This window comes from Actinacidiphila sp. bgisy144 (genome assembly GCF_057708105.1).
On the sequence record NZ_JBYIRM010000015.1, the window covers coordinates 115344 to 172504 of the forward strand.

Annotated in this window: 47 protein-coding genes and 1 tRNA gene (1 of these 48 only partly in view); 31 read left to right on the plus strand and 17 right to left on the minus strand. The window is 72.9% G+C overall.

All coding sequences use genetic code 11. The annotated features are described in order from the left end of the window. Both AC3EVP_RS18880 and AC3EVP_RS18885 read right to left on the minus strand, forming a co-directional pair. Window positions 1-353, minus strand: partial view of an ABC transporter ATP-binding protein gene (locus tag AC3EVP_RS18880; protein ID WP_335970952.1) — the beginning only. 472 nt of this gene lie to the left of the window's left edge; only the first 353 of its 825 coding nucleotides appear in the window; it begins with the start codon at window positions 351-353; its stop codon lies off the left edge, out of view. A 70-nt stretch (window positions 354-423) separates the two neighbouring features. After that, the gene (locus AC3EVP_RS18885; RefSeq protein ID WP_435131260.1) at window positions 424-1953 is read right to left on the minus strand and encodes an MFS transporter; all 1530 of its coding nucleotides are present in this window, start codon (window positions 1951-1953) and stop codon (window positions 424-426) included. An 856-nt stretch (window positions 1954-2809) separates the two neighbouring features. Between AC3EVP_RS18885 and AC3EVP_RS18890 the strand changes: the two genes are divergently transcribed. Next, complete coding sequence (locus AC3EVP_RS18890; protein WP_435131262.1) at window positions 2810-4108, plus strand: hypothetical protein; 1299 nt, start codon at window positions 2810-2812, stop codon at window positions 4106-4108. Window positions 4109-4233: 125 nt separating this feature from the next. On the opposite strand, the gene AC3EVP_RS18895 is transcribed toward AC3EVP_RS18890, so the two are convergent. Both AC3EVP_RS18895 and AC3EVP_RS18900 read right to left on the minus strand, forming a co-directional pair. Further along, complete coding sequence (locus AC3EVP_RS18895) at window positions 4234-4872, minus strand: FMN reductase (RefSeq protein ID WP_435131263.1); 639 nt, start codon at window positions 4870-4872, stop codon at window positions 4234-4236. Continuing rightward, window positions 4869-5996, minus strand: a complete 1128-nt coding sequence (locus AC3EVP_RS18900; protein WP_435131265.1) for an LLM class flavin-dependent oxidoreductase — start codon at window positions 5994-5996, stop codon at window positions 4869-4871. Before AC3EVP_RS18900 ends, AC3EVP_RS18895 begins: the two co-directional genes overlap by 4 nt. Before the next feature lie 238 nt (window positions 5997-6234). Between AC3EVP_RS18900 and paaA the strand changes: the two genes are divergently transcribed. From paaA to AC3EVP_RS18935, 7 genes are all read left to right on the plus strand, one after another. Further along, the gene (gene paaA, locus AC3EVP_RS18905) at window positions 6235-7278 is read left to right on the plus strand and encodes a 1,2-phenylacetyl-CoA epoxidase subunit PaaA (RefSeq protein ID WP_335970945.1); all 1044 of its coding nucleotides are present in this window, start codon (window positions 6235-6237) and stop codon (window positions 7276-7278) included. Then, entirely contained in the window at window positions 7275-7676 is a 402-nt protein-coding gene (gene paaB / locus AC3EVP_RS18910) for a 1,2-phenylacetyl-CoA epoxidase subunit PaaB (protein ID WP_435131267.1), read from the plus strand. Before paaA ends, paaB begins: the two co-directional genes overlap by 4 nt. Before the next feature lie 33 nt (window positions 7677-7709). Next, window positions 7710-8573, plus strand: coding sequence for a 1,2-phenylacetyl-CoA epoxidase subunit PaaC (gene paaC, locus AC3EVP_RS18915; protein WP_435131268.1), 864 nt, complete (start codon window positions 7710-7712; stop codon window positions 8571-8573). After that, window positions 8570-9088, plus strand: a complete 519-nt coding sequence (gene paaD / locus AC3EVP_RS18920) for a 1,2-phenylacetyl-CoA epoxidase subunit PaaD (RefSeq protein ID WP_335970942.1) — start codon at window positions 8570-8572, stop codon at window positions 9086-9088. The genes paaC and paaD overlap by 4 nt, the downstream gene beginning before the upstream one ends. Next, window positions 9088-10245 (plus strand): 1,2-phenylacetyl-CoA epoxidase subunit PaaE, encoded by a 1158-nt coding sequence (gene paaE, locus AC3EVP_RS18925; protein ID WP_435131270.1) that lies wholly within the window; start codon window positions 9088-9090, stop codon window positions 10243-10245. The genes paaD and paaE overlap by 1 nt, the downstream gene beginning before the upstream one ends. 275 nt (window positions 10246-10520) lie before the next feature. Further along, entirely contained in the window at window positions 10521-10913 is a 393-nt protein-coding gene (locus AC3EVP_RS18930) for a YidH family protein (protein ID WP_435131271.1), read from the plus strand. A gap of 236 nt (window positions 10914-11149) precedes the next feature. Beyond that, a tRNA-Arg gene (locus tag AC3EVP_RS18935) sits at window positions 11150-11222 on the plus strand. A gap of 57 nt (window positions 11223-11279) precedes the next feature. Here AC3EVP_RS18935 and AC3EVP_RS18940 read toward each other — a convergent pair. Then, window positions 11280-11861, minus strand: a complete 582-nt coding sequence (locus AC3EVP_RS18940; protein ID WP_435131273.1) for a TetR/AcrR family transcriptional regulator — start codon at window positions 11859-11861, stop codon at window positions 11280-11282. Window positions 11862-12047: 186 nt separating this feature from the next. Between AC3EVP_RS18940 and AC3EVP_RS18945 the strand changes: the two genes are divergently transcribed. After that, window positions 12048-12785, plus strand: coding sequence for an SDR family oxidoreductase (locus AC3EVP_RS18945; protein ID WP_435131347.1), 738 nt, complete (start codon window positions 12048-12050; stop codon window positions 12783-12785). A 118-nt stretch (window positions 12786-12903) separates the two neighbouring features. Here AC3EVP_RS18945 and AC3EVP_RS18950 read toward each other — a convergent pair whose 3' ends face one another. After that, window positions 12904-13743 carry a class I SAM-dependent methyltransferase gene (locus AC3EVP_RS18950; protein ID WP_435131275.1) on the minus strand — a complete coding sequence of 280 codons (840 nt, stop codon included), beginning with the start codon at window positions 13741-13743 and terminating at the stop codon, window positions 12904-12906. 538 nt (window positions 13744-14281) lie between these two features. On the opposite strand from AC3EVP_RS18950, the gene AC3EVP_RS18955 reads away from it, so the two are divergent. The 8 genes from AC3EVP_RS18955 (at window position 14282) to AC3EVP_RS18990 (ending at window position 25284) form a co-directional block, all read left to right on the plus strand. Beyond that, window positions 14282-15670, plus strand: coding sequence for an alpha-amylase (locus tag AC3EVP_RS18955; RefSeq protein WP_435131277.1), 1389 nt, complete (start codon window positions 14282-14284; stop codon window positions 15668-15670). A gap of 266 nt (window positions 15671-15936) precedes the next feature. Next, on the plus strand, window positions 15937-16911 hold the full coding sequence (locus tag AC3EVP_RS18960; protein WP_335970913.1) for a carbohydrate ABC transporter permease: 975 nt from the start codon (window positions 15937-15939) through the stop codon (window positions 16909-16911). An 11-nt stretch (window positions 16912-16922) separates the two neighbouring features. Beyond that, entirely contained in the window at window positions 16923-17819 is an 897-nt protein-coding gene (locus AC3EVP_RS18965; protein ID WP_335970910.1) for a carbohydrate ABC transporter permease, read from the plus strand. Between the two features lie 17 nt (window positions 17820-17836). Further along, window positions 17837-19192: an ABC transporter substrate-binding protein gene (locus AC3EVP_RS18970; RefSeq protein WP_335970908.1), complete on the plus strand. Its 1356-nt coding sequence runs from the start codon at window positions 17837-17839 to the stop codon at window positions 19190-19192. A gap of 99 nt (window positions 19193-19291) precedes the next feature. After that, complete coding sequence (locus AC3EVP_RS18975) at window positions 19292-20767, plus strand: glycoside hydrolase family 36 protein (protein WP_335970905.1); 1476 nt, start codon at window positions 19292-19294, stop codon at window positions 20765-20767. 213 nt (window positions 20768-20980) lie between these two features. Continuing rightward, window positions 20981-22963 carry a DUF4832 domain-containing protein gene (locus AC3EVP_RS18980; RefSeq protein WP_435131280.1) on the plus strand — a complete coding sequence of 661 codons (1983 nt, stop codon included), beginning with the start codon at window positions 20981-20983 and terminating at the stop codon, window positions 22961-22963. Between the two features lie 201 nt (window positions 22964-23164). Further along, the gene (locus tag AC3EVP_RS18985; RefSeq protein WP_435131282.1) at window positions 23165-24478 is read left to right on the plus strand and encodes a family 4 glycosyl hydrolase; all 1314 of its coding nucleotides are present in this window, start codon (window positions 23165-23167) and stop codon (window positions 24476-24478) included. Continuing rightward, window positions 24475-25284: a DeoR/GlpR family DNA-binding transcription regulator gene (locus tag AC3EVP_RS18990; protein WP_335970899.1), complete on the plus strand. Its 810-nt coding sequence runs from the start codon at window positions 24475-24477 to the stop codon at window positions 25282-25284. Before AC3EVP_RS18985 ends, AC3EVP_RS18990 begins: the two co-directional genes overlap by 4 nt. 78 nt (window positions 25285-25362) lie before the next feature. Here the strand turns inward: AC3EVP_RS18990 and AC3EVP_RS18995 are convergent, their stop codons facing one another. After that, window positions 25363-25590 carry a helix-turn-helix domain-containing protein gene (locus AC3EVP_RS18995; RefSeq protein WP_435131284.1) on the minus strand — a complete coding sequence of 76 codons (228 nt, stop codon included), beginning with the start codon at window positions 25588-25590 and terminating at the stop codon, window positions 25363-25365. Between the two features lie 189 nt (window positions 25591-25779). On the opposite strand from AC3EVP_RS18995, the gene AC3EVP_RS19000 reads away from it, so the two are divergent. Both AC3EVP_RS19000 and AC3EVP_RS19005 read left to right on the plus strand, forming a co-directional pair. Continuing rightward, window positions 25780-26283 carry a helix-turn-helix transcriptional regulator gene (locus AC3EVP_RS19000; RefSeq protein WP_335970896.1) on the plus strand — a complete coding sequence of 168 codons (504 nt, stop codon included), beginning with the start codon at window positions 25780-25782 and terminating at the stop codon, window positions 26281-26283. A 124-nt stretch (window positions 26284-26407) separates the two neighbouring features. Then, window positions 26408-27394, plus strand: coding sequence for a pseudouridine synthase (locus AC3EVP_RS19005; RefSeq protein ID WP_435131286.1), 987 nt, complete (start codon window positions 26408-26410; stop codon window positions 27392-27394). Between the two features lie 46 nt (window positions 27395-27440). On the opposite strand, the gene AC3EVP_RS19010 is transcribed toward AC3EVP_RS19005, so the two are convergent. Continuing rightward, complete coding sequence (locus AC3EVP_RS19010; RefSeq protein WP_435131288.1) at window positions 27441-28232, minus strand: VOC family protein; 792 nt, start codon at window positions 28230-28232, stop codon at window positions 27441-27443. Window positions 28233-28542: 310 nt separating this feature from the next. On the opposite strand from AC3EVP_RS19010, the gene AC3EVP_RS19015 reads away from it, so the two are divergent. Continuing rightward, window positions 28543-28746 (plus strand): hypothetical protein, encoded by a 204-nt coding sequence (locus AC3EVP_RS19015; protein ID WP_335970890.1) that lies wholly within the window; start codon window positions 28543-28545, stop codon window positions 28744-28746. A 45-nt stretch (window positions 28747-28791) separates the two neighbouring features. Here AC3EVP_RS19015 and panD read toward each other — a convergent pair whose 3' ends face one another. Then, window positions 28792-29214, minus strand: a complete 423-nt coding sequence (gene panD / locus AC3EVP_RS19020) for an aspartate 1-decarboxylase (protein WP_435131290.1) — start codon at window positions 29212-29214, stop codon at window positions 28792-28794. A 279-nt stretch (window positions 29215-29493) separates the two neighbouring features. On the opposite strand from panD, the gene AC3EVP_RS19025 reads away from it, so the two are divergent. Both AC3EVP_RS19025 and AC3EVP_RS19030 read left to right on the plus strand, forming a co-directional pair. Next, the gene (locus tag AC3EVP_RS19025) at window positions 29494-29706 is read left to right on the plus strand and encodes a heavy-metal-associated domain-containing protein (protein ID WP_335970887.1); all 213 of its coding nucleotides are present in this window, start codon (window positions 29494-29496) and stop codon (window positions 29704-29706) included. A 185-nt stretch (window positions 29707-29891) separates the two neighbouring features. Next, a complete protein-coding gene (locus AC3EVP_RS19030) occupies window positions 29892-32123 on the plus strand; it encodes a heavy metal translocating P-type ATPase (protein ID WP_435131349.1) in 2232 nt (743 codons plus the stop codon). A 133-nt stretch (window positions 32124-32256) separates the two neighbouring features. On the opposite strand, the gene AC3EVP_RS19035 is transcribed toward AC3EVP_RS19030, so the two are convergent. Continuing rightward, window positions 32257-33708 (minus strand): D-alanyl-D-alanine carboxypeptidase family protein, encoded by a 1452-nt coding sequence (locus AC3EVP_RS19035; protein WP_435131292.1) that lies wholly within the window; start codon window positions 33706-33708, stop codon window positions 32257-32259. A 1353-nt stretch (window positions 33709-35061) separates the two neighbouring features. Here AC3EVP_RS19035 and AC3EVP_RS19040 point away from each other — a divergent pair. The 3 genes from AC3EVP_RS19040 to AC3EVP_RS19050 all read left to right on the plus strand — a co-directional run bounded on the left by AC3EVP_RS19040 (window position 35062) and on the right by AC3EVP_RS19050 (window position 37280). After that, window positions 35062-35763, plus strand: coding sequence for a GOLPH3/VPS74 family protein (locus AC3EVP_RS19040; RefSeq protein WP_335970882.1), 702 nt, complete (start codon window positions 35062-35064; stop codon window positions 35761-35763). A 271-nt stretch (window positions 35764-36034) separates the two neighbouring features. Next, complete coding sequence (locus AC3EVP_RS19045; protein WP_335970881.1) at window positions 36035-36889, plus strand: helix-turn-helix domain-containing protein; 855 nt, start codon at window positions 36035-36037, stop codon at window positions 36887-36889. Window positions 36890-37070: 181 nt separating this feature from the next. Next, window positions 37071-37280: a DUF397 domain-containing protein gene (locus AC3EVP_RS19050; RefSeq protein WP_335970879.1), complete on the plus strand. Its 210-nt coding sequence runs from the start codon at window positions 37071-37073 to the stop codon at window positions 37278-37280. Between the two features lie 91 nt (window positions 37281-37371). On the opposite strand, the gene AC3EVP_RS19055 is transcribed toward AC3EVP_RS19050, so the two are convergent. The 4 genes from AC3EVP_RS19055 to AC3EVP_RS19070 form a co-directional block, all read right to left on the minus strand. After that, window positions 37372-38937 carry a sodium:solute symporter family protein gene (locus AC3EVP_RS19055; protein WP_435131294.1) on the minus strand — a complete coding sequence of 522 codons (1566 nt, stop codon included), beginning with the start codon at window positions 38935-38937 and terminating at the stop codon, window positions 37372-37374. Between the two features lie 375 nt (window positions 38938-39312). After that, window positions 39313-40515 carry an aminotransferase-like domain-containing protein gene (locus tag AC3EVP_RS19060; protein WP_435131296.1) on the minus strand — a complete coding sequence of 401 codons (1203 nt, stop codon included), beginning with the start codon at window positions 40513-40515 and terminating at the stop codon, window positions 39313-39315. Between the two features lie 174 nt (window positions 40516-40689). Continuing rightward, entirely contained in the window at window positions 40690-41793 is a 1104-nt protein-coding gene (locus tag AC3EVP_RS19065; RefSeq protein WP_335970873.1) for an ADP-ribosylglycohydrolase family protein, read from the minus strand. Window positions 41794-42177: 384 nt separating this feature from the next. Beyond that, window positions 42178-43404, minus strand: a complete 1227-nt coding sequence (locus AC3EVP_RS19070) for a phosphodiester glycosidase family protein (RefSeq protein WP_435131351.1) — start codon at window positions 43402-43404, stop codon at window positions 42178-42180. 380 nt (window positions 43405-43784) lie between these two features. Here AC3EVP_RS19070 and AC3EVP_RS19075 point away from each other — a divergent pair, with 380 nt between their 5' ends. Next, on the plus strand, window positions 43785-45320 hold the full coding sequence (locus AC3EVP_RS19075; RefSeq protein ID WP_435131298.1) for a CehA/McbA family metallohydrolase: 1536 nt from the start codon (window positions 43785-43787) through the stop codon (window positions 45318-45320). 163 nt (window positions 45321-45483) lie between these two features. Here the strand turns inward: AC3EVP_RS19075 and AC3EVP_RS19080 are convergent, their stop codons facing one another. Continuing rightward, window positions 45484-46251, minus strand: a complete 768-nt coding sequence (locus tag AC3EVP_RS19080) for an AMP-binding protein (RefSeq protein WP_335970867.1) — start codon at window positions 46249-46251, stop codon at window positions 45484-45486. A 477-nt stretch (window positions 46252-46728) separates the two neighbouring features. Between AC3EVP_RS19080 and afsR the strand changes: the two genes are divergently transcribed. The 3 genes from afsR (at window position 46729) to AC3EVP_RS19095 (ending at window position 51059) form a co-directional block, all read left to right on the plus strand. Further along, entirely contained in the window at window positions 46729-49677 is a 2949-nt protein-coding gene (gene afsR, locus AC3EVP_RS19085; RefSeq protein WP_335970865.1) for an SARP-family global regulator AfsR, read from the plus strand. Between the two features lie 252 nt (window positions 49678-49929). Beyond that, window positions 49930-50136 (plus strand): hypothetical protein, encoded by a 207-nt coding sequence (locus AC3EVP_RS19090; RefSeq protein WP_335970863.1) that lies wholly within the window; start codon window positions 49930-49932, stop codon window positions 50134-50136. Window positions 50137-50555: 419 nt separating this feature from the next. Beyond that, window positions 50556-51059: a hypothetical protein gene (locus AC3EVP_RS19095; RefSeq protein WP_435131299.1), complete on the plus strand. Its 504-nt coding sequence runs from the start codon at window positions 50556-50558 to the stop codon at window positions 51057-51059. 80 nt (window positions 51060-51139) lie between these two features. Here AC3EVP_RS19095 and afsK read toward each other — a convergent pair whose 3' ends face one another. Together afsK and AC3EVP_RS19105 are read right to left on the minus strand one after the other, a co-directional pair. Beyond that, window positions 51140-53581, minus strand: coding sequence for a protein serine/threonine kinase AfsK (gene afsK, locus AC3EVP_RS19100; protein WP_435131301.1), 2442 nt, complete (start codon window positions 53579-53581; stop codon window positions 51140-51142). 256 nt (window positions 53582-53837) lie between these two features. Then, complete coding sequence (locus AC3EVP_RS19105; protein WP_435131303.1) at window positions 53838-54626, minus strand: VOC family protein; 789 nt, start codon at window positions 54624-54626, stop codon at window positions 53838-53840. 300 nt (window positions 54627-54926) lie between these two features. Here AC3EVP_RS19105 and AC3EVP_RS19110 point away from each other — a divergent pair, with 300 nt between their 5' ends. Next, window positions 54927-55574 carry a TetR/AcrR family transcriptional regulator gene (locus tag AC3EVP_RS19110; RefSeq protein ID WP_335970856.1) on the plus strand — a complete coding sequence of 216 codons (648 nt, stop codon included), beginning with the start codon at window positions 54927-54929 and terminating at the stop codon, window positions 55572-55574. Between the two features lie 383 nt (window positions 55575-55957). After that, the gene (locus AC3EVP_RS19115; RefSeq protein WP_435131305.1) at window positions 55958-57127 is read left to right on the plus strand and encodes a flavin-containing monooxygenase; all 1170 of its coding nucleotides are present in this window, start codon (window positions 55958-55960) and stop codon (window positions 57125-57127) included. The last annotated feature ends 34 nt before the right edge of the window (window positions 57128-57161 follow it).

A 57161-nucleotide genomic window follows, 5' to 3' on the forward strand; every position in this document is an offset into this window, starting at 1 on the left:
GTGTGGCCGGTCAGGACGACGGTGTGCGCGGTGGCGTCCTGCGGCACCTTCTGCGCGGAGGAGACCAGGCCGATGTGGGCGCGCAGCTCGCGCATGTCGACCTGGCCCAGGCGGTGGCCGAGCACCTCGACCGAGCCCGTCGTCGGGTGCATGAGGGCGCCGATCAGCCGGAGCATGGTCGTCTTGCCGGCTCCGTTGGCGCCCAGCAGCGCCCAGTGCTCACCGGAGCGCACGGTCCAGTCGATGTCGTCGAGGATCACCTGGCCGGTGGTGTACCGGCGGACGCTGACCGCGTCGAGTGCCGCGACCACCGGCGGCGTGGAACCGGTCGTGTCCTTGCCGTTCGCTGCCATGGCGAAACGGTAGCTGTACGCTCCATCGGCCTGCGGCGGCGTTCCGCGATGTGGATACGGTGCGGCCGGGTCACATCGGGGCGCCGCCCTGGGCGGTCGGGTCGGAAAGGCTCGCCGGCACGCCCCGCCGGTACAGCAGCAAGGTGACCACGAAGCCGACCGCGAAGAAGCCGGCCGACCACCAGTAGGCCACCGAGTAGCTGTGCAGCTGGGCCTGGGCCGCGACCCCCGCCGAGGGGCGCCGGGACGACGCGTAGCTGGTGGCCGCGCTCAGCGCCAGGGTGTTGAGCAGCGAGGTGCCGATGGAACCGCCCACCTGCTGCGAGGTGTTCACCATCGCCGACGCCACGCCCGCGTCACGGGGCTTCACCCCCGCGGTGGCGAGGTTCATACCGGTGGCGAAGATCATGCCCAGGCCCGCGCCCAGCAGGAGCAGCGGCGGCAGCACATGGGCGGCGTAGGTGCTGTGCGCGTCGAGCGCCGTCAGCCACACCATGGCGCCGCCGCCCAACGCCATGCCGGTCGGGACGATCGGCTTCGCGCCGTAGCGCGGCACGAGGGCGTTCGTCGTGGTGACGGACACGATCATGATGACGGCGACCATCGGCAGGAACGCCAGGCCGGTCTTCACCGGCGAGTACAGCAGGGTGCGCTGCAGGTAGTAGGTCAGGAACAGGAACACGCCGAACATGCCGGCACCCGAGATGAACATCGCGAGGAAGGACGCGCCGCGGTCGCGGTCGCCCACCACGTGCAGCGGCAGCAGAGGTTGGCGGGCGCGTCCCTGCCACCACACGAAGGCGATCAGGAGCAGGCCCCCGGCGACCAGGAAGCCCCAGGTGCTGGTCGCGCCCCATTGGTGGCGTTCGGCGTTGGAGAAGCCGTAGACGATGCAGAACAGGCCGCCGGAGACCAGGAGCGTGCCGGGCAGGTCCAGGGCGGGGCGGTCCGGCGGGCCGCCCGCGTACAGCAGCCGTGAGCCGCCGACGAAGGCGATCAGGGCGAAGAACAGGTTCACGTACAGGCACCAGCGCCAGTTCAGGTATTCGGTGAGCAGGCCGCCCAGCAGCAGGCCGACGGCACCGCCCGCACCGGCGATCGCGCCATAGATACCGAACGCCTTCGCGCGCTCCTTGGGGTCAGTGAACGTCGTCGTCAGCAGCGACAGGGCGGCGGGCGCGAGCATCGCGCCGAACATGCCCTGCAGGGCGCGGGCGGCGACCAGCACCTCGAAGCTCCCGGCGGCGCCGCCGATGGCGGACGCGACCGCGAAGCCCACCAGGCCGATCAGGAACATCCGTTTGCGCCCGATGAGGTCCGAGAGCCGGCCGCCCAGCAGCAGCAGGGAGCCGAACGCGAGCGCATAGGCGGTGACGATCCACTGCCGGTTGCCGTTGCTGAAGCCCAGGGCCGTCTGGGCGGAGGGCAGCGCGATGTTCACGATGGTCGCGTCCAGGACGACCATCAGCTGTGCGAGGGCGATGACGCTCAGTACCCACCAGCGGTGGTTCGGACTGTCGACGAGGCTCGGACGTCGGCGGCGCTGGCTGCCGCCCTCCACGTCCGAGCCCGTGGAGCTGTCCTCGGTGCCACGGGCCATGAGGTGGTCTCCTTAGCGCGAATGCGCACCCCCCGGGGTTGCTTCCACGCTAGGCGGAGCTCCGGATGGCTGCCACGCGGGAGAGTGACGGCACCCTGCCACGGCGCCGGTCGTGCCGGTGTCAGGCGGGGCGCGGCAACGGGGCCCAGCTGGGCGCCGCGGCCGGTGCTGCGAGGGGTCCGGGGAGCCGCCCGCGCCCGGGCCCCGTCCCGGGCGCGGCGGCAGTTCCTGCGCCCCCGGTCCTGCGGCCTACGGCCGGGGCGAGGACGCGGGGATCACCCGCGACCGCCATCGGGCGACCGTCCCGGGTGGCGATGACGGTCACGGAGCGGTCGGCCGCGCGGTGGCCGGTACGGCGCGCGAGCGGGCCGCAGTTCAGGGGACGCACGGGCGCGATGCACCCGCCGCGCGCGGAGGGGGTCGCTCCCGCCGCACTCCCGTATGCCCTGAGCAGCAGACGCACGTCCACCGGTGTGCCCTTCGTGTGACCCTGCCGCGTGAACCGGACTTCGCCGGACCTACGGCATCGACAAAACGATCTTTAACCGGCGACTCCGCGCGCATAACCCGCTGTCACCCGGATGGCGCGGCTCGACGGGCGTGGTGGCGCATCCGCGTGTAAAGGGAGGCCGGGCCATGGCGAGGCAGCAAGGGTGCAGGCGTGCCAGGTACGCCGGGTGTGCGGGCATTCGATCCGCTGATGTGCGTGATCGACGCGCAGGTCACCCGTACGGGGACGGCCGCGGCAGTTCACGTACGCACTAACAGCGCGCGCGGCGAGCGCGTCGAGGCCGTTTTCTGAAGGCGGAGGGTGCGGGGGCCGAGTGGTTCGGCGAGGCGGCGAAGGAGCGTACGGATGGCCGGCGACGCAGGCGGCGCGCGCTCCGGAGGCGACGGCCGGGTCCCCCTCGACGCGGAGGAGCTGGCGGCGCTGGACGCGCTGCGGTCACGCCTTCCGGCACGCCACAGGCTGCGGTCGGCGATCTCGGCCGTGTTGATCACCCTGGCCGCGCTGATCGCGCCGCTGAGTGTGGTCGCCGTGTGGGTGGCGGACGACATGGCGGACACCGGCCGCTATGTGCAGACGGTCGCGCCGCTGGCGTCGAAGCCTGACGTCCAGGCGGCGGTGACCGCCAATGTCACCGACGCGATCATGCAGCGGATCGACATCGACACCCTGCTGTCTGAGGTGGCGCCGGACAAGCGGCCCGGCGTCAGGGCGGCCCTGGGGGCGCTGGGCGGTCCGATCACCGAGGGTGTCAGGAACCTCGTGCGCCAGACGGTCGCGTCGTTCGTGGCGAGTGACGCATTCAGGACTCTGTGGGTGCAGCTCAACCGCCAGGCGCACACGGCCTTCATCGGCGTCCTCACCGGGGACACCGGCAGCGCGGTGCGGGTGCGGGGGGACGCGGTGCAGCTGAACCTGGCGCCGGTCGTCGAGCAGGTGAAGAAGCGGCTGGTGGACGGCGGGCTCACAGTGGCGTCGCACATCCCGCAGGTGCGGGTGGAGTACACGCTGCTGGAGTCGGCGGATGTGCAGCGGGCCAGGACCGGCTTCCGGATACTGCAACTGGCCGGGAACTGGCTGCCCTGGATCACCTTGCTGCTGGCCGGCAGCGGGGTGCTGCTGGCGGCCCGCAGGCGGCGTGCGGTGGTGACGGCGGCGCTGGCGGTCGCGGCGGGCATCGCGGCGCTCGGGGTCGCGCTGTCGGTGTTCCGGATCGTCTACCTCGACCATCTGCCGACGAACATCGACCAGCAGACGGCAGGGACGGTCTACGACCAGATGGTGCGCTTCCTGCGGGAGGCGGTGCTCATGCTGGTCGTGCTGGGCGTGGTCGTCGCCCTGGGTGTCTGGGTGAGCGGCGGCGGCCGGTGGGCGGTACGGGTCAGGGCGGCGTGGGAGTCGGGGATCGCGGCGGTCAGGCAGGCCGCCGGGGTGCGGGCCGTGCCGGTGGGGTCCTGGGTGCACCGGTACCGCCACCTGCTGCACTGGCTGGTGGTCCTGGCGGCGGCTGCCGTACTGGTGCTCTGGTCGTACCCGACCGGGATGGTCGTCTTCTGGATCGCGCTGGCGGCGCTCGGGGCGCTGGCGGTCGTGGAGTTCCTCGACGACCGCCGCCGACCGGGCGGGCCGACGGGCAGCGCCGCTTAGCGCGTACGGGAGCGTGCGTGTGCCGGTGCGTTGCCCGCCGCACTGGGGACGGTCAACCAGGCGCCCGGCAGGTCACTCTTACGAAGACGCGTGGGTGACCTGCCACGGGGCAGCCGTCGGTGAGGTCACTTGTCGACGGCGAGGGCGGCGAGCTGCTGCGCGAACGGCACCACTTCCATGTCGTCCGCCGCGGCCCGCTCCCCCGGGATGGCGCCGGCAGGGGGCGCCGGGCGGTCCGGGCGCGCGCCCAGGAGGGCAGCCAGTTCGCCGGCGGCGCGGTCGACGCGGGCGGCCAGCGCGCCGTCGCCGCCCGAGGCCCAGTCCTCGGAGGCGGCGTACACCGCGGTGGGCACGACCACGGCCCGCAGGTAGGCGAACAGCGGCCGCATCGCGTGCTCCAGCACCAGGGAGTGCCGGGCGGTGCCGCCGGTCGCCGCGATCAGGACGGGCAGACCGGCGAGGGCGTCCTTGTCGACGACGTCGAAGAAGGACTTGAACAGGCCGCTGTAGGAACCGGTGAACACCGGGGTGACGGCGATCAGGCCGTCGGCCGAGGTGACCGCCTCTATGGCGTCGCGCAGCCGGGGCGACGGGAAGCCGGTGACCATGTTCTGCGCGATGTCGTTGGCGAGTTCGCGCAGTTCGATCACCCGGACGTCCACGTCGGTGTGGCGCGTGGTGGCGTCCGCGAGGCGGTCGGCGAGCAGCCGGGTGGACGACGGCTTGCCGAGGCCCGCGGCGACCACCACCAGTTGCTTCGTCATGCGCGCACCTCCTTGTTGTCGGCCGCGGCGCCCGCGGTGTCCTGGCCCCCCTGGTCGCGGCGGGCGACCAGGGCCTCGTGGGTGGGCCCGTCCGGCACCTGCGCCGGGCGCCCCTTCGCGAACTCCTCACGCAGCACGGGGACGACCTCCGCGCCGAGGATGTCGAGCTGTTCGAGCACCGTCTTCAGCGGCAGGCCCGCGTGGTCCATGAGGAACAGCTGCCGTTGGTAGTCGCCGAAGGACTCGCGGAAGGCCAGCGTCTTCTCGATGACCTCCTGCGGCGAGCCGACGGTCAGCGGGGTCTGCTCGGTGAAGTCCTCCAGCGACGGGCCGTGGCCGTAGACGGGCGCGTTGTCGAAATACGGGCGGAACTCGCGCACCGCGTCCTGGGAGTTCTTCCGCATGAAGACCTGGCCGCCCAGGCCGACGATCGCCTGCTCGGGTGTGCCGTGGCCGTAGTGCGCGAAGCGGTCGCGGTACAGGCCGATCAGCCGCTTGAAGTGGTCCTTGGGCCAGAAGATGTTGTTCGCGAAGAAGCCGTCGCCGTAGTAGGCGGCCTGCTCGGCGATCTCCGGGCTGCGGATGGAGCCGTGCCAGACGAACGGGGGCACGCCGTCCAGCGGCCGGGGAGTGGAGGTGAAGGACTGCAGCGGGGTGCGGAAGCGGCCCGCCCAGTCCACGGACTCCTCGCGCCACAGCTTGTGCAGCAGCGCGTAGTTCTCGACGGCCAGCGGGATGCCCTCGCGGATGTCCTTGCCGAACCAGGGGTAGACCGGGCCGGTGTTGCCGCGCCCCATCATCACGTCGACGCGGCCGCCGGCCAGGTGCTGGAGCATCGCGAAGTCCTCGGCGATCTTCACCGGGTCGTTGGTGGTGATGAGGGTCGTGGACGTGGACAGGATCAGGTGCTCGGTGCGCGCGGCGACGTAGCCGAGCATGGTGGTCGGGGACGACGGCACGAACGGCGGGTTGTGGTGCTCGCCGGTCGCGAAGACGTCGAGCCCGACCTCCTCGGCCTTCAGCGCGATCGCGACCATCGCCTTGATCCGGTCGTGCTCGCTCGGCGTGCGACCTGTGGTCGGGTCGGTCGTGACGTCGCCGACCGTGAAGATTCCGAACTGCATCGCTCTCCCACCGTCCCATCTGGTTGATTGTTCAACCACACGAACATTCCACCACACCGCGCTATTCCCGCGGACCGCACCCCCGGCCCCACCCCGACGACCGTCCGCCCCGCGCCGCCCGCCGACGCGGTTTTCCACAGCTCCCGCACTTGTCCACAGGCCCGCTGTTCCGTGCTTGCGCGGGCGGCCGCGATCGGCGAGACTCGAAACCGAACGAATGGTCGGTTGGGAGGTAGCGATGACCGCAGTACCCGCGCGCGCTGCGGACCAGGACGACGGCCGGGGCCCGCAGGAGGGGGACGCCGAGGGGCAGCGTCTCCAGGCCGGCTTCGACGCGACGATCGACAGGGACCAGCGGATCGAGCCGCGGGACTGGATGCCGGACGGGTACCGCCGCACGCTCGTCCGGCAGATCGCGCAGCACGCGCACTCGGAGATCATCGGCATGCAGCCCGAGGGCGCGTGGATCACGCGGGCCCCGTCGCTGCGGCGCAAGGCGATCCTGTTCGCGAAGGTGCAGGACGAGGCCGGCCACGGGCTGTATCTGTACTCCGCGGCCGAGACCCTCGGCGCCGACCGGGCCGACCTGACCGAGCGGCTGGTCGCCGGCCGCCAGAAGTACTCGTCGATCTTCAACTACCCGACCCCCACGTTCGCGGACGTCGGCGTGATCGGCTGGTTCGTGGACGGCGCCGCGATCTGCAACCAGGTGCCGCTGTGCCGCAGCTCGTACGGCCCCTACGCGCGGGCGATGGTGCGGATCTGCAAGGAGGAGTCGTTCCACCAGCGCCAGGGCTACGAGCTGCTGCTGACGATGATGCGCGGCACCCCGGCGCAGCGCGCCATGGTGCAGGACGCGGTGGACCGCTGGTGGTGGCCGTCGCTGATGATGTTCGGCCCGCCCGACGGCGACTCGCCGAACTCGGCCGCCTCCATGGCGTGGAAAATCAAGCGGCACAGCAACGACGAGTTGCGGCAGCGGTTCGTCGACATGACCGTCCCGCAGGCGGAGAAGCTCGGTGTCACCCTGCCCGACCCGCAGTTGCGGTGGAACGAGGAGCGCGGGCGGCACGACTTCGGCACACCCGACTGGTCGGAGTTGCAGCGCGTGATAGCCGGCGACGGACCGTGCAACGCCGAGCGGGTGGAGCGGCGCACGACCGCCCACGAGGAAGGCGCCTGGGTGCGCGAGGCGGCCGCGGCCCATGCCGCGAAGCAGGCCGCCCGGGCGGCGGGCTCCGCGGCGGCGGACGCGGGGACACGGGAAGGGGCGGCGGCATGAGCGGCACCAAGGACGACAACCGGCCCGCCGGAAGCGGCACGGGCGCCGGCGCAACGGACACTGCCGGCACCAAAGCCTCGGCGAGTACGGGGACCGGCGGCCCGGCACCCGCCGCCAAGGGCGGCTGGCCGCTGTACGAGGTATTCGTGCGGGGCAAGCGCGGGCTGAACCACGTGCATGTCGGCTCGCTGCACGCCGCGGACGACACGATGGCGCTCACCCACGCCCGCGACCTTTACACCCGGCGCAACGAGGGGGTGTCGATCTGGGTGGTCCGCTCCTCGCACATCGCCGCGTCGACGCCCGACGAGAAGGACCCGTTCTTCGCGCCGAGCGCCGACAAGGTCTACCGGCACCCGACGTTCTACGACATCCCCGACGACGTTCCCCACATCTGACCGCGCGCCCGCGCAGTGAAGGAGGCAGACGCCATGGAGCACACCGAGACGGCCGACGACGACCACGTCTACCTCTCGCTGACCGAGGAACATGGCGGCGCGGACGCCCGCTGGGCGTTCGGCACCGGGTTCACCGACCCGCTGCACGGCGTGGACACCGCACTGCCGGACGGCGTGGACGCGGCCACGCTCGCCGCCACGTGCCTCGCGCTGGGCGACGACGCGCTGGTCGCGGCCCAGCGTCTGGCCGAGTGGTGCACCCGGGCGCCGGAGCTGGAGGAGGAGGTCGCGCTGGCGAACATCGGCCTGGACCTGCTCGGACAGGCGCGGATGCTGTACGCCCGCTGCGGGCAGGTCGACGGCACCGGCCGCGGCGAGGACGCGTACGCGTACCTCCGCGGGCCGGCCGACTTCCGCAACGTGGCGCTCGCCGAGCTGCCCAACGGGGACTTCGCGTTCTCCGTCACCCGGCTGCTGGTCCTGTCGGCCTGGCGGCTGGCGCTGCTCGGGCGCCTGACCGGCGACGCCGATCCGGTGCTCGCCGCCATAGCCGCCAAGGCCGTACCCGAGCTGACCTACCACCGGCAGTACGCCGCGGACTGGGTGGTGCGGCTCGGCGACGGCACCGAGGAGTCGCACCGCAGGGTGCGGGCCGCGCTGGCGGACCTCGCGCCCTACCTCGAGGAGGTCCTCGCCGCGAGCGCCCCGGCCGGCGACACCGTACGCGAGGAGACGGCGGAGGTGCTGCGCCAGGTGCTGGCTGCCGCCGGTCTGGAGCTGCCCGAGCGGCCCGCGGCGCCCTACCGGGGGCGGCGCGGCGAGCACACCGTCCATCTGGCCCCGCTGCTGGAGGAGTTGCAGAGCGTGGCCCGCGCCCACCCGGGGGCGGCGTGGTGAGCGCCTCCACCCGGCTCGACGAGCAGCGGGCGCGCCGGATCGCGGCCGAGGTCCCCGACCCCGAGCTGCCGATGCTCACGTTGGCCGACCTCGGCGTACTGCGGGAGGTGCGCACCACCGAGGACGGCACGGTGGTCGCCAGCCTCACCCCGACGTACTCCGGCTGCCCGGCGCTGGCCGAGATGCGGGCCGATGTGGCGGCGCGGCTGCGGGCGGCCGGGTTCGCGCGCGTCGAGATCCGTACGGTGCTCGACCCGCCGTGGAGCACCGACCGGATCAGCCCCGAGGGCCGGCGCAAGCTGCGCGAGCACGGCATCGCGCCGCCGGGTCCCGCGCCGCGGCGGCCGGCCGGCCCGGTACCGCTGGTGCTCGGCGCCACCCGGCAGGCCGTCCCCTGCCCGCGCTGCGGCAGCAATGACACGCGGCAGACGTCGGCGTTCTCGGCCACGGCGTGCCGGTCGCTGTGGCGCTGCGACGGCTGCCTGGAACCCTTCGAACACGTCAAGGAGTTGTGATGGCTCCCACCACCGAGGCCGCCACGGAGACTTCGGCCACCACGGACGCTGCGGCCGCCACCGCCGCGGCGGCGGGCGGCACCGCGCGCGCCAGGCGGCGCCCCGCGTTCCACACCCTGCGCGTCGCCGAGGTGCGGCCGCTGTGCGAGGACGCCGCGGCCGTCGGCTTCGAGGTGCCCGCCGAGCTGGCGGAGGAGTTCGCCCACCGGCCGGGCCAGTCGCTGACGCTGCGGCGGACGGTCGACGGGCGCGACGAGCGGCGCTCGTACTCGATCTGCTCGCCCGCGGGCGAGCCGCCGCGCATCGGGGTGCGGGTCGTGCCGGACGGCCTGTTCTCCTCCTGGCTGGTGCACGAGGTACGCCCCGGGGACATGGTCGAGGTGATGGCGCCGACCGGGGCGTTCACCCCCGACCTCGGCACCCCGGGCCACCATGTGCTCGTCGCCGCCGGTTCCGGCATCACGCCGATGCTGTCCATCGCCGAGTCCGTGCTCGCCGCCGACACCGTCTCGCAGGTCACCCTCTTCTACGGCAACAGGCGTACGGGCACGGTGATGTTCGCCGACGAGCTGGCGGACCTGAAGGACCTCCACCCGGCGCGCTTCCAGCTCGGGCACGTGCTGTCACGGGAGCCGCGCGAGGCGGACCTGCTCTCCGGACGGCTGGACGAGCAGCGGCTCGCCGCACTGATAGCGGGCCTGGTCGACGTCCCCAGCGTCGACCACTGGTGGCTGTGCGGCCCGCACGGCATGGTCACCGATGCCCGGCAGCTGCTCGCCGGCCTGCACATACCCGACGAGCGCATCCACCAGGAGCTGTTCTTCGCCGACGACGAGCCGATCACGCCGCTGCGCCACGCGGACGCCACCGCGAAGGGCCCGGTCAGCGAGGTCACCCTGGTCCTCGACGGCCGCACCACGACCACCGCCCTGCCCACCGGCACGACGATCCTGGACGGCGCCCAACGCACCCGCCCCGACCTCCCGTTCGCCTGCAAGGGCGGCGTCTGCGGCACCTGCCGCGCGAAGATCACCGAGGGCCGGGCCGACATGCGCCGCAACTTCGCCCTGGAGCCGGCCGAGGTCGACGCCGGATACGTCCTGACCTGCCAGTCCTTCCCCGCCTCCGACCGCCTCACCGTCGACTACGACGCATAGCGCGCGCCGCCGCCCGGCGAGCCGGGGCGGCGCGTTCGCCCGCCCGAACAGGGCTGGCCCGTTCGCAGGCGCGGGGCGGACTGGGTGTTGCCGCTCACTCATCCGGGTCTGCCGGATGGCGGGCCGTCGCGCTCCCGGCGATCTTGGGGAGCGTGCTGTCAGCGGCGGTCGAGGGCGGGGTGGAGTGCGGTGGGTGACGCGATCGGGCAGCAGCCCGCGTGCGCGCGGGGTGCCGGGCCGTGCGCTCCGCAGGTGTGGAAAGTCGGGAGCGGACAATGACGCCCCAGCACCAGGAGCCCGAGGGGGAACCCGCCTCGCGCTCCACTGCCTGGTGGACGCGCGGCAAGGAGCCCGACTACCGGGCCTCCCTCGCCAACGAGCGCACACTGCTGGCCTGGTCCCGTACGCCGCTGGCCTTCCTGGCCGCCGCGTTCGCCGTCGTCCATCTCACCGACGTCACCCCGCGCGCCCTGCGGCTGGCCATGGCCGGCTACCTCGTGGCCCTGGCGGGCGGTGTGACCATCGCCGGTTACGCCCAGTGGCGCTCCCGGCAGGCCCGGATGCGTGAGGGCCGCCCGCTGGGCCGCATCGTGGGCCCCGCCGTCCTCATGTCGGCGCTGCTGGTCCTCTCCGGCTTCGTCATCGCGGTCATCATCACCGCGTCATGACCACCGCGGACCGCCTGCGACGGCTGCTCGGCACGAGCGACGACACCACGCACGCCGACGCCGACGGCTTCCGAATGCCGTGCGCGCGGCAGGACTTGCGTTCCGGTGGGCTCGCAACCGCGCACGGGCGCGGCACGGGCACCGGCCGCGCCGTATCCCGGCCCGCCGTCCGACCCGCCACCCCAACCTGCGGCGCCCGCCGGACCCCCGATCCGCTACCCTAGCGATCGAGCACTGCCCCAGTAGCTCAGGGGATAGAGCACGGCTCTCCTAAAGCCGGTGTCGCAGGTTCGAATCCTGCCTGGGGCACATCGCCGCCGACGACGGGCCGCCCATGAGGCGGCCGCCCGGGCGGCCGTCCAGAGGTCAGGGGCCGCCGGGGGGTATGCGCAGGCCGTCCAGGGTGAGGTCGAGCAGGCGCTCGGCCTGTTCGCGGTGTTCGGCGCCCGCCGAGGTGAGGGCGATGCCCTCCAGGGCCGTGCTGAGGTCGGTGGGGCGGATGTCCGTACGGATCACCCCGGCCTGTACGCACGCGTCCATCAGCTGGGCCACCGCGGCCTGGACCAGTTCGCGGCTGTGGCCGTAGGGCATGGCGCCCGTCGCGACCATGGCCCGCAGCGCGTCGATCATGCCGTACTTGGCGGTGACGTAGTCCAGGAAGAGGCGCGTCCAGACGCGCAGCGCCTGCTCGGGCGGGTGGCGGGCCAGGAGCTCGGGGACGGCGTCGCACAGGCGGGCCACTTCGTTGCGGTAGACCGCCTCGATCAGCGCCTCCCGGGTGGGGAAGTTGCGGTAGAGGGTGCCGCTGCCGACGCCCGCCTCCTTGGCGATGCGCTCGAGGTGCGCGTCCAGCCCCTCGGTGGTGAAGACGCGTACCGCGGCGTCGAGGATCTTCTCCCGGTTCCGCCGCGCGTCGGCCCGCAGCGGCCGTGCTCCTTCGCTGGTCATCCCGTCTGCCGTCCCCTTCTTCCACTGCCTCGACTTGCCAAGTGGAGGCGTCCCCGCTTAGCTTACACAACCGGAGGCGCCCCCGTTTACGGCTCGGCGGCGCCACGACGTCGGACCGCTCGCGGCCCGGCCCGCGAGAGGACACCGATCATGTCGGGTATTGAGCGTATTGAGGGCATCAAGGGTATCGAGGGCATCGAAGGCAAGGTCATCGCGATCACCGGCGCCAGCAGCGGCATCGGCGAGGCGACGGCGGTCCACCTGGCCGCCAGGGGCGCCAAGCTGGTGCTCGGCGCCCGGCGTGCGGACCGGCTCAAGGCCGTCGTGGACAGCATCACGGCGAGCGGCGGCAGCGCCGTCGGGGTCGTCGTCGACGTCACCCGCCGCGAGGACCTGCGCCGCCTGACGGACACCGCCGTCGACCGCCACGGCCGCCTCGACGTCCTGGTCTCCAACGCCGGCACCATGGCCGTGTCCCCTTTCGACGACCTGCGCCAGGACGACTGGGACGCCATGGTCGCCACCCACATCACCGGCCTGCTCAACGGCATCGGCGCCGCCCTGCCGGTCTTCCGCCGGCAGCGCTCCGGCCACTTCGTCAACGTCGGCTCCACCGCCGCCTACGTCGTCAAGAGCCCCCAGGCGGTGTACGCGGCCACCAAGACGGCGGTGAAGGTACTCACCGAGGGCCTGCGCCAGGAGTCGGGCCCGGACCTGCGCGTCACTCTCGTCTCGCCCGGCTTCACCCACACCGAGGGCGTGGGCAAGGGGGCGTCCCCCGAAGCGGCGGCCGATCTGGTGCGGCAGCGCGACGAGATCGCGATGCCGCCGTCCGCGGTCGCCTCGGCGATCGGCTACGCCATCGGGCAGCCCGAGGGCGTCGACGTCAGCGAGGTCGTCGTACGGCCCACCGTGCAGGGCTGAAACGCCGCGGCGGCGCCCTCGGCCCGGACACCCACCACCCACCGCCCATCGCCCGGCGCGTCCACCACCCACCGCCCGGCGCGCCCGCGCCCCTCCCCCGCCGCGGGCGCCGGCCCCCCTATAGCCGGCGCCGGGCCATGACCACCAGCCCCGGACCGACCTGCTCGTCCGCGGGCAGGCGCAGTTCGGCGACCGGGTGCAGCCCGGCCTCCTCGATCAGCCGCACGTAGTCCGCCGGCCGCCACTTGTGGGTCGTCCAGCGGACGGGGACGCCGCCGTACGCCTCGGTGCGCGCCGCGTCCTCGTCGCCGACGTGCGTCGCGGTGATGAGGTACCCGCCGGGCTTCAGCGCCCGGGCGAAGTGGGCGAACACCTGGGGGAGGATTGCCCGCGGGAGGTTGAACAGCGACCACCAGCCGAGCAGGCCGCCGAACGACGCCTCCGCCAGGTCGAGTTCGGTGGCCGAGGCGACCTCGAAACGGCAGCGCGGGTACAGCCGGCGGGCGTTGGAAACCATCCGCGGGGACAGGTCCACCCCGGAGACGTCGAGGCCGCGCTCGGCGAGGTAGCCGGTGACGGTGCCGGGCCCGCAGCCGACGTCGAGGACGGGGCCGAGATCGCCCACGGAGTCGGCGAAGGCGTCGATCGCCGCCTTGAGCCACGGGTGGCGGCGGATGTCGCCGAGCCCGGTGGTGCGCACCATGCGCGCGTAGTTGTCGGCGACCTTGTCGTACGAGTCGCGGACCGCGTCCAGGTCGGCCGGCCGGTCGATCCGGCGCCCGTCGCGAGCCGGCCCGCCCATCGCACCGGACCCGTCGCGCTGCTCGCCGATCCCGCCCGTACGGTGCTCATCCGTACGGCGTCCGTCCGTACAACGCCCGTCCGTACAACGCCCGTCCTTACGCTGCTCGTCCGTACGCCGCTCGTCCCCGCGGCGTTCACTGTGCTGTGGGCTCATCAGCCCACGATAGGACGGCGCCCCGACGCCATCAGTGTCCGCAGCATCCGCCGCCAAGCGACCGCAGGCCGGGGTTCGCGTCGTACATCGCCGCGGCCAAGGCCATCAACTCGGGGCCGACGTGGTCGCGTTCGGAGGCGAGCCAGCGGCCGCCCCGTCGGTGAAGGACAGTTCCGGGTCGCCCTTGAAGAAGTCGCGCAGCCGGCCGGCTACAACGGCACCCTGACCGTCGTCGCCCAGGACGCGACCGACCCGGCGGTGGCAGCACCGGGCCGCGAACACCGGCTGAGCGGCCGTACGGCCGCCGCCCGTACGTCCCGCGCGCCGTAAGGGCGGCCCGGCGAACCGCACCCGCCCGCCCTGCAAGCTCTTTCGGCAAGCCGCAGAAATCTTTTGTCAGGGACATTGACGTGACGGGTGTGACGGCAGCAAGCTCCTGCGCGGAGCCCGGCTGCCCCGGGCTCCCCTCTCGCCGGCGGCCTGGCGCGTGGCCGCCTTCACAGGGCACCGGTGTGCCCACCGACTGAAGGAGCCGCCCATGAGATCCCGGGTCCTCAACGGCGTCCTCGCCGCGGTCGTCTGCGCGGCGGGGCTGGTCGCCGCCGCGCAGACCCCGGCGAGCGCGACACCGCCGGGCACGAAGGACGTCACCGCGACGCTCTTCCAGTGGAACTGGAACAGCGTCGCCGGCGCCTGCACCAACCAGCTCGGCCCGGCCGGCTACGGCTATGTGGAGGTCTCCCCCGCCACCGAGAACATCCAGGGCAGCCAGTGGTGGACCTCCTACCAGCCGGTCAGCTACAAGTTGCAGAACCGGCTCGGCACCGAGGCGGAGTTCCAGAAGATGGTCAGCACCTGCCACGCGGCGGGCGTGAAGGTCATCGCGGACGCGGTGGTCAACCACATGTCCGCCGGCTCCGGCACGGGCACCGCCGGCACCTCGTACACCAAGTACAACTACCCCGGCTACTACGAGGACCAGGACTTCCACACCTGCCGGCAGGACATCAGCAACTACCAGGACCGCTCGAACGTGCAGAACTGCGAGCTGGTCGGGCTCGCGGACCTCGACACCGGTAGCGACTACGTCCGCTCCACCATCGCCGCCTACCTCAACCACCTGCTGTCGCTGGGCGTCGACGGCTTCCGGATCGACGCGGCCAAGCACATCGCCGCGAGCGACCTGGCCGCGATCAAGGCCAAGTTGAGCAACCCGAACGCCTACTGGGCGCAGGAGGTCATCTACGGCGCCGGGGAGGCGGTCCAGCCCACCGAGTACGAAGGCACCGGCGATGTCGACGAGTTCCAGGGCGCGTACGACCTGAAGCGGATCTTCACCTCGGAGAAGCTCTCCTACCTCAGCCAGTGGGGCCCGTCGTGGGGCGCGGGCTACCTGCCCAGCGCCGACGCCCGTACCTTCGTGGACAACTGGGACACCGAGCGCAACGGCTCGACCCTCAGCTACAAGGACAACGCCACCTACACGCTGGCCAACGTCTTCCTGCTGGCCTGGCCGTACGGCTCACCGAACGTGTACTCCGGCTACGAGTTCTCCGACACCGACGCTGGCCCGCCGAACAACGGGCAGGTCAGCGCCTGTTACAGCGACGGCTGGAAGTGCCAGCACGCCTGGCCGCAGATCGCGCACATGGTGGGCTTCCGCAACGCGGTGGCCGGCACCGCGGTGACGAACTGGTGGGACGACGGCGGCAACGCCATCGCGTTCGGGCGCGGCAGCAAGGGCTTCGTGGCGATCAACCACGAGAGCGGCTCGCTCACGTCGACCTTCACCACGTCGCTGCCGGCGGGCACGTACTGCGACGCCCAGCACAGCGGCACCTCCTACTCCGTCGGCTCCGACGGGAAGTTCACCGCGACGATCGGCGCCGGCGACGCGGTGGCGCTGTACGTGGGCGGGCCCTGCTGACCCGTCCGCCCCCGCGGTCGAGCCGACCGCAACCGAGCTCACGTGCCCGGTCGTACCCCGGTTTCCGGGGTGCGGCCGGGCACGTTCGCGTGGGTGCCGCGAACTTCCCCGCAGGGAGCATCGATGGAAAGTTTTAGAAAGTCAAGGCGAGCGGTTGCAGGTCATCGTTGCTGTCCGAAGCCTTGACAAGCCTGGACGGAGGGTCGTTACTTCTCTCCAAGCGATGAGAAGAGAAAGTTATGGAAAGTCGTACTGAAGGAGTCCTCGTGGCCGGTGGTGCGTCGCAGACCCGCGAACGGGCGGGCACAGCGCGGGAGGCGCGAGCCGCGGCTTCGGGCCGCACCGGGCGCAAGGCGCGGCACGGGCCGCGCCGCCTCGGGGACGGGCCGGTCGCGCTGCTGTTCCTGGCGCCGGTGCTGATCGGCTTCGCGGTGTTCTACGTGTACCCGGCCATCCGCGGTGCGTACTTCTCCACGACCGACTACAACCTGCTCTCCAGCCCGCACGGGGTGGGCACGGCCAACTACTCGCGGCTGCTGCACGACCCGCTGTTCTGGAACTCGCTGAAGGTCAGCGCCTACTACGTGGTCCTCAACGTCGGCGGGCAGACGGTGCTGGCGGTGGTGCTGGCCGGGCTGATGTTCCGGCTGACCCGCTCGGTGGCGATCCGGGTGATGCTGCTGCTGCCCTGGCTGGTGCCGAACGTCACCGTCGGGCTGCTCTTCCTGTGGCTGTTCGACGCCGACCTCGGCCTGGTCAACCACGTCCTGGGCTCGGTGGGCATCGGCACCCACGGCTGGTTCACCTCGACCACCTGGGCGATGCCGACCATCGCGCTGACCAACACCTGGGCGTACACCGGCTACACCGCGCTGTTGCTGTACGCGGGCATGCTGCAGATCCCCGACCCGATCTACGAGGCCGCGCTGCTGGACGGCGCCGGGGAACTGCGGATGTTCTTCCGGCTCACCCTGCCGCTGATCCGGCCGGTGCTCGCGCTGGTGCTGGTGGTGTCGGTGATCGGCTCGTTCCAGATCTTCGACACGGTCGCGATCACCCCCAGTCCCGGCGGTCCGGTCAACTCCACCCGGGTCATCTACTACTACATCTACGAACTGGCCTTCAAACACTTCGAAATGGGCTACGCCAGCGCGGTCGCGATGACGCTGGTCCTCATCCTCGGCGTGCTGACCATGGTGCAGATGCGGCTGCTGCGCGCATCGCGCTCGGACCTGGCCTAGGAGGACCGACGATGCCCCAACGCTCCACCGTCCCGCGCCTGCACCCCGGCCGGGTGCTCGCCTGGACCGTCCTGGTCGTGGCGCTGCTGCTGACGGTCTTCCCGTTCTACTGGATGCTGCGCACCGCGCTGACCCCCGCGCACCAACTGCTCTCCGACAACACCGGGTTGTGGCCGCACCACGCCACGCTGATCAACTTCCGCCGGGTGATCGGCCTGACCAGCCTGGCGCAGAACCAGGCCGCCGGCGGGTCGGGCGCGCAGCTGAACTTCCTGCTCTACCTGCGCAACTCGCTGATCTACTGCGCGCTGATCGCCACCGTCCAGACGTTCTGCTGCGCGATGGCCGGCTACGCGCTCGCCCGGCTCCGCTTCCGGGGCCGCGAGTTCCTCTTCACGCTCTTCGTGCTGTCGCTGATGGTCCCCCCGATCTTCACGCTGCTGCCGAACTTCGCGCTGATGAAGAACCTCGGCTGGCTCGGCTCGTTCGCCGGCATGGTCGCGCCGACGCTGCTGATGACGCCGTTCTCGGTGTTCTTCCTGCGGCAGTTCTTCCTGTCGATCCCGCGCGAGATCGAGGAGGCGGCCACCATCGACGGCGCGGGCCGGTGGCTGCAGTTCTGGCGGGTGATCGTGCCGATGAGCCGCGGGCCGCTGTTCACCATCGGCCTGATCACGGCCGTCTGGGCCTGGAAGGACTACCTCTGGCCGCTGCTGGTCGGGCCCGACCCGAGCACCCGGGTGCTGACCGCGGGGCTGGGGATCTTCCTCCAGCAGTCGCCGAACACCGCACCGGACTGGACCGGGCTGATGGCCGCGTCCGTGCTGACCGTGGTGCCCGTGGCACTGCTTCTCATCTTCTTCGGCAAGCGGCTGGTGGAGTCCATGGGCTTCACCGGTATCAAGTAAGGAAGGAACGAATCTCCATGAGACGCAACGTCCGTGTCGCGGTCGCCCTCTTCGCCGCCGCCCTCCCCGTCGGTCTGACGGCCTGCTCCAGTGACTCCTCCGGGGGCGGCAACGGCCCGGTGACCCTCAACTACGCGCTGTGGGACAGCTCCCAGCTGCCCGCCTACCAGGCGTGCGCGACGGCCTTCACCAAGGCCAACCCGGACATCAAGATCAAGATCACCCAGACCGCGTGGGGCCAGTACTGGACCAACCTCACCACCGAGATGACCGCGGGCAACGCGCCGGACGTCTTCACCGACCACGTCGCCTACTACCCGAACCTGGTGAAGAACAACCAGATCCTGGACATCTCGCAGCAGGTCGCCGCCGACCACGTCGACCTGTCGCAGTACCAGAGCGGCCTGGCCGACGCCTGGGTCAAGGACGGCAAGCGGTACGGCCTGCCCAAGGACTGGGACACCGAGGCGATCGCGTACAACACCACGCTGGCCGCCAAGGCCGGCTACACCGCGGCGGACCTGGCCAAGCTGACCTGGAACCCCGACGACGGCGGCACCTTCGAGAAGTTCATCGCCAAGATGACCGTCGACACCAGCGGCCGCAACGGCCTGGACCCGAAGTTCGACAAGAAGCACGTCAAGACCTACGGCATCGAGCTGACCTACGACGACGGCTCCACCGGGCAGAGCAGCTGGGGCAACCTCGCCGCCGAGGCGGGCTTCACCTTCCTGGACAAGAACCCGTTCGGCACCAAGTACCACTACGACGACCCGGCGCTGGCCAAGACCATCGACTGGATGGCGAGCCTGGCGAAGAAGGGCTACGCCCCGGCGTACGACAAGAACTCCAGCCTCGGCCCGGACGCGGTCCTCAACGCCGGCAAGGCCGCGACGACGATGACCGGTTCGTGGAACATCAACACCTACCTGGGCTCCACCGCCACGCAGAAGTTCGCGTTCGCGCCGCTGCCGGTGGGCCCGACGGGCCGCAAGACCTTCATCAACGGGCTGTCCGACGCGATCTACGCCGGCACCAAGCACCCCGACCAGGCGTGGCAGTGGGTGAAGTTCCTCGGTTCGACCGGCTGCCAGGACATCATCGCCGCCAAGGGCGTGGTCTTCCCGGCGATCAAGACCGACAGCGCCAAGGCGCTGGCCACGCACCAGAAGGCCGGGCAGGACGTGAAGGTCTTCACCGACGAGGCCGCCGCCTCGGGCGGCACCTTCACCTACCCCATCACCGACCACGCCGACCAGGTCACGCAGGAGGTCCAGACCGACCTGGAGCGGGTCTGGCTCGGCCAGTCGGACGCCACCGCCGCGCTGAAGAAGGCGCAGAAGGCCGTCGACGGGTACTTCTCCCAGCCCTGACCGCACCTTGATCTCCGCTGCCACGACGCACCCGTGACCGGGCCGGGGCCGCCGTCCCGACCACGGCGCCCCGGCCCTCCCCCGAAGTGAAGGGACCCCATGCCCCACCTCCTGGACCTCGGTCCACTGCACATCCCCGCGCAGCTCAGCGGCCCGCCGCAGCCCGTGCCGGGCGGCCTGCTGCTGCCCGCGGGCCGGGTGGCCCTGCTGCACGGCCTGCCCGACGCCCAGGTCTACCGCCACGGCTGGAACTCCTGGAGCCCCTCGGGCTGGCGCGCGATGGACGAACCGCCGCTGCGCATCGCCAACCCGATCCGCCGCCTCACCGCCGACGACACCGTCTGGGACGAGGAGGGCCGCCACCACTCCGCCGCGGTGACCGCGCTCACCGCTGGCGACGGCAACGTCCTGCTGCTCGGCTCGCTCGGCCTGGACGTGCCGCGGCTGAGCGTGGACCGCGACACCGTCACCGGCTGGTACGAGGGCGACGGCGCCCCCTGGTTCTGCGGCTACGGCCCCGAGTTGGAGGTCTTCGCCCGCTACGCCGAACTGCTCGGCGAGCACCTGGGCCGCACCGGCCGCCGGGCCGGCAACGTCTGGTCGAGCTGGTACGCGTACTACGAGGACATCGACGAGCGCACCCTGCACGCGAACCTCGCGGGGCTGGCCGGGCTGCCGTTCGACGTGTTCCAGGTCGACGACGGCTGGGAGCGGATCGTCGGCGACTGGGAGCCGAACGCCAAGTTCCCCTCGGGGATGGCCGACCTGACCGCGCGGATCAACGACGCCGGGCTCACCGCCGGGCTGTGGATAGCGCCCTTCATCGCCCGGCCCGAGTCGCGCGTGGTCAGGGAGCGGCCGCACCTGTTCCTGTCCGACGCCAACGGCACCCCGGTGCCGGCCGGCTACAACTGGGGCGGCCCGTACCACGCGCTGGACGTCACCCTGCCCGAGGCGCGCGAGCACCTGCGGCAGATCATCGAGACCGTGGTGGGCTGGGGGTTCCGCTACCTCAAGCTGGACTTCGTCAACGCCGCCGCCATCACCGCGCGCCGCCACGACCCCTCGGTGGGCCGCGAGAGCGCCTACCGCGACGCGATGCGGCTGATCCGCGAGACCGCGGGCGACGACGTCTACCTGCTCGGCTCGGGCGCGCCGGTGCTGCCCTCGCTGGGGGTGTGCGACGGCATCCGGGTGGGGCCCGACGTCGCCCCGTTCTGGACCAACTACGCCACCGAGGACCCCTCCGACGCGACCGCGGAGAACGCCCTGGTCGCCTCGGTGAACCGGCTGTGGCTCAAGGGACTGGTCGAACTCGACCCGGACGCGGCCTACTTCCGCGACAAGCAGAGCCTGCTGACCGCGGCCCAGCGCCGGATGCTGGTGGACCTCGCGCACGTCTGCGACTTCCGGGCCACCTCCGACCCGCCGGCGTGGCTGGGCGACACCGAGCGTGCGGCGCTCGCCGACTTCCTCGGGTCGCGGCCCGCGGTCCGGCAGTTGGACCGCTACCGGTTCGCGATCGGGTCGCAGGAGGTGGACTTCACGGCGGCCGCGCTGCGCCAGGGGGACTGACGGCCGTGAGATGGCGGCCGTGAGCTGACGGCCGCCGCCTTACGGCTGTGAGGTTATGACTGCGAGCTGGCGGCTGTGAACTCACGGCCGTCAGGTAACAGGGGGCGATTCTTCCGGGGTCGGGCCGGATGGCACCAGGGCGCGCCGTGCACCGCGGCGGTGCGCCCCGTTCACTGCGATGTTCACTGCGATCGACCAACGGAGGTCGACACGATGCACCTACGCACGAGACCGACCGGGGCCACCAGGGCGCGCCTGGCGATGGCGCTCGCGGCGCTGTTCGCGCTGCTGGCCGCGGCTCTGACCGGCACCCACGGCGCGGCGGCGGCCACGCCGGTCGCCGGCGGCGCCCCGGCCCGCCCGGCGGCGCCCGCCTCCCCGGACCCGTCCCTGACCGACCACCAGCTCACGTACGCGGCAGGGCCCCTGGACAACCCCGACAAGGGCCTGGCCGTGTACTACAACGCGGGCAGCGACCAGAACGCCGGCTACCCGCACAGCCTGACCTGGAGCTACTTCCCGCTGAACGCGGTGATGACCGACGCGGGCGACTGCACCAAGCTGGACTGGTCGCCGGTGGAGAAGATGCTCAACGAGACGGCGTCGTACGGGAACACCGCCGCGATCCGCTTCTACCTGGACTACCCCGACGGCAACCCGACCAACGGCATGCCCGCGTGCTGGAACGGCAAGGTGCCGACCAACAACGACACGTACTGGAACACCCAGAGCCCGGACTACAACAACGCGTACCTGCTCAGCTCGCTCCAGACGTTCATCGCGGCGTTCGGCGCCAAGTACGACGGCGACCCGCGGATCGGCTTCATCCAGATGGGCCTGATCGGCTACTGGGGCGAGTGGCACACCTGGCCGGAGAACGGCACCGGCGGCTACGCGGACTTCATGGCCACCGACGCCAACGCCGCGCTGATCGTCAAGGCGTACGCGAACGCGTTCCACACCACCAAGATCGAGGTCCGCTACCCGACGTCGGGCGGCGGCGCCGCGAACGACCTCGACGTCGGCTACCACGACGACTCGTTCTGCTACCGCGAGGGCAGCCCGCTGGCGGGCATCACCCTGCCGCAGTCCATGGGCGGGGCGGACTACTCGCAGCTCCAGTACGCCCTGAACGAGGGCGTGGAGAACAAGTGGATCACCGACTCCATGGGCGGTGAGGTGCGCCCGGAGATCCAGGGCTCGGTCTTCGGCACCTGGGGCACCGGCGCCAGCGGCGACAACGACGACATCAAGGCGTGCATCGAGATGGAGCACACCACCTGGAAGCTCGACCAGGGCAGCACGTCCTACAGCGCGAGCGACGCCGACGTGGGGGCCGCGGTCCGCGAGATGGGCTACGACTTCACCGTGCCGGACGCGTACTACGACAACTCCGTGTCGGGCACCACGAAGATCGGCGTGAAGATCTCCAACGACGGGGTGGCGCCCATCTACCACCCCTGGACCGTACGGCTGGGCCTGAAGGACTCCTCGGGGAACGTCGTCAAGACTTGGGACACCTCCTGGGACCTGACGAAGGTCATGCCGCTGAAGATCCGGGCCTACCCGGACTGGAACAAGGGCAGCGACCCGACGTACCTGGACTACGGCTACCCGGAGTACTTCGACACCAGCGTGGACACCTCGTCCGTGGCCGCCGGCTCGTACCAGCTGGTGATGGACGTGGTGAACCCGCTGTCCGCGGTGAGTTCGGCCGCCAAGCCGCTGCGGTTCGCCAACGCCACCCAGAACGCCGACGGCTGGCTCGGGCTCGGCTCGATCGCCGTGGGCTCCGGCTCCACCGGCGGCAACGGCGGCGCCACCTCGTACGAGGCGGAGGCCGCCGGCAACACCCTGGCCGGCGGCGCGACCGTCGCCGACTGCACCGGCTGCTCCGGCGGCCGCAAGGTCGGATACGTCGGCAACGGCGCCACGCTGACGTTCAACGGCGTGGCCGGCGGCAGCGGCGGTGCCACCAAGGTGACCGTCGCCTACACCAGCGCCGTCGCCCGTACCTTCCAGGTCAGCGCCAACGGCGGCACCCCGGTGAGCGTCACTGTCACCCCGACCGCCGACTGGCAGACCACGGCGACCGCCACCGCGACCCTGAACCTGGCCGCGGGCAGCGCCAACACCGTCACCATCGCCAATCCCGGCGACTGGGCACCCGACATCGACCGCATCACCGTCGGCTGACCGGCCGGGGCGCCGGCCGCGGTCCCTGACGCGGACCGCATGGCCGGCGCCCCGCGCGGCGTACCCTGAATGCCGCCTTTCCCACCGCACCGCTTTCGCACCGCACCGCTTTCGCACCACACCGCTTTCGCACCGCACAGCTTTCCCACCGCACCACGACCACGCCACACACCGACGACACAGCCGGAGGAGGACGGGAGCATGACCGACATCGTGCTGACCGGCGCGGGCAACGTGAAGATGACCCGGCGCATCCTGTCCGACCTGTTCCTCGTCCCCGCCCTGGCCGGGACGCTGCGCATCCGGCTGCACGACATCGACCCCGACCGGCTGGACACCGCGCTCACCCTGGCCCGGCAGCTGGACGCGGAGGCCGGCGCCGGCGCCGTGATCGAGACGTACACCGACCGCCGGGCCGCGCTGTACGGCGCCGACCACGTGGTCTGCCAGCTCAACGTCGACAGCTACGACACCGCGCTGCGGGACTTCGAGATCCCTGCCCGGCACGGGCTGCGCCAGACCATCGCCGACACCATCGGCATCGGCGGGATCTTCCGCGGGCTGCGCACCATCCCGGTCATGGTGGGCCTGGCCCAGGACATGGCCGAGCAGTGCCCCGACGCCTGGCTGCTGAGCTACACCGACCCGCTGGTGATGACGCTGTGGGCGCTGCGCGAGGTCACCGGCATGACCCGGGTGGTCGGCCTGTGCCACGCCGTGCGCGACACCCACGCCTACCTCGCCGACGTGGTCGGCCGCGACTTCGAGGACCTCACCTTCCAGACCGCGGGCCTGACCCACCAGGCGTTCGTGCTGCGCTTCGAGGCCGGCGGCCGGTCGCTCTACCCGGAGCTGGAGGCCGCCGTGCGCGCCGACCCGAAGCTGGGCCGGCATGTGCGGATGGAGATGTGGCGCCGGTTCGGCTACTTCCCCACCGAGTCCAGCGAGCACGCGGCCGAGTACGTCCCCTGGTTCCTGCGCCACGACGAGGAGGTGGCCCGGCTGGGCATCCCCGTCGGCGAGGAGCTGGGGCGGCTGGGCCAGCGGCTGCACGCGTACGAGGAGATCCGCCGCGGGCTGGCCCAGGGCCGGCCGATGCTGACGCGCTGGCAGGACCCGGAGATCGCCTCCGAGGTGCTGCGCGCGCTGATCACCGGCGAGCCGCGCCGGGTGAACCTGACGCTCCCCAACGAGGGGCTGATCCCCGCGCTGCCGGCCGAGTGCTTCGTCGAGGTGCCCGCCGACGTCGACGCCACCGGGATCACGGCCGCGCCGATCGACCGCTACCCCGCGCAACTGGCCGCCCTCAACCGGGCCTACGTCAACGTCGCCGAACTGACCGTGCGCGCCGCGCTGGACGGCGAGCCCCGCCATGTGCGGCACGCTGCGATGCTGGACCCGAACACCGCGGCGACGCTCCCGCTCGCCGCGATCGCACAGCTCTGCGACGAGATGACCGAAGCACACCGCGACCTGCTGCCTGCCGGTCTCGCGGACCGGAAGGGCCAGGCGTGACGAACAACCATGAGCCGATGCCGGCCGAGGTCCGCCGTGAGCGGATGCTCACGCTGGTCCAGGAGCAGGACTTCGTACGGATCGCGGCCCTCGCCGAGGCGTTCGGCGTCTCGGTGGTCACCGTCCGCGGCGACCTGGACGCCCTGGAGGAGCACGGCCTGATCCGCCGGGTGCGCGGCGGCGCCCGGGCCGCGCCGCTGGAGAGCGGCAACGAGCCGTCCTACGAGCAGTCGCTGGGCTCGGCCGCGCTGGAGAAGGCCGCGATCGCCAAGGCGGCGGCGCGGCAGGTCGGCAGCGGCCAGTCCATCGTGGTGGACGCCGGCACCACCACGACGTTCTTCGCCCGCGAGCTGGTCGCGCGCCGCGACCTGACCGACCTGATGGTGTTCACCAACAGCACCAGCGTCGCCCACCAGCTCGAACCGGCCATCCCGCGCTTCACGGTGGTGCTGTCCGGGGGGACGCTGCGCCCGTTGCAGCGGTCGCTGGTCGACCCGATGGGCGGGCGCATCCTGGAGCACATCCACGCCGACACCGCGTTCCTGTCGTGCAGCGGCATCCACCCCGACACCGGTGTCACCAACATCAACATCCAGGAAGCCGAGATGAAGGTCAGGATGCTGCGGGCCACCACCCGGCACATCCTGCTCGCCGACTCCACGAAGCTCGGCCGCACCGATCTCGCGCCGGTCTGCCCGCTCAGCGACCTGGACCTGCTGATCGTCGGCGACAACGCGACCGAGGCGCAGCTGGCCCGGCTGCGGGAGTACGGACTGACGGTGGAGCTGGGCGAGTTGACGGACTGAGCGGGGCGGGCCGCCGGGGCAGGGGCCGAGGCCGGGGACACCCGGGGCGGGGCCCGGCAGGCGTCAACCCGCCCGCGGTCAGCGGTCCTCGTGGGTGATGGCGGCGACCGGGACGTCGAGCACGCGCGCGCAGCGCAGGATCGTCTCGTCGCTGGCACCGGCCAACCCGCGCTCCAGCCGGGAGAGATGGCCCCGGTCCAGGCCGGTCAGGGCCTGCATCCGCCGAAGGCTCATCTTCCGAGCAGTGCGAAGTGCCCTGATTGCCGCGCCGTTCGGTCTCACGTCTCGAAAGTATCCGCCCGCCACCCCGCCCGCAAGCCAAGCAGATCAAAAATAAGAGCCTTAAGAGCTTTGGCATGGGACTCGGGTACATTCGCACGAGCTTCCGTGCCACCATCTCGCGCAACCAATGGGCGAGTTCCGGCCGTATCGGCCGCAGGTCGAGGGCTCGGAAGATGGCTGCGTGGTTGCGTGCAGTGCGGCATGATGTGGGCCATGGACGGAGATTGGTTGCGGCTGGGCGGTGTCATCCGGGCAGCACGCAAGCGCAAGGGACTCAGCCAGGTACGTCTCGGGGACTCGATCGGCGTGAAGCGGACCGTCATCCAGACGATCGAGCGCGGGCACGAGTTCCAGAGCGTCACGGCGACCCTGCGCGACATCGAACGCATTCTGGAGTGGGGCCAGGGCTCGATCGAGCACATCCTCGACGGCGGCGAGCCGCTGCCCCCGGACTCCCCCAACAACCGCTACTACACCCGGCACGTCCGGCCGGAGGCCGGCGGCGAGCTGCCGGTGCGGATCTCCCGCGCGCTCGCCGAGGGCGTCACCCTGGACACCGCGATCGTGGCGCTGTCGCCCAACACCGAGATGGTCGTGGTGGTCAAGGGCAAGCCGGACGCCACCCACGACCAGATCGAGGCGGCCCTCGCGGCGTGGGAGAAGCGCGGCGGACACCTGGACCGGCTGCGGGAGATCGCCGACGGCGGGGAGGGCTGACTCCCAGGCGCCCGCACCCCTGCCGAGCCCGCCGCCCGGCGCGCACGTCGTAGCCTGGCAGTGCGCAACGGGCGGGCCCGACCGGGAAACCGCCCGGTCAGGACGGCAGAAGCGGGGAGTCACCATGGCGCGCAGGCCGGGCCGCCGGGCACCCGCGGCACCCCTGGAGCAGCGCGAGGGCATCGACCCGGTCCGGGTACGGCTGCCGGGGCCCGGCGCGGCGGACGGCGCCACGGGGCAGCGGCGAGGCCAGGAGCAGCCGCCCTGGACGACCGTCGGCGGCTACCTGCTGGCCCGCTACGGGCCCGCGGTCGGCCGGGAGCGGATCGAGGCGATGCTCGCGGCGGGCGCCTTCGTCACCGCGGACGGCCCGGTGCGTTCCGGCACCCCGTACGTGCCCGGCGCCTTCGTGTGGTTCCACCGCGACCGGCCGCCGGAGCCCGCGGTGCCCTTCCCGGTCGAGGTGCTCCACCGCGACGAGCGGATCGTGGTCGCGGACAAGCCGCACTTCCTGGCCACCACCCCGCGCGGCAGCCATGTCACCGAGACCGCGCTCGCCCGGCTGCGCCGCGACCTCGGCCTGCCCGACCTCACGCCCGCGCACCGGCTCGACCGGCTGACCGCGGGCGTGGTGCTGTTCGTCGTACGCCCCGAGGACCGCGGCGCCTACCAGACGCTCTTCCGGGACCGCCGCACCCGCAAGGAGTACGAGGCGGTCGCGCCGTACGACCCGGCGGTCGCGCTGCCCGCCACGGTCCGCAGCCGCATCGTCAAAGAACGCGGGGAGATGGCGGCGCGGGAGGTGCCGGGACCGGAGAACGCGGTGAGCACCGTGGAGCTGGCCGAGCACCGCGGCGGGCTCGGCCGCTACCGGCTGCGGCCCCTGACCGGCCGCACCCACCAGCTGCGCGTGCACATGCACGCGTTGGGCCTGCCTTTGCTCAACGACCCGATCTACCCCGCGGTGCTGCCCGAGGACCCGGCCGACCCGTATGCGCGGCCGCTGCAACTGCTCGCGCGCACCCTGGAGTTCACCGACCCCCGGACCGGGCGCGAGCTGCGCTTCGACAGCGCGCGCCGGCTGGCCGCGTGGCCGCCCGCGGACAGCTGAGCGGCGCCGCGCCGGGCGGTGGGCGGCGCCGCCGGTACGGTCCGGCTCAGGCCGCCCGCGGGTCCGGCTGGAGCACCGCGAAGAACGCCCCCTCGGGGTCCCTGAGCAGCGCGATCCGGCCGATGCCGGCGACGTATGTGCTGGGCATCAGCACCGTCGCGCCGTGCGAGGAGGCGGCGGCCACCACCCCGTCGGTGTCGGAGACGCCGAAGTACGGCTGCCAGTAGCACAGGCCGTCCGGCAGTTGCTCGGTGGTGAGCTGCATGATGCCGCCGTGCGAACCGGCCTGTCCGCCGCCGGAGCGGGCGACCACCGTGTAGACGCCCGTGTTGCCGGCCAGCGGCATGTCCGTGGTCTCCCAGTCGAAGACGGTGCGGTAGAAGCCCGTGGCCTGCGCCGCGTCCGTCGTGTAGAGCTCGGCCCAGCACAGGCCGCCCGCGCCGGTGCGGTCCAGGCCCTTGACGGCGCCCGGCTCGTAGGCCGCGAACTCGGCGCCGGACGGGTCGCAGTAACCGGCGATGCGGGTCCCCCCGCCGATGTCCAGCGGGGCGAACCGCACGCTGCCGCCCGCCTCCTCGACGGCCTTGGTGGTCGCGTCGGCGTCGGCGGTCTCGAAGTAGAGCGTCCAGGCGGAGGCGGCGCCCTCGTCGGTGATCGGGCCGAGGCCGGCGACGCTCTGACCGTCGAGCTCGAACACGCCGTACCCGCCCGCGTCGGGGCCGGCCGGCCGGAACTCCCAGCCCAGCAGCGCGCGGTAGAACGCGGCGGCGCGCAAGGTGTCGCGGCTGCCGAGGTCGATCCAGCTCGGTGCGCCGGGCACGTAGTCGTTGGTGAGCATGGTGCGGTCCTCCGTGGGCGTGGTCGTGGGCCTCAACGTATGCGTGAAGGTATGCCCGCGCACTGTGGTCCGCGCCACCGGCCGGGCCCGCGGGAAGCTCGTACGGAATGCGCCGGGTGTCCGGTTCCGTGGGATATGCAGCCGATCCGGCCGCTGTGTACTCCCTCACACTCAGCATCGCACCCTGCGCGGGCGTGCGCCGTTCGTGCCAGGTCACGGCAGGGCGGACGGTTTCGCGCCGGCGCGCACCGGGTACGCCCGGTGGTCAATCGGTTCGGCATTGTCAGTGGCGCGGTCTAGGGTGGATCACATGTTTGGGGGCACTCTCGATCAGGCGAACGCCGCGCTGCGCGCTTACGTGCAGGCGCACGGCGACCGGCCGTGGACGGCCGAGCAGCTCGCGGAGCTGGCGCGGCTGCGCGCCCAGTGGACGGCCGCGGCGCGCGGCGTCCGGCTGGAGATACGTCCGGTGTCCGGTCCGGTCTCCGGCGCCGCGGTGGTCACCGCGGCTTGAAGCGAGACTCCGCGCGCGGACACGTGCGCGGGCACGCGGTCCGGCTCAGAGGTGCGCGAGGGCGTGCGGGGGGCGCAGGGCGTCGGTACCGGGAGCGGGCTCGGCGGTGTCGCTGCCGAGTCCGGTGATCCGGTTGCCGGCGTCGACATGGACCACGGCCGGGCGTAGCGCGCGGGCCTCGGCGTCCTCGACCTGCGCGTAGCTGATGAGGATCACCAGGTCGCCGGGGTGCACCAGATGGGCGGCGGCACCGTTGATGCCGATGACGCCCGAGCCGCGCTCGCCCTCGATCACATAGGTCTCCAGCCGGGCGCCGTTGGTGATGTCCACGATGTGCACGAGCTCGCCCGGCAGCAGGTCCGCGGCGTCCATCAGATCGGCGTCCACGGTCACCGAACCCACGTAGTGCAGATCCGCCTGGGTCACGGTGGCCCGGTGGATCTTGGACTTGAACATGGTGCGCAGCACGACGTCGCCTCCTGGCGGGTGAGTGGGTCGCGTTCCCTGGCGGGATACGCGCCGTCGCCTCCAGGGTAGGGCCGCCCGCGGCGGACCCGGCCGGGGGGCCGGGCGGAGTGCCGAAGATCTCAGTACCCGACCCGGGCCGCACCAGCCGCTGGGAATACCCCTAGGGGGTATAAGGTTGACGGTGGTGGGGACGGACGATCCGCCCACCGGGCCGCGCGCGACAGACCGCGGCCGCACCTGCGGTACGTGTGACGCGTACCCGTGGAGGAGGAGCACAGCATGAGCGAGGCCGTCTACTCGGTGTCCGGGATGAGCTGCGGGCACTGCGAGTCCGCGGTGAGCAAGGAGGTCGGCGCGATCCCCGGTGTCACCTCCGCGACCGCCGTGGCGAGCAGCGGCCTGCTGACGATCGCGTCCGAGCGGCCGCTCGACGACGAGGCGGTGCGCGCGGCCGTGGACGAGGCGGGCTACGAACTGGTCGGCCGCGCCTGAGCGGACGGCACCACCGGCGGCCGGCCCCGCGCCGGGAGCACCGGCAGCACCGGGAGCGCCGGAAGCGCCGCACGGGCCGGCCGGACGACGAGCCGAGGAGCAGCAGGGAGCGAACAGTGGCAACCAGCACGGCACACCCGCACAGCGGACCCGCGCAGAACCGGGTGGAGTTGGCGATCGGCGGCATGACCTGCGCGTCCTGCGCCGCCCGGATCGAGAAGAAACTCAACCGGATGGACGGGGTCACCGCCAGCGTCAACTACGCGACCGAGAAGGCCAGGGTCGAGTACGCGGGCGGTGTGGCGGTGGACGACCTCATCGCGACGGTCGAGGCCACCGGGTACACCGCCGAACTGCCGCCGCCCCCTGCCGCCCCGGCGCCCACGGCCGGTCCCCGCGCCGCGGACGGCGGCGACCCGGCCGCCGCCCCCGGCGCCGAGCTCACCACGCTGCGCCAGCGGCTGACCACCGCGGTCGTCCTCGGCCTGCCGGTGGTCCTGCTGTCGATGGTGCCCGCGTGGCAGTTCACCAACTGGCAGTGGCTCGCGCTGACCCTCGCCTCGCCCGTGGTGGTGTACGCGGGCTGGCCCTTCCACCGCGCCGCGCTCACCAACGCCCGGCACGGCGCCGCCACGATGGACACCCTGGTGTCGGTCGGCACCCTCGCGGCCTACGGCTGGTCGCTGTGGGCGCTGTTCTTCGGTACGGCCGGCCACCCCGGCATGAGCCACCCCTTCGCGTTCACCGTCTCCCGCGGCGACGGCGGCAGCCAGATCTACCTGGAGGCGGCCGCCGGGGTCACCGCCTTCCTGCTCGCCGGACGCTACTTCGAGGCCCGCGCCAAGCGCCGCGCCGGTGCCGCCCTGCGCGCGCTGCTCGAACTCGGCGCGAAGGACGTGGCGGTGCTCCGCGACGGTGCCGAGGTCCGGCTGCCGATCGGCGAGTTGGCGGTCGGGGACCGCTTCGTGGTGCGGCCGGGCGAGAAGGTCGCCACCGACGGGGTGGTGCGCGAGGGCGGCTCCGCCATCGACGCCTCGCTGCTGACGGGCGAGTCCGTGCCGGTCGAGGTCGGCCCGGGCGACCCGGTGGCCGGCGCGACGGTGAACGCGGGCGGCCGGATCGTGGTGGAGGCCGTCCGCGTCGGCGCCGACACCCAACTCGCCCGGATGGGCCGGCTGGTGGCGGACGCGCAGAGCGGGAAGGCCGCGGCGCAGCGGCTCGCCGACCGGATCTCCGCGGTGTTCGTGCCCGCGGTGATCGTGCTGGCGCTCGGCACGCTCGCGGTCTGGTTCGCACTCGGCGAGGGGGCGACGGCGGCGTTCACCGCGGCGGTCGCCGTGCTGATCATCGCCTGCCCGTGCGCGCTCGGCCTGGCCACGCCCACCGCGCTGCTCGTCGGCACCGGGCGCGGCGCCCAACTCGGCATCCTCATCAAGGGCCCCGAGGTGCTGGAGTCCACCCGGGCGGTCGACACGGTGGTGCTCGACAAGACCGGCACGGTCACCAGCGGCGCGATGGCGCTGACCGGCGTCCATGTCGCGGCCGGTGAGGACGAGGAGGCGGTGCTGCGGCTGGCCGGCGCCCTGGAGCACGCCTCGGAGCACCCGGTCGCCCGCGCGGTCGCGGCCGGTGCCGCCGAGCGGCTCGGCGCCCTGCCGGCCGTCGCGGACTTCGCCAACGTGCCGGGGCTCGGCGTGCAGGGCGTCGTCGACGGTCACGCCGTACTCGTGGGCCGCGCACGGCTGCTGCGCGCGTGGGCGCAGGAACTGCCGGCGGAGCTGGCCGCGGCCTCGTCCGCTGCGGAGGAGGGCGGCGCCACCGCGGTCGCCGTCGGCTGGGACGGGCGCGCCAGGGCGGTGCTCACCATCGCCGACACGGTCAGGCCCAGCAGCCAGGAGGCGGTCGGCCGGCTGCGCGCACTCGGCCTGCGGCCGGTGCTGCTGACCGGGGACAACGCCCGGGTCGCGCACACCGTGGCCGCGCAGGTGGGGATCGCCGCGGCGGACGTCCACGCGGAGGTGCTGCCCGAGGAGAAGGCGGCCGTCGTACGGCGGTTGCAGGAGCAGGGCCGGGTGGTGGCGATGGTCGGCGACGGTGTCAACGACGCGGCCGCGCTCGCGCAGGCGGACCTCGGACTGGCGATGGGCACCGGCACCGACGCCGCCATCGAGGCGGGCGACCTGACCCTGGTACGGGGCGACCTGCGGGTGGCGGCGGACGCGATCCGGCTGGCGCGGCGCACCCTGGCCACCATCAAGGCGAACCTGTTCTGGGCGTTCGCCTACAACCTCGCGGCGATCCCGCTGGCCGCGGCCGGGCTGCTGGACCCGATGATCGCGGGGGCGGCGATGGCCTTCTCGTCGGTCTTCGTGGTGGCCAACAGCCTGCGGCTGCGCCGGTTCAGGCCGCTCGGCTGAGCGGGGGCGGCCCGGTCGGCCGTATCGGCCGTATCGGCCGTATCGGCCGTGCGCGAACGGCCCGTTGACGTGCGACGTCCCCCGTCCCGCCGGTGACTGCCGGCGGGGCGGGGGACGTTCGCGCGGGCGCTGCTCAGAAGTGGGTGAGCTTCGCGCCGAAGCCGGGCTCCGACAGGTCGCTGCCGAGCGCCACCGGCACCGTCGTACGGGCCGCGCCGGTTCCCAGGCTGAGCGTGCCCACCTCGGTGCCGGCCGCGGCGTGGTGCGGCACACCGCCGTCGGCCGCGGTGAGCGTCAGCTCCTGCTTCATGCCCGCCCAGCCGATCGCGGTGAGGTCCTTGGTGGTGACGATCGGCGTGCTGCCGCCGAGTCCGTCGTCCACGGTGCCGACGACCGTGCCCTTCTTGACCACCGTCGCCGAGCCGAGGCCGCCCTGCACGGACTCGATCAGCGCCTGGCTGCGGGTGAGCGCGGTCTGGAGGCTGTCGTCCACCGTGGTGCCGCCGCGCTGCTGGAGCACCACGCCCAGCACCAACTGCTGCTTGCCGTCGACCGTCTTGTGCGCCGCCCACATCAGCGCGCCCCCGGCCGGGGTGCTGGAGCCGGTCTTGATGCCGACCACGCCGACCTTCACCAGGTCGTTGTTGTTGTTGTAGATGCGGCCGACACCGGGGATGTCCACGTTCGGCAGCGCGACCACCGAGCGGAACACGTCGTTCTTCATCACCTCGCGGGCCAGCTTGAGCTGGTCGACCGAGGTACTGACCGTGGTCTCCTCGATGCCGCTGGCGCCGGTGTACGTGGTCTGCGCCATGCCCAGCCGCTTGGCCGTCGCGGTCATCTTCGCGACGAACGCCTCCTGCGTGCCGGCGTCCCAACGGGCCAGCAGACGGGCGATGTTGTTGCCCGACGGGATGAGCAGCAGTTGCAGCATCCGCCGTTCGTCGAAGCGCTGCCCCTCCTTGACCGGCGCCGTCGACTGGTCGTCGGAACCGGCCTCCTTCGCCGCCTGGGCGTCGACCGTGATCGTCGGCCCGCCCTGACTGCCGCTCAGCGGGTGGTCGTGCAGGATCACGTACGCCGTCATCACCTTGGTGAGGCTGGCGATCGGCACGGGCGTCTGCTTGCCGTGCACCCCGAGCGAGCCCAGCCCCTCCACCTCGGCGACGGACTGGCCCTCGGACGGCCACGGCATGGTCCGGGTCAGCGGAGTGCCGGAGAAGGTGAACGTCGGGGAGGCGGTCAGCGTCAGGTGCGGCGACGGCAGCGGGCGCACCGCCTGGACCACCACGAAGACGACCGCGAGCAGCACGACCAGCGGCGTCCAGATCTTGAACCGGCGCAGCACCGTGCGCAGCGGGGTCTCCGGCGGCGGCGGGGTGTTGGTCAGTTCGGCGAGCAGTTTCAGCGGCTGCTTGTCGGGCGGCAGCGGCAGCGGCATGCGGCGGGTGCCCTGGGGTCCCTCCGGCTCGCGGACGGTGGCGCCGTCGGAGGCACCGCCCTCGTCCGCGGGCTGCCCGGCCGGTTTCGCGGCCGGCTCGGCGGCCGGTGCGTCGGCCGGCTTCCCGGCGGGCTTGGCGGGCACGGCAGGAGGCAGCGGCGGGGGCGGCGGAGCGGCCTGTGCGCGCGTCGGACGGCCGGGGGCGCCGAAGACCACCGTGGAGTCCCCGGAGGGCCTCTGACGGCCGCCCTGGGGGCCCTCGGGCCACTCCGCGGGGATGTCCGAGACGAGGGGCTTCACGGTCGGGCCGGGACGCTTCGGGGCGTCCTCGTCGGCGGACGGGCTTTCACCGTCCTGGGCGCCGTCCTTCCGGGAGCTCTCGGCGTCCGTTCGGGTGGCAGGGCGGGCCTCGGCATCGGCATCCGCACTCGCATCGGAGTCCGCGGCGGACTCCGTGGCGGGCTCGGGCGCGGTGCCGGCGGGGGGCTCCTCGGCAGCGGCGTCAGCGGCGCCGTCCGCGTCGGCGGAACCGCCCTCGTCCTCGGCAGCGGCAGCAGCGGCAGCAGCGGTCTCGTCCGCACCGCTCTCCGCGGTCGCGGCCTCGGCGTCCTCATCCGCCTCCGCGTCCGATGAACCGTCCTCCTCGCCGCGGGCGTCTTCGGAGGTGTCCTCCCCGACGACCCCGTCCGCCGATTCGTCGGCAGCCCCGTCCGCAGCCCCGTCCGCGGCCTCGCCCGGTTCCGCCTCCGGTTCGCCCGAACCGGGCCCAACCCCATCCGACCCGCCCGTACCGGAAGTCCCGGCAGCCTCCCCGGCCCCTTCATTCCGGTCACGATTCGGTTCCGTTTTCCCGTGCTTCTCCTGTGCCGTACGGGGCGCAGGAGGCGCGGCGGGGGGAGCAGGATCGGTCACGGTGTCCACGTCGGCTACGTCATCTGTCGTAGCCGCGGCGCCCGTCGGCGTACGTCCGGACGCCCGATCCGCCGACGCCGCGGGCCCGCTGTCGGCGTCGGGGTGCGGACGGGGCTCCGATCCGGCGTCCTCGATGTCGTCCTGCGTGTGCGCACCTGGGGTATCGGCCTCACCCTCCGCGGCCGGGCGCCCCGCGCCGCCCTCGGCCACCCGGGCCTCCGCAGCCTCCGGAGGCAGTCGGAACACCGCCAGCCTCGGATCTTTGGCCGGGCGGATACCCGGCTCCCCCGACGTCTCGTGCTGCTGCTCCCTGCCGGGGGCGTCGCCCGCCACGCAGACCTCCTCCACACATCGTGATGACTCATGCACACACTCGGGCAAAAACGCGCAGACCTTGTGCCCTTAGCGGTCTTGGACTACACAGGCAAGTGTCCCGCGAGAAGGACGCGGTCCGTCTGCGACACCCCATCCCCCCCGTAGACGAGAACGACATACCACCCGGTTCCCGTCGATATGGAAAAGGCACTCTCGACAGGCCCGTGTGAGAGGCGTCACCCTGTCATTCATCCACGCGGGGAGGCATGGATGGGCAAGAGCCGCAGAACAATTCCGGAAGAGCTGTTGCTGCTCGCCCTGGACCCGACCACCGGGACCACGGCGCAGCCGCAGTCGCTCGACCTCGGCCTCGCCGGGGCCCAGCTCGTCGAGCTGGCCCTGGCCGGACGGATAGCCCCTGACGGGGATCGTATAGCCGTGGTGCACCCACGGCCGACAGGAGATCCGACTCTGGACTCCGCGCTCGAACTGCTGCGACGCCGTGGCAGTCCGGTGCGGGCCGTCCACTGGATCGGCGGGCCCCGGCTGGGGTTGCGCCAGACGTATCTCGCACACCTGGAGCGGTGCGGCATGGTGCACGCCGTACCGGGTCAGATGTGCGGGGTGCTGCCGACCACGCGGTACCAGGCGACCGACAGCGCGGTCAGCCGGGAGATCAGGGCCCGGCTGGACAACGCGATCCGCACCGGCGTACCGCCGGACCCGCGGACCGCCGCGCTCGCCGCGCTCGCCCATGCCGTGGGCCTCGGCAAGCACCTGTACCCGGGCAACGAGGGCCGGTCGTCGCGATCGCGCCTGCGTGACCTGATCAGGTACGACCCGATGGGCGGTCTCGTGGCGCACGCCGTCATGGACGTGCAGAACGGGGTGGCGGCACAGCCCAAGCGGCCGCCGGCCCAGGCACAGCGCTCCGCGGGGCACAGCGGGATGGCACGGGCCGGAGCCCGGTGATCCGACCGGCAACGGGCCGACAGCATATGTCGTTCACACGACACAGAGTACACAACTTGTCGCTACCCGTGCACATCGCGGGGTGACATGGCGCGCGGGGTGGCGGCGTTCCGGAGGAGTTCCGGTTCCGCCACCGCCCCGTGCGCCGCCGTGTCCGCGCCAAGTAGCGTGCCATGACTGCAAGGTTGTCCGTCCATTCGCCAGCGCGGTGATGACCGGTGGTGGCAGGCTGCTGACCATCAGTACGGTTCAGCGTGGAGGTGCAGTCCCTGTGGTCGCGAACGTGAACCCCACCGTCAGGCGCCGCCGGCTGGGGTCGGAGCTGCGCAAGCTCCGCGAGCAGAAGGGGATGACGGCCGAGGAGGTCGCGGCCCGGCTGCTGGTCTCCCAGTCGAAGATCAGCAGACTCGAGAACGGCCGCCGCAGCATCAGCCAGCGCGACGTGCGCGACCTGTGCGGCGTCTACGGCGTCGAGGACGTGCGGATCGTCGACTCGCTGATGCAGATGGCCAAGGAGTCCCGGCAGCAGGGCTGGTGGCATGCCTTCGGCGACATCCCGTACAGCGTCTACATCGGGCTGGAGACCGAGGCGGCGAGCCTGCGGGTCTTCGAACCCCAGGTGGTGCCGGGCCTGTTGCAGACGCCCGCGTACGCCGCCGCGATGATCGCGGGGAACCTGCCCGAGGCGTCCGGCGAGCAGGTCGAGAAGCGGGTGAGCGTGCGGATGCGCCGCCAGGAGCGGATCACCGACCCGGAGGCGCCGCTGCGGATGTGGGCGGTGATCGACGAGGCCGCGCTGTGCCGCCGGGTGGGCGACGACCATGTGATGCACGAACAGCTGCTCCGGCTGGTCGAGTTCAGCCACCTGCCGCACGTCACCGTGCAGGTACTGCCGTTCGACGCGGGCGCGCACCCGGGGTTGAGCGGGCAGTTCGCGGTCCTGGAGTTCACCGACACCACGGACGCGACCGTGGTGTACCTGGAGGGCGTCAACAGCGACCTGTACCTGGAGAAGGACACCGACGTCCAGGCGTACAGCGTGATGTACGAGCATCTGCGGGCGCAGGCGCTGAGCGCCGAGCTGACCCGGGCCTTCATCACCGAGGCGGCCGCGCGCTACGCATGACGGCGAGGTGGTGGGGAGGCAGAATACGCCCTTGCCCAGTCACTGCGGAACCTTTGCCGGGGATATGCCATCCGGATGGGTGAACGCCCCCTCCTCTGGCCGAAGTTGACCGGTAGCGTCGAAGACGTCAGTCAGTGGCGTGGCTACCGCGCCGTCCTCACCAGTACAGACCGGAGCAGAGATGGCTATCAAGCTGGGCAGCACCCCCGCCTGGATCAAGTCCTCGCGTTCGACGGGCAACGGCGCTTGCGTCGAGGTCAAGTCGCCCGCCGTGGAAGCCGTGGTGGTCCGTGACTCGAAGGACCCGCAGGGTCCGGTGCTCACCTTCTCCCCGCAGGAGTGGACGTCCTTCGTCGCCGACGTGGACGGCGGAGCGTTCGACCTGCGCTGACGCCGTCCGCGCAAGCGTCGCTCACACCGCAGAGGGGCCCTCTCGACTGGCCGCCGTCCTGGCCGAGAGGGCTCGCTCCATGTGCGGCAGGTCACTTCGCGGCGGGCGTACCGAACTCGCCGAACCCCCCTGACTCCGCGGGCCGTTCGGCGGTCTCCGCCGCACCCTCGGCGTCCACCTTCGCGATGAGCGCGTCCCGCTCCGGGGTGTCCTCCGGCTTGATCCAGCCGATCACCACGAACAGCACCAGCGAGACCGCGACCGGGCCGGCGATCTGGTACTGCAGCGGCACCCCGCCCGACACCGCGTCGTTGACCGGGTAGTTGAGCAAGTAGAAGGCGAACAGGCCCAGCGCCCAGCTGGTGAGCGCCGCGGTGGGGCCGGACCTGCGGAAGCGTGCCATCAGGCCCAGCATGAACGGGATGGCGATCGGCCCGACCAGCCCGGCCACCCACTTGATCACCACGGTGATGATGTCCTTGAAGGTGGGCGAGTTCACCTGCGTCGCCACCGCCATGGACAGCCCGAGGAAGACCAGCGTGGTGGTGCGCGCCGCGATCAGGCCGATCCGGTCGCTCCAGGTACGGGCTCCCTTGGCGACCGCGGGTGCGATGTCCCGGGTGATCACCGCGGAGATCGCGTTGGCGTCCGAGGAGCACATCGCCATGGTGTGCGAGAAGAACCCGACCACCACCAGGCCCAGCAGGCCGTGCGGCAGCAGCCGTTCACTCAGCAGCGCGTAGGAGTCGGACGCGTCGGCCTTGTTCGCGTGCACCAGCAGGGGCGCGACCCACATCGGGAAGAAGAGCACCAGCGGCCAGACCAGCCACAGCGCCGAGGAGAGCATCGCCGAGCGCGTGGCCGCGCGGGCGGAGGGCGTCGCCATGTAGCGCTGCGCCTGGTTCCACATCCCGCCGTTGTACTCGAAGGTCTTGATGAACAGGTACGCGAGCAGGAAGACGGTCGTGTACGGGCCGGCGGTGGGGTGGCCGTGGTGGTGCAGCTCGGGCTCGTCCCAGACGTTCCAGACGCCGCTGATCCCGCCGATGTGCCGCAGCGTGGCGACCAGCATGGCCAGCCCGGCGATCAACTGGATGACGAACTGCCCCAGTTCGGTGAGCGCGTCGGCCCACAGGCCGCCGACCGTGCAGTAGACCGCGGTGATCGCGCCGGTGATCACGATGCCCTGGGTGATCGTGATGCCGGTGAAGACCGACAGCAGGGTGGCGATCGCGGCCCACTTGGCGCCGACGTCCACGATCTTCAGCAGCACCCCGGACCAGGCCAGCGCCTGCTGGGTGGTGAGGTTGTACCGGTCCTTCAGGTACTCCAGCGGCGAGGCGACGTGCAGCCGGGAGCGCATCCGGTTCAGCCGCGGCGCGAAGAGCTTGGCGCCCAGGCCCACCCCGATCGCGATCGGGAAGGCCCAGGTGGCGTAGGACGTGAAGCCGTACTGGTAGGAGATGCCCGCGTAGCCGGTGAACATCACCGCGCTGTAGCCGGACATGTGGTGCGAGATGCCGGACAGCCACCAGGGCATCCGGCCGCCGGCCGTGAAGTAGTCGCCGACGTCGTCGACGCGATTGTGGGACCACAGGCCGATCGCCACCATCACGCCGAAGTACGCGATGAGAACGGTCCAGTCGAGACTGTTCATGTCCCCTCCCGGGGGTCCGCCTGGTGAACGTGAGGCACTTCGCCGTACCGCTCGCTCGGGCGGGTCGCCCCCTTGCGGGAGTGGGGACTTCGGGGATTGAACCCTTGCTGCGGCGAACCGGTCAAGGGCTCCGTCGTTCACGAACCTGAACCCAGGTCAGAAAGCCGAACGATTTTACCTCTTCTTTGCCCAACTTGGCATTGTGACGACCCGTCTGCCGAACCGACGATGAGCGGGCACTTCGCCGGACGTCCGCATTCCCGCGCCCCGGCGGCGCGGCACGACGGAACGGCCGCCCGGAACGCGGGAGTTCCGGGCGGCCGCAAGGGAGGGAGAGCACGGGCGCGGTGCCGTGGCACGGCCCCGCGCGGCGCGTCAGGCGGGTGTGCGGAACACCTCGGCCAGCCGCGCGAGACCCTCGGCGATCTGCGCCGGGGTGTGGGTGGTGAACGACATCCGCAGCGCCCCCGGGTCCGGGTCGGCGGCGAAGAACGGCGCGCCGGGCACGTAGGCGACGTCGTGGCCGACCGCGACGCGCAGCAGCGCGGTGGCGTCGTGGCCGCCGGGCAGCCGCACCCACACGAACATGCCGCCCTCGGGGCGGTTCCAGGCCGAGCCGGCCGGCAGCGCGTCCGGCAGCCCGGCCAGCAGCGCGTCGCGCCGCGTACGGTAGGCCGCGCGCACCCGGTCGAGGTGCGCGTCCAGGTCGTTGTCGGCGAGGTAGCGGGCCACCGCCGCCTGGTCGACGGTCGAGGTGTGCAGGTCGGCCGCCTGCTTGGCGATCACGCAGGCCCGGCGGAATCCGGCCGGGGCGCGCAGCCAGCCCAGCCGCAGCCCGGGCGCCATCACCTTGGAGAAGCTGCCCAGCAGCACGGTGCGGTCGGCCGCGGCCTCGTACGACGCGATCTGCGGCTGGTGCGCGCCCTCGAAGCGCAGCTCGCCGTAGGGGTCGTCCTCGGCGATCCACAGCCCGTGCCGCGCCGCGGTCCCGGCGACCGCGCGGCGGCGGTCGGCGGGGAGCGTACGGCCGGTGGGGTTCTGGAAGTTGGGCACCAGGTAGAGCAGCTTGGGCCGCTCGCGCACGACCAGCTCCTCCAGCGCGTCGGGCAGCACCCCGTCGGCGTCGGTGGGCACCGGGACCACGCGGGCACCGGCGAAGCCGAAGCACTGGAGTGCGGCGAGGTAGGTCGGGTTCTCCACCAGCACGGTGTCGCCCGGCTCCAGCAGGGCGGTGGCGATCAGGCTCAGCCCCTGCTGCGACCCGCCGGTCACCAGCAGCTCGTCGGGGTCGGTCGGCAGTCCGCGCCGGGCCAGGCGTGCCGCGATCGCGCCGCGCAGCGCCGGGTCGCCCTCGCTGGTGGAGTACTGGAGCACCGTGCCGGGGCACTCGGCGAGCACCCGGTCGTACGCCCGGCGCAGCCCCTCGGCGTCGAACAGCTCGGGCGCGGGCAGCCCGCCGGCGAAGGAGATCACCTCCGGGCGCGCGGTCAGCGCGAGGATCTCGCGTACCGGCGACGCACCCACCGAGCGTGCGCGGCCGGCGAGTTCGGGGAGTGCTCCGCGGAGGCTGGTCGTCATGGCGTGCAGCCTACGAAGAATCGTTGTGGTGTCCAGGTACTTTCCACGATGCGGGCGGTGGGCCCGGACGGCGGCCGCGGGCGCGACAGGCGGGGTGGCAGGGGCGGCGGGGGCGACTGGGGCGGACCGGGAGCACCGGAGGCAACGGGGGCCGTCAGGACGGCCGGAGGGCGGTCAGGAGGCGGGGTAGCGGTCCAGCCAGGCCGGGCTGGCGCCCGCGGGGCCGTGCAGCGCCGGGGACTGGGTCATCTCCATGGCGAAGTCGTCGGCGAGTTGGAGGATCGTGGCCCGTCCCTCCAGCTCCGCCGTCCAGGCCGGCGGCAGTGCGGTCTCGCCGTGCTGGACGCCCAGCAGGTTGCCGCAGATCGACCCGGTGGAGTCGCTGTCGCCGGAGTGGTTGACGGCCAGCAGCAGCCCGTGCCGGACGTCCTCGGCGACCAGCGCGCAGTACACCCCGATCGCGAGCGCCTCCTCGGCCGTCCAGCCCTCGCCCAGCGCCTCGACGCGCTGCGGGGACGGCATGCCCTGCCGCACCGCGCCCAGGGCGCCCTGGAGGGCGTCGGTGGTCTCCTGGTGGCCGGGGCGGGTGCCCAGCAGGGCGAGGGCGTGCTGCACGGAGCCGTCCAGCGCCTCGCCGCGGGCCAGGCCGTGCACGATCACCGCGAAGGCGCCCGAGGCGAGCTGCCCGGTGGGGTGGCCGTGGGTCTGGGCGGCGCACTCGACCGCGAGCTGGAAGACGAGTTGCGGCTCCCAGCCGACCAGCAGGCCGAACGGCGCCGAGCGCATCACCGCACCGCACCCCTTGGAGCCGGGGTTCTTCGGCTCCTCCAGGGTGCCCATCCGGTCGTCGGACAGGCCGCTGAGGCAGGCACCGCCGGGCGCGCGGCGCGCGTACAGCCACTCCTCGCGGGCCAGCCAGCCGCTGTCCCGGCGGCGCTCGTCGGGGCCCCACTCGTTCTGGGTGGCCGCCCAGCGCAGGTAGGCGCGGTGGATGTCGGTCGGCGGGTGCCAGGCGCCGGTGTCCCGGCGGACCTGCGCGCGGATCAGGCCCTCGACGGTGAACAGCGACATCTGGGTGTCGTCGGTGATCGCGCCGCGCCTGCCGTACGCGGGGACGTAGTCGGTGACCCCGTCGGCGCCGTGGCTGTCGAGGATGGCGTCGAGCGACTCGAACTCCACGCCGGCGCCCAGCGCGTCGCCGATCGCGCCACCGAGCAGGCAGCCGCGTACCCGGCTGCGGAAGTCCTGTTGCTGCGCGCGTCCCCAGACAGCGGTCAAAGCGCTCTCCTTCGAACATCCCCCGATCCGATCCGTGCTGCGCCGCACGATATCCGACGAAACCGAGAGCGGAAGGGGGGCCGAGGGTAGGTGCGGGCTTGTCCGCGATGGGCCGTCTTTTCCGACGTTTTCCGGGGTTTGCGGTGATTCGGGGTGGGGGAGGTGAGGCGTGTGGGTTCGTTGGGGCGTGTGGCGGGCGGTCGGTGGAGGAGCCATGCGGGAGCTGTGCGGGGGCGGTGGAGCGGCGGTGAGCGGGCGGTGGAGAGCCGGTGAGGGCGGGGCGGGCGGCGCCCGGGTGCGCGGGTCGCCGCTCGTGTCCTGCTCAGTGCCTCGCCGGGGTCCTGCCGGTGTCCCTGACCGGGTCCCGCCGGTGTTCCGCCGGGCTCAGCTGCGGGCGGTGCTGAACACCCCGACGGCGTTGGCCACCGGGCGCTCCGCGACGCCCGAGGGGTTGTTGCGCACGATGGCGGCCGGGTCGCCGGGGCCGCGGGTGACCAGCGTGGTGGAGCCGCCCCCGTCGAGGTTGACCGCGTCGTCGGCGCCGGCCCGCCGCATCACCTCGGCGACCTCGGCGACGGTCAGGCCGGGGTCGGCGGCCGCGGTGCCGTCGAGGGCGAGCAGGTAGAGCGTGCGGCCGCCGGCACCGAAGCCCGCGGCGGTACGGACCGCGGCGGTCTTCGTGTCGAGCCCGGGCAGCGGGTCGCCGTCGCGCAGCACCGTGAAGCCGCCCACCGCGAAGGTGTAGGGCACATGGGAGGCGGCCGGGGCCAGGTGCTCGGCGACGTCCGCGCGGTCGCCGACGCGCAGCGCGCGCAGGGTGTCGGCGCCGGCGTCCCGCCCGACGAGCACGGTGCTGCCCGGGGCGATCGCGCCCTGCCCGGGGGTGTCGGCCGCAGCGGTCACCCGGCCGTGGCGGACGGTCACCTCGTAGGTGTCGGTGCTGCACGCCGCGGCGCGGGAGGTGTCGGAGCCGCAGACGGCGCGCTCGCGGGAGACGGTGCCCCAGCCGGCCGTGTACGCGCCGATGCCGCCCTCGGGCAGGGCGTACTGATTGAAGCCGCCGAGCGGGTAACTGCCGTGCGCGGTGCGGACGCTGCCGGCCAGGGTGAGCCGGTCCAGCCGGGCCCTGCGGTCCACCCCGACGCCGAGCACGTCCCGGGTGGTCCCGCCGGGCGGCATCGCCGGGCCGAAGCGCTGCGCGTCGGGCACCGCCGCCTTCAGCGCCCGGCCGCCGGAGATCTCCGGCCCGTCGGACGAACCGGTGGGGGCGACCCCCGCGTGCTCCTCGGTGATGTTGAAGAAGTCGCCGTTGACCGCGGCCACCGCCCGGGCGGAGTCGGCGAGTTGGGAGACCGGCGCGCGCTCGGCCACCGCACCCGGCGTCAGCAGGTCCACCCGCACCCGCGGGTCCGCCAGGTCGACGGTGAGCAGGTAGCCCGTCACGGCGCCCTTCCCGCCGTCCACCGAGAACTGGCCGTACGTCACCCCGCGCGCCACCTGCTCCACCCGGGAGTACGGCAGGCCGCCGCCTTGTGCGGCCGCCGCCGACGCTCCCGCCAGGCTGCCGGCTAGTGCGCCGAGCGCGGCGACCGCCGCGCCGCCGGCCCGCAGCCCGAGCCGCGCCTTCGTGTGTGCCCCTTGTGCCCCTGCGCGACCGCCCACCGTCGTCCCCTCTGCCGCTCCTCGGACCGCAACTCATTTGCTTCGCACAGGACTTCACCACCCCGGCGCGGGCCGCACGGTGAACCACGAGGAACCGGGCGGCGGCGCCGCCGCGAATTCACCCCCGCCGGACACAGGCCGGACCCGCGCCGACCGTGGCCATCCGGCGCCGGCGGACGGCCCACGTACGGCGGTCCGCCGGAATGCACTTGCAACCGCCCGCCCTCACCCGTACGGCCCAGCCGCCCCACCGATCCCTCGGCTTTCCGCCCCCGTCCGCACAGGGCGCGGCCACGCGCGCGTCACCCGGGGGCGCGACCGTGGAGGCCATGGACCGACGAGATGTGCTGAAGCTCTCCGCGAGCGCGGGTGCGGCCGGCGTCCTTACGCTGGCCCCCGTGGACTTCGCCGCCGCCTCGGACTCCGGCGCGGACCCCGGCTCCGGCCGGGGCACCGCGGCCGCCGTCACCCGTACGCTCAGCGGCCATCTGCCGACGGGCACCGCCGACTTCGTGTACCTGCCGCTGAAGGTGCCCGGCGGGACACGGCAGATCGACGTGTCGTACACCTACGACCGGCCGGCCGTGCCGGCCGGCGTCCTCGGCAACGCCTGCGACATCGGCATCTTCGACCAGCGCGGCACCGACGTGGGCGGCCGGGGCTTCCGCGGCTGGTCGGGCGGCGCACGCACGGAGTTCTCGATCAGCGCGGAGCAGGCGACGCCCGGCTACCTGGCCGGCCCGGTCGAGGCGGGCACCTGGCACGTGGTGCTCGGCCCGTACACGGTCGCGCCCCAGGGCCTGGACTACTCGGTGACCGTCACCCTCACCCCGGGCGAGCCCGGCACCACCCCCGCGCCCGACTACCCGCCGGAGCAGGTCCCCGGCCGCGGCCGGGGCTGGTACCGCGGCGACTGCCACCTGCACACCGTGCACTCCGACGGCAAGCGCACCCTGGAGCAACTGGCCGCGCTCGCCCGGGCGGCGAAGCTCGACTTCATCAACTCCAGCGACCACAACACCTCCTCCGCGCACCCGCTGCTGGGCCCGCTGGCCGGCGACGACCTGCTCATCCTGACCGGCGAGGAGATCACCACCCGCAACGGCCACTACCTCGCCATCGGCGTGGACGGCGGCGAGTGGATCGACTGGCGCTACCGGGCGCGCGACGACGCCTTCGACCGCTTCGCCCGGCAGATCCGCCGGGCCGGCGGCATCGTGGTGCCCGCCCACCCGTACGGCACCAGCCTGGCCAGCCAGTGGAAGTTCGGTTACGACAACGTGGACGCCATCGAGGTCTGGAACGGCCCCTGGACCGCCGACGACGAGGCGTCCCTGCTCACCTGGGACAACCTCCTCACCGGCGCCGCCCGCCGCGGCGACGGCCAGTGGGTGCCCGCGATGGGCAACTCCGACGCGCACCGCGACCCCGACGTCGTCGGCCTGCCGCAGACCGTGGTGCTCGCCGACGGCCTCGACCGCCGCTCGCTCCAGGCCGGCATCCGCGCCGGCCACTCCTGGATCGCCGAGAACGCCGACGTCCGGCTCGCCTTCTCCGCATCCGGCCCGCACGGCGAACACGCGGGCATCGGCGAGCGGTTGGCGGTCGCCGACGACGCCGATGTGACCGTCCGCCTCGAGGTCGGCGGGGTGCCCGCCGACTGCGTACTGCGCCTGCTCACCGACGAGGGCCCCACCGTCACCCAGGCCCTGCCCGCCTCCGGGGTCCTGGAGTGGACCACCACCGCGTCCTACTCCTCCTACGTACGTGCCGAGGTGCGCCACCCCGCCGGGTCCGGCGACACCTCCGGGCTCCCCGGACCCGCCGCCGCCCTCACCAACCCGATCTGGCTCGGCCGGGCGTAGGGCCTGCCACCGGCCGGCCCCTTCCTGCTTCCTGCCGCCCGCCTTCCGCGGCGCCGCGCACCCCGCACCCCGCGCGGCGCCGCACCCGTATCCGAACCCGGGCCACGGGCACGCGGGCAGGCACGCGGGCACACGGGCACGCAGGAGCACGGGCACGCGACCGCTACACCGTGACGCGAATGGGCAGCAGGATGCGCCACACGGCGTCCTCCACCCCGTGCACCGCGGCGATCCAGCCGACGTTCTCCTCGTCGGTGCCCAGCCGTACGGCCTGCGCCAACTCGTCCATCACCTCGGCGAGATCGGCGTGCGACATCGCCGACTCCATCCGGCCGCCGACCGCGCCGTCGTCGTGGTAGCGGTAGTAGGCGGGCGCACCGCGCAGCACACCCACCGGCCGCCAGTGCTGCGCCAGCCGCCAGGCGGGCTCGCCGGAGACATGCAGCCCGTCCGCCTCCACCACCTCGACCCGCGTCCGGTCCACCGCGAGCGGTGTCCAGGTGTCGGTGCCGGTGAGCACCATCGCCGGGTCGCAGCGCAGCGCGGCGTGCGCCACCGACTTGGTCGCGCCCGGCGCGGACAGCACGAGCGGCACCGCGGCCATCCCCGCGTACAGGCAGCCGAGGAACGCGCCCGCGAGGTCCGGCCCTTGCGGGTACACGAGCAGGACGCGGCTGCCCGGCTGGAGCGCACGGCCCAGTCGCGCGGCGACGGCCCGGGCCCGGCGGTCCAGCTCGGCGAAGCTGCACCCGGCGGTCCCGGTCAGGGGCGCAAGGTCGCCGTAGGGCAGTGCGGGGATGCCCTGCGGCTGCTGCTCCGCCCGCTGCCGCAGCAGCGGACCGGGCAGGCGCCCGTTCTCGCCCGGGGTGCCGCGGAAACCACCGCCGCGCCCGCGCCGGGGCCGGCTGTGCTTCCCGCCACCGCGGGTCACCGTGTCCGTCCCGGAGGGTGCGGGCGGTACGGGTCCCGTCCCCGGGAGCGTGGATGTCCTGTGCAGCGACGGCCAGGAGAGCACCGCACCGAACACAGATGATCTTTCCCCGCGCAAACCGGCCGAAACCGAGGAATCCGCCGAATCGTTTTTTCCGGACACCCGCACGTCCTCGTCACCCATCCGCTCGCAGGACACACACAGGTGTGAACCCGTCCCACACAACACAACCTCCGCGCACGCACAGACAGAACCTCGAATTCGGCCCAACATTCGGCCCAAGGCCGGATCGGCGCCATGCACGGGGTGACCTCGGCCGCCCGACACGGCAAACTGGCACGGACGGGGCCGAACTCTCGGCTCCGCATGTCATGCAGAGAACTGTTCCGTCCAGCGATGAACGATAGATATACGCGCGGAGCGCCAGGCCCGGGGACGCGCCCGGCCGGTGCGCATGGGCGATCCAGGGGGCAGACGATGGAGAGCAGCACGGAACCGGGCGGCCTGCGCTACGCGGTTCTCGGCCCGGTGCGTGCCTGGCGCGGCGACGAGCCGATCGCCACCGGGGCACCACAGCAGCGGGCCGTGCTCGCCGCACTGCTGCTGCGCGGCGGCCGTACCGCCTCCGCACCGGAGCTGCTGGACGCCCTGTGGGGGGAGAACCCGCCCAACACCGCGCTCGCGGCGCTGCGTTCGTACGCTTTCCGGCTGCGCAAGGCGCTCGGCCCCGAGTCGCTGGTCACCGATTCGGGTGGATACGCGCTGCGGGTCGGACCGGACGACCTGGACTACGCCGTCGTCGAACGCCTGGCCGCCGGCGCGGAGAAGATCCGGGCGACCGACCCGGAGAAGGCCCGCAGCCTGCTGAAGTCCGCGCTGGAACTGTGGCACGGCGAGCCGTTGGCGGGCCTGCCCGGACCGTACGCGGAGACGCAGCGCTCCCGGCTGATCGAGTGGCTGGTGGGCCTGTCGGAGACCAGTCTCGAACTCGACCTGGAACTGGGCGCGCACGCCGACGCCGTCTCCGAACTCACCGCGCTGTCCGCCCAGCACCCGCTGCGCGAGCGGCTGCGCATCCTGCTGATGCTCGCGCTGTACCGCAGCGGCCGGCAGGCCGAGGCGCTCGGCGTCTACGCCGACACCCGCCGCCTGCTCGCCGAGGAACTCGGCATCGACCCCTCCGCCGAGCTCAGCGACCTGCACCAGCGCATCCTGGAGGCCGACCCGGACCTGGCCGCGCCGGCCACCGAGGTCGCCGCGCCGCCCGAGGTCGCCCGGCCCGCGCAACTCCCAGCGAGCGTCCCCGACTTCACCGGCCGCCGCGCCGCCGTCGCGGAGTTGGGCAGCCAGCTGACACTCGCCACCGAACAGGGGCGGGACGGCGGGGTGATGGCGGTCTCCGCCGTGGCCGGGATCGGCGGCGTCGGCAAGACCACGCTCGCCGTGCACGTCGCGCACGCCGTCCGCGACGCTTTCCCCGACGGGCAGTTGTACGTCGACCTGCAAGGCACCGAGCCGCGCCCGGCCGAACCCGAGGCCGTACTCGGCGCGTTCCTGCGGGCGTTGGGCGTGCCCAACCCCGCCATCCCCGACTCGCTCGCCGAGCGCGCCGCGCTCTACCGCTCCACCCTCGACGGCCGCCGCGTCCTCACCTTGCTCGACAACGCCTACGACGCCGCCCAGATCCGGCAGTTGCTCCCGGGTACGCCGGGCTGCGCGGCCCTGGTCACCAGCCGGATGCGGATGGTCGACCTGGAGGGCGCGCACCTGGTCGACCTCGACGTGATGTCGCCGGAGGAGGCGCTGCGGCTCTTCGGCCGGATCGTCGGCGAGGAGCGGATGTCCGGCGAACGGCAGGCGGCGCTCGCGGTGGTGGGCGCCTGCGGCTTCCTGCCGCTGGCGATCCGGATCGCCGCCGCCCGGCTGGCCGCGCGCCGGACCTGGACGGTGTCCGTACTGGCCCGCAAACTCGCCGACCAGCGGCGCCGGCTGGACGAGCTGCGGGCGGGCGACCTCGCCGTCAAGGCCACCTTCGCCCTCGGCTACGGGCACCTGTCACCCGAACAGGCCCGCGCCTTCCGGCTGTTGTCGCTGCCCGAGGGCCCGGACATCTCGCTGGACGCGGCGGCCGCCGTCCTGGACCTCGACCCGTACACGGCCGAGCAGCTGCTGGAGACGCTGGTCGACATAAGCCTCATCGAGTCGGCCGCGCCCGCGCGTTACCGCTTCCACGACCTGCTGCGGCTGTACGCCCGCGAGTGCGCCGAGCGCGACGAGACCGAGCAGGCACGCTGCTCGGCGCTGTCCCGGCTGCTGGACTTCTACCTCGCCTCGGCCGAGGCGGTCTACGCGCTGGAGAACCCCGGCGACCGGGTGCTGGACCACCTCGCCGGCACCTCGCGCCCGGGCCTGTCCTTCGACTCCCGCGACGCCGGGCTGGAGTGGCTGTTCGCCGAGGCGCAAGTGCTGCTCGCGGCGGTCGAGCAGTCGGCCGGCGAGGGCTGCGGCGGCCTGATGCGCAAGGCCGCCGACCTGCTGTGGGCGGCCCAGGACCTGATGGAGTCGGGGATCTACGCGCGCCAATACGAGCAGGCCGCGCACGCCGTCGTGGCTACCGCGAACACCTGCGGGGACGCGCTGGTCGAGGGCCGGGCCCGGGTGCTCGTCGCCCAACTGCTGCGGATGACGGCCCGGTTCACCGCCGCGGACGAGGAGGCGCGGCGCGCGATGGTGGTGGGGCTCGCCGCCGAGGACCCCGTCACCTGCTGCTACGCGCCGAACCTGCGGGGCATCATCGCGCACCAGGCGCAGCGCTTCGACGACTGCACGGAGTACCACGAAGCCGCCCTGGAGGCGTTCCGCGCGGACGGCAACCGGCACGGCGAGGCGTCGGCCCTGAGCAACCTCTCCCGGGCCCAGTTGAGCCTCGGCGACCCCGACGCGGCGGTCAGCACGAGCCGGCAGGCGCTGGCCATCTACCGCGACCTGAACGTCGGATTCCGCCTCGGCAACGGCCTGTACGCGGTCGCCGTCGCCCTGACCGCGGCCGACCGCGCCGACGACGCGGTGGCGCGGCTCAACGAGGCGCTGGAGATCTTCCGCGACGCACGGCAGCAGTTCTGGGAGGGCATGACGCTGTACCGGCTGGCCGAGGCGCACCGCGCGGCCGGGCGCAGCCTCCAGTCGGCCGCCGCGGCCGAACAGGCCCTGGTCATCCAGCGCGAGGTGGGCGGCGAGTGGCGCACCGCCAACGTCCTGACCGTCCTCGGCCGCGCGCTCGCCGACATGGGCCAGCTCGTCCGGGCGCACGCGTGCTGGCACGACGCGCTGGGTATGTACGCGGCGCTCGGCTCCCCGGAGGCCGACGAGGTACGGCAGTTGCTCGGTGAGGACTCCGCGCCGTCGGTGATCCGGATGGCGGGCTGACCGCTGCGGGAGCGGCGGGGCTGTCCCGGCCGGCGGCGACCGTCCGGACGACCGGGGCCGAAGTGGCGCCAGGGGCGGGCCGGAACCGGTGGGCACATCCCTCTGAACGGCAACTCGTCGATACCGTTTATCGGTTGATTATCGGCGCCTGCCACGATTCGATTCACCGCACGAGCCGCCCGCCCGGTGATGCACGGGGGTCGTCGCCGGGTGGGCTTCACCACAGCAGTCCCCAAGTGCAGGAGAACGACCATGACTACCGACAACCAGCAGACCGAGTCGACTGATCCTGTACCGCCGACCGCGCCGACCGCCGCCGCGGTCGACCCGGACAACTGGCACACGGAGGGCACGACCGAGGACGCGGTGGACGGTCTGCTGGCGGACGAGTCCACGCCCAAGAAGCCCGCTCTCGTCAAGCCGAACAACTGGCACACCGAGTCCGAGCCCGCGAACTGATCCGCGCGAGGCGCTCCGCCCGGTACGGAAACGGGGTGCCGGGGCTGGCCGCCCGACGCGGACATGGTCCCGTAAGCCTGGGGATGGGGGTCTCCAGGCCTGCGAGAGAAAAAAGGGGGAACCGCCCGGAAGGGGGGCAGCACGAGCCGGCTCAGGGGGCCGGCTCACTGCCCGGGCGGCAGGTCGGCCGCAGCGCGGAGGGGGCGCTGCGGCCGACCTGCGTGTGCCCGCCTGCGTGTGCCCGCCTGCGGGCGCCGGGCCGCGTGTCCGACCTGCGGGTTCCGATCTGCGTGTACCGCCCCCCGCCCCCGCCCGCGCCTGTGCCGTCCCGCCACCCGCTCGCCTGGCACGGCTGCCGCGCCCGGCGTACCGTCGGCCACGTGGGGGCCGAGTGAGCGACACGAGGCGGTGGCACCCCGATGGTCCGCAACATCCTGGGGTCACTGCTCGCGCTCGCAGGAGCGGCGGCCGCCGTCTGGTGCCCCTTCCGAGCCTGGTACGACGGCCGTCACGGGTCCGGCATCCGGGTCGACGACCTCTTCACGGGGGTCGGCGTCACCGATCGTGACGCGGCCCTGCTCGGCTCCCTCTTCCTGCCCATGGGCTTCGCCGCGCTGCTGACGCTGCTGGGTGTGCTCTCCCAGTCGTGGGCGGCCGTGGGGCTGGCGGGGTGCCTGGTGCTGGGTGTCACGGTGCTGTGGATGGTGCGGCAGGCGCAGTTCGCGGGCGGGCCGGCCGCCGGGGGTGGCGGGCTGGGCTCGGGTGCGGGCATCGCGGTCGGCAGCGGGCTGCTGCTGTTCGCCGGCGCTTTCTTGTTCTCGGGGCTGCGCCGCGCCCGCTACGGCAGCCCCGATCAGGAACTCCCGCCGGACGCGGTGGCGTCCGGCGAGCCGCTGTCCCGGGACGAGGTGCCCGAGCCGTGAGCGGGCTGCTGCGCGGGCTCGGCACGGTCAGGCGGTAACCGGTCAGGCCGTCAGGCGGTCAGGCGGTCAGGCCGGAAGCCTCAGGCCCGGCGGGAGCTCGAACCGGTGCCCTTCGCCGCGTCCAGGGCGTACACGCAGCGGTCCTTGGAGCAGGCGTAGACCACGCCGTCGGCGGTGACCGGCGAGCCGGTGATCTCGCCGCCGGTCTCCAGCCGCCAGCGCAACTGGCCGCCTTGCGCGTCCACCGTGTACAGGCAGTGGTCCTTCGATCCGAAGTGCACCCGGCCGTCGGCGACCGCGGGCGACCCGGTGATCTCGTTCTGCGCGGCGAACCGCCAGCGCGGCGCCCCGCTCACCGCGTCCAGCGTGTACAGGGCGCTGCCCGCGCCGAGGTGGACCCCGCCGGCGGCGACCACCACCGGCTCCAGGGACTGCCGCGGCTCGGTGGCGACCCGCCAGCGGTCCCGGCCGTCCGCCGGGTCCAGCGCGTACACCGTGCCGAGGTGGTCGGCGACGTAGATCCCGCCGCCGGTCGGGCCCGGGCCGGGTACGTGCGCGGGCGGTGCGAACATCACCGCGGGCGCCTCGAAGTGCCAGCGCTCCGCGCCGTTACGCGCGTCGAGGGCCAGTACGCGGGTGCCGGCGGTCAGGTGGACGACGCCGTCGGCGACCACCGGCCGGGTGACCACGGAACCGGCAGCACCGGGCTCGCCCACCGGATACGACCACAGCTCGGCGCCGCTGAGCGCGTCCACCGCGTGCAGCAGGCCGCCGCCCTGGTAGTAGACCACCCGGTCGGCGATGGCCGGCCCGGCATCGGGGGACTCGAACTCCGTCTGCGCCCCGGCCCGTTCCCACCGCAGGGTGCCGCGCTCGGCGTCCCACGCCTGCACCACGCCGCCGCGGATGCCGGTCACGACGGTGCCCGCGTCGGCCTGCGCGGCGTACACCCAGCCGTCGATCGGGGTACGCCACCGCTCGCCGCCGTCGGTCGCGCCGAGCGCGAAGAGGCTGGGCCCGTCCGAGGCGTGGATGCGGCCGCCGGCCACCGCCATCGTCCAGGCCACGTCCCGGGTCTTGAACTGCCGCCGCCCGCTGGCCACGTCGAGGGCGTGCACCTCGAAGGACGTGACGTACAGCAGGCCGCCGGCCACGACGGGGGTGCCCCACACGTCGTTCGACATCCGGAACCGCCACGGCCGCCACTCCCCCGGCGGGCCGGCCGGCCGCGGCATGCCGGCCACGGACGCGGGCGGGGCCTCCGCCTGGTGGTGGGTGCCGCCGCGGGGGCGCACCCACTCGGTGCCGGGCACCGGTCCGGCCGTGGCCTTGAGGTCGGCCGCCCGCGCCAGCCGCAGCCCGGGCCCGATCGGCGCGGACCCGGCGAGCTGGACGGACGCGGCCGCGTGCTGCGGAGCGGGGCTGCGGGGCGGCTGCTGCGGGCGGGGCGGCGACGTGGGCGGCGGCGGCAGCAGCCCGGACTGCTGCTGCCCGGGGCCCTGCGGGGCCGCCGGCGGTACGGGCGGCCGGCCGCCGGGGGCCCTCGGCGGCACGGGCACCTGCGGGCCGGAGACCTGTGCGCCGGGCTGGCGGGCGGGGCGGCCGCCGTTCTGCACCGGCCCGATCCGGCTGCGGTGCCGGTCCTCGATCAGGGCGACCGCGCCGGGCGGCAGCCAGGCGGAGGCGGTGCCGGTGTCGTCGCCGCCGGAGGAGAACAGGTGCGGGGCGAGCTGCGCCTGGAGGTCGGCGGGGGTGGGGCGCTCCTCGGCCTTCATCCGCATGCAGGACTCGATCAGCGGGCGCAGCTCCTCGGGCAGCCCGGTCACATCGGGGCCTTCGCGCAGCAGCATGAAGACGGTCTCGACCGGGTTGGCCCCGTGGAAGGGCGCGTGCCCGGTCGCGGCGAAGACCAGGGTGGAGCCGAGCGAGAAGATGTCGCTGGCGCCACGCACGCTGCGGGAGTCGCGGGCCTGCTCGGGCGACATGTAGGCGGGGGTGCCGACGGCGACGTTGGTCATCGTCAGCCGGGTGTTGGACACCCCGGAGGCGATGCCGAAGTCGATCACCCGGGGCCCGTCCTCGACGACCAGGACGTTCGACGGCTTCATGTCCCGGTGCACCAGGCCCGCGGCGTGGATCGACTGGAGCGCCTCGGCGATCCCGGCGGCGAGCCAGCGCACGCCCTGGGCGGGCAGCGGGCCGGACTGGTTGACGATCTCTTCCAGCGAGGGCGCGGGGACGTACGCGGTGGCGAGCCAGGGCACGGCGGCCCGCGGGTCGGCGTCGACGACGGCGGCGGTGTAGAACCCGGACACCGCGCGGGCCGCCTCGACCTCACGCGTGAAGCGCACCCGGAAGAGCTGGTCCTCGGCGAGCTCCGCGCGCACGGTCTTGATCGCCACGCGCCGACCGGAGGCCGAGCGGGCGAGATAGACCAGCCCCATGCCGCCGGCGCCGAGCCGTCCCAGCACCTCGAAAGGGCCGATCCGTCTCGGGTCATGCTGCGTAAGCTGCTCCACCACTTGCCCTGCCACCTCCCCGTGCCCGCGGTGTCCGCGGGCCGTTCCCCGTGCTTCCCGGCCTCGTCCGGCCGGTCGCTGGCTCCCGTGCCAGGGTACGGACCCGATTCTTCCTGGGATGGGCGCCGGTTGCGAACCCGCGGCCTTCACGACACGCCCGGTAAGCGAAGTCGTTATCATCCGCTCCCGCGCACACGGCGGCCATCCGCCGCGCCGGGCCGGCTCCGGCAGGCGGGCACGCGGGGGCTGCGGCGGGGTGCTAGCGGCCGGGTATGGCGTCCGACCGCCGCTCCGGGTCGATCACGGCGAACCGCGCTCCCTGGTCGTCGGCGACGATCGCGGTGCGGCCGTAGGGCGAGTCCGTGGGCTCGACCAGCACATGGCCGCCCAGCCGGCGCACCGTGGCCGCCGCGTCGTCGCAGTCGCCGACCGCGAAGTAGACCTGGTAACCGACCGGGGCGTCCTCGGCGGGGCCGCCCAGTCCCAGCCGGCCGAGCGAGGGGTTCTCGGCGCCGGGCACGGACCACACCTTGTAGTCGAAGTGGGCGCCGTCACCGACCTGCTGGGACTCGAATCCGAACACTTCCTCGTAGAAGGAGTCGACGGGACCGGTGTCCCGCGTGTGGTTCTCCGACCAGGCGTAGGCCCCCGGCTTGCCGACCAGGCCGAAGCCCTCGTGTCCGCCGGGCTGCCAGAGTCCGACGAAGGAGCCGCCCGGGTCGACGACGCCGGCCATCACTCCGGCGTCCGGCACCGGGTCCGGCCCGAAGGCGACCTGGCCACCGGCCGCCCTGACTTTCTCGGTGGCAGCGGCGGCGTCGGCGACGGCGAGGAAGACGCCCCAGGCGGGGGGCACCGACGGCTCCCTCCGCTCCATCAGGGCGGCGACCTTCACGCCGTCCCGCAGGGCCATCGTGTAGTGGCCGAACTCCTCGCCCTGGTCCTGGAAGGTCCAGCCGAGCAGTTCGCCGTAGAAGGACCGGCCCGCGGCGAGGTCGGGCAGTGAAGCGTCGGCCCAGCAGGGGGCGCCTTCTCCGAATGCCGACATGATCAGTTCCTCTCCTCTCCGCGCGATGGCCCGCGGCGTGTCCGCGACATGCTGTCGGCGCCACCGTCATCAGTGATCTTCCCCACTACGCGCGCTTCAATTCGAACATATGGTCAATTATTCGAGCGCCCGACTCCGGGGGTTCAAAACACCCATTTGCCACAATACCGCCGCGCTTCGCTGAGGCTCCCGGGGCGCGAGAAAGCGCCGTTGAACTGGAGGTTCGCCAAGCGGAACGAGTGCGTCCCCGTTTGCACGCCGCCAAATCGCGCGCCGATCACGGGTCGGTAAACTGACGGCATGACAGGACAAGTTCGCACCGTCGACGGCCGTGTTGCGGGCCGCCGCGGGCAGGCCACGCGGCAGAAGCTGCTGGACTGCCTCGGCGAGATGCTCAGCACGTCGCCGTACCGGGATGTCAAGGTGATTGACGTCGCCCGGATGGCGGGCACCTCCCCCGCAACGTTCTATCAGTACTTCCCCGACGTCGAAGGCGCCGTCCTCGAACTCGCAGACGAAATGGCCAAGGAGGGGGCGAGCCTGACCGAACTGGTCGCGGGCCGCTCCTGGGTCGGCAAGTCCGGCGCGCAGGCCGCGGACGAACTCGTCGACGGCTTCCTGTCCTTCTGGCGGAGGAACGACGCCATCCTGCGGGTGATCGACCTCGGTGCCGCCGAAGGCGACAAGCGCTTCAACCGGATTCGCACCCGCATCCTCAACTCCGTGACGGGCTCGCTCACCGAGTCCATCAAGGAACTGCAGAGCAAGGGCAGGGTCGACAAGCAGGTCAGCGCACCGGCCGTCGCCGGCTCGCTCGTGGCCATGCTCGCCGCCGTCGCCGCCCACCAGAAAGGTTTCACCGGGTCCGGCGTCAAGCAGGCCGACCTGAAGCCGAACCTGGCGCTGCTGGTGCACCTCGGTGTCACCGGGAAGAAACCGCCGAAGTAGCCGCGGCTCAACGCCGGCCGCTGCCACGGGCGTTCGGCCCGCACGCGCCAGTCCTGCCGCAACACCACGCCCCGACGCGGGCGCCACGAGGTCTCGGGGGAGGCCGCCGGCGCCCGCGTCGTCGCGTTCCGCGCACCGTACGCGCGCGGCAGCGGCCGGACGAAGCCCAGGCGGCGCCCGGGACCGGGGCCCCGGTGCGGGCCAAGTGGCAGGTGCCATAGGGAAGGTGGGCAAGGGGGCAGGGGGGCAGGTGGGCTGGGGGCAACGCCCCATGCCGCTCGACCGGCATCGGGGGTTACGCTCGCACCCGCCCGCAGGAACGCACCTGCCGGCTGTCACCGCCTTGCTCCCGACAGACGTACCCAGGCTCCAGGAGTGCCCCCATGGCCGACCCCACGACCGCCACCGACCGGGTCCCCCCACCCACCGCCGCACCCGACGCGATCGTCATCGGCGCCGGACCCGGCGGACTGGCCGCGGCCGCGGCCATGCGTCAGCAGGGGCTGCGGCCGCTCGTGGTGGAGCGCGCGGAACAGGTGGGGGCGTCCTGGCGCGGCCACTACGACCGGCTGCACCTGCACACCACACGGCGGCTGTCCGCTCTGCCGGGGCTGCCCATCCCGCGCCGCTACGGCCGCTGGGTGAGCCGCGACGACGTGGTGCGCTACCTCGAGTCCTACGCGGAACACCACGAACTCGAGATCGCGACCGGCATCGAAGTCGGCCGCGTGGTGCGCAAGAACGGGGGCTGGGAACTGCCCGCGACCGGGGGCCGCGTCCTGTCCTCGGCGGTGGTCGTGGTGGCGACGGGCCACAACCACAGTCCGTACATACCCGACTGGCCGGGACGGAACACCTTCCCCGGTGATCTTCTGCACGCCTCCCGCTATCGCAACGCCGCCCCCTACACCAGGCGGGACGTGCTCGTGGTCGGCGTGGGCAACACCGGCGCGGAGATCGCCGTCGACCTGGCGGAGGGCGGGGCCGGGCGGGTGCGGCTGGCGGTGCGGACGGTGCCGCACATCCTGCGCCGCTCCACGTTCGGCTGGCCCGCGCAGGCCAGCGGCATCGTCTGCCGGCGGCTGCCGACGCGGCTGGTGGACCGCCTCGCGCCGTACGTCGCGAAGGCCGGCGTCCCCGACCTGTCGGCGTACGGTCTGCCCCGGCCCGTGACCGGGCTGTACTCGCGGGTGCGCGAGGGCTCCATCCCGGTGCAGGACGTCGGCCTGATCGCGGCGGTCCGATCGCGCCGGGTCGAACCCGTCGCGGCCGTCGCCGAGTTCGACGGCGGCACGGTGAAGCTCGCCGACGGCTCCGGGATCGAGCCGGAGGCCGTGATCGCCGCGACCGGCTACCGGCGGGGCCTCGAACCGCTCGTGGGCCACCTCGGCGTGCTCGACGGCCGCGGCCGTCCGGTGGTGCACGGGGCCAGGACGCCCGCGAACGCGCCCGGGCTGTACTTCACCGGGTTCACCAATCCGATCAGCGGGATGTTCCGGGAGATGGCGATCGACGCCCGCCGTATCGCGCGCGCGGCCGCACGCGCGCGGTAAGGGGGGTGTGCGCGGCCCGCGCCGGGCAGGCCCC

Excerpts from the sequence above, each read along its gene's own strand:
- AC3EVP_RS18885 (WP_435131260.1), bottom strand. The coding sequence starts at position 1,953 with ATGGCCCGTGGCACCGAGGACAGCTCCACGGGCTCGGACGTGGAGGGC.
- AC3EVP_RS18890 (WP_435131262.1), top strand. The coding sequence starts at position 2,810 with ATGGCCGGCGACGCAGGCGGCGCGCGCTCCGGAGGCGACGGCCGGGTC.
- AC3EVP_RS18895 (WP_435131263.1), bottom strand. The coding sequence starts at position 4,872 with ATGACGAAGCAACTGGTGGTGGTCGCCGCGGGCCTCGGCAAGCCGTCG.
- AC3EVP_RS18900 (WP_435131265.1), bottom strand. The coding sequence starts at position 5,996 with ATGCAGTTCGGAATCTTCACGGTCGGCGACGTCACGACCGACCCGACC.
- paaA (WP_335970945.1), top strand. The coding sequence starts at position 6,235 with ATGACCGCAGTACCCGCGCGCGCTGCGGACCAGGACGACGGCCGGGGC.
- paaB (WP_435131267.1), top strand. The coding sequence starts at position 7,275 with ATGAGCGGCACCAAGGACGACAACCGGCCCGCCGGAAGCGGCACGGGC.
- paaC (WP_435131268.1), top strand. The coding sequence starts at position 7,710 with ATGGAGCACACCGAGACGGCCGACGACGACCACGTCTACCTCTCGCTG.
- paaE (WP_435131270.1), top strand. The coding sequence starts at position 9,088 with ATGGCTCCCACCACCGAGGCCGCCACGGAGACTTCGGCCACCACGGAC.
- AC3EVP_RS18930 (WP_435131271.1), top strand. The coding sequence starts at position 10,521 with ATGACGCCCCAGCACCAGGAGCCCGAGGGGGAACCCGCCTCGCGCTCC.
- AC3EVP_RS18940 (WP_435131273.1), bottom strand. The coding sequence starts at position 11,861 with ATGACCAGCGAAGGAGCACGGCCGCTGCGGGCCGACGCGCGGCGGAAC.
- AC3EVP_RS18950 (WP_435131275.1), bottom strand. The coding sequence starts at position 13,743 with ATGAGCCCACAGCACAGTGAACGCCGCGGGGACGAGCGGCGTACGGAC.
- AC3EVP_RS18955 (WP_435131277.1), top strand. The coding sequence starts at position 14,282 with ATGAGATCCCGGGTCCTCAACGGCGTCCTCGCCGCGGTCGTCTGCGCG.
- AC3EVP_RS18965 (WP_335970910.1), top strand. The coding sequence starts at position 16,923 with ATGCCCCAACGCTCCACCGTCCCGCGCCTGCACCCCGGCCGGGTGCTC.
- AC3EVP_RS18970 (WP_335970908.1), top strand. The coding sequence starts at position 17,837 with ATGAGACGCAACGTCCGTGTCGCGGTCGCCCTCTTCGCCGCCGCCCTC.
- AC3EVP_RS18975 (WP_335970905.1), top strand. The coding sequence starts at position 19,292 with ATGCCCCACCTCCTGGACCTCGGTCCACTGCACATCCCCGCGCAGCTC.
- AC3EVP_RS18980 (WP_435131280.1), top strand. The coding sequence starts at position 20,981 with ATGCACCTACGCACGAGACCGACCGGGGCCACCAGGGCGCGCCTGGCG.
- AC3EVP_RS18985 (WP_435131282.1), top strand. The coding sequence starts at position 23,165 with ATGACCGACATCGTGCTGACCGGCGCGGGCAACGTGAAGATGACCCGG.
- AC3EVP_RS19000 (WP_335970896.1), top strand. The coding sequence starts at position 25,780 with ATGGACGGAGATTGGTTGCGGCTGGGCGGTGTCATCCGGGCAGCACGC.
- AC3EVP_RS19005 (WP_435131286.1), top strand. The coding sequence starts at position 26,408 with ATGGCGCGCAGGCCGGGCCGCCGGGCACCCGCGGCACCCCTGGAGCAG.
- AC3EVP_RS19010 (WP_435131288.1), bottom strand. The coding sequence starts at position 28,232 with ATGCTCACCAACGACTACGTGCCCGGCGCACCGAGCTGGATCGACCTC.
- AC3EVP_RS19015 (WP_335970890.1), top strand. The coding sequence starts at position 28,543 with ATGTTTGGGGGCACTCTCGATCAGGCGAACGCCGCGCTGCGCGCTTAC.
- AC3EVP_RS19025 (WP_335970887.1), top strand. The coding sequence starts at position 29,494 with ATGAGCGAGGCCGTCTACTCGGTGTCCGGGATGAGCTGCGGGCACTGC.
- AC3EVP_RS19030 (WP_435131349.1), top strand. The coding sequence starts at position 29,892 with ATGACCTGCGCGTCCTGCGCCGCCCGGATCGAGAAGAAACTCAACCGG.
- AC3EVP_RS19040 (WP_335970882.1), top strand. The coding sequence starts at position 35,062 with ATGGGCAAGAGCCGCAGAACAATTCCGGAAGAGCTGTTGCTGCTCGCC.
- AC3EVP_RS19050 (WP_335970879.1), top strand. The coding sequence starts at position 37,071 with ATGGCTATCAAGCTGGGCAGCACCCCCGCCTGGATCAAGTCCTCGCGT.
- AC3EVP_RS19055 (WP_435131294.1), bottom strand. The coding sequence starts at position 38,937 with ATGAACAGTCTCGACTGGACCGTTCTCATCGCGTACTTCGGCGTGATG.
- AC3EVP_RS19060 (WP_435131296.1), bottom strand. The coding sequence starts at position 40,515 with ATGACGACCAGCCTCCGCGGAGCACTCCCCGAACTCGCCGGCCGCGCA.
- AC3EVP_RS19075 (WP_435131298.1), top strand. The coding sequence starts at position 43,785 with ATGGACCGACGAGATGTGCTGAAGCTCTCCGCGAGCGCGGGTGCGGCC.
- afsR (WP_335970865.1), top strand. The coding sequence starts at position 46,729 with ATGGAGAGCAGCACGGAACCGGGCGGCCTGCGCTACGCGGTTCTCGGC.
- AC3EVP_RS19090 (WP_335970863.1), top strand. The coding sequence starts at position 49,930 with ATGACTACCGACAACCAGCAGACCGAGTCGACTGATCCTGTACCGCCG.
- AC3EVP_RS19095 (WP_435131299.1), top strand. The coding sequence starts at position 50,556 with ATGGTCCGCAACATCCTGGGGTCACTGCTCGCGCTCGCAGGAGCGGCG.
- AC3EVP_RS19105 (WP_435131303.1), bottom strand. The coding sequence starts at position 54,626 with ATGTCGGCATTCGGAGAAGGCGCCCCCTGCTGGGCCGACGCTTCACTG.
- AC3EVP_RS19110 (WP_335970856.1), top strand. The coding sequence starts at position 54,927 with ATGACAGGACAAGTTCGCACCGTCGACGGCCGTGTTGCGGGCCGCCGC.
- AC3EVP_RS19115 (WP_435131305.1), top strand. The coding sequence starts at position 55,958 with ATGGCCGACCCCACGACCGCCACCGACCGGGTCCCCCCACCCACCGCC.